Source organism: Sphingobacterium sp. HSC-15S19 (assembly GCF_050433745.1).
GTDB classification, from domain to species: domain Bacteria; phylum Bacteroidota; class Bacteroidia; order Sphingobacteriales; family Sphingobacteriaceae; genus Sphingobacterium; species Sphingobacterium siyangense.
The window spans coordinates 57,672-115,342 of the sequence record NZ_JBNPWQ010000008.1 but is presented as its reverse complement, the minus strand read 5'-3'; the positions used below and the strand labels follow the sequence as shown (position 1 = coordinate 115,342).

Annotated in this window: 53 protein-coding genes and 3 tRNA genes (2 of these 56 cut by a window edge); 30 read left to right on the top strand and 26 right to left on the bottom strand. The window is 41.5% G+C overall.

Features of this window, described 5'->3' with window-relative positions; translation table 11 throughout:
• The 5 genes from L1283_RS08420 to L1283_RS08400 form a co-directional block, all read left to right on the top strand.
• On the top strand, positions 1-467 hold the 3' portion of the coding sequence (locus L1283_RS08420; protein WP_286848073.1) for a hypothetical protein. 136 nt of this gene lie to the left of the window's left edge; the window shows 467 of its 603 coding nt (coding positions 137-603); its start codon lies beyond the left edge, outside the window; its stop codon occupies positions 465-467.
• A gap of 83 nt (positions 468-550) precedes the next feature.
• Positions 551-703 carry a 30S ribosomal protein THX gene (locus L1283_RS08415; protein ID WP_075992880.1) on the top strand — a complete coding sequence of 51 codons (153 nt, stop codon included), beginning with the start codon at positions 551-553 and terminating at the stop codon, positions 701-703.
• Between the two features lie 199 nt (positions 704-902).
• The gene (locus L1283_RS08410; protein ID WP_286848072.1) at positions 903-1,964 is read left to right on the top strand and encodes an efflux RND transporter periplasmic adaptor subunit; all 1,062 of its coding nucleotides are present in this window, start codon (positions 903-905) and stop codon (positions 1,962-1,964) included.
• 6 nt (positions 1,965-1,970) lie between these two features.
• A complete protein-coding gene (locus L1283_RS08405) occupies positions 1,971-5,054 on the top strand; it encodes an efflux RND transporter permease subunit (RefSeq protein ID WP_286848071.1) in 3,084 nt (1,027 codons plus the stop codon).
• A gap of 7 nt (positions 5,055-5,061) precedes the next feature.
• Positions 5,062-6,363 carry a TolC family protein gene (locus L1283_RS08400; RefSeq protein ID WP_286848070.1) on the top strand — a complete coding sequence of 434 codons (1,302 nt, stop codon included), beginning with the start codon at positions 5,062-5,064 and terminating at the stop codon, positions 6,361-6,363.
• A gap of 119 nt (positions 6,364-6,482) precedes the next feature.
• Here L1283_RS08400 and L1283_RS08395 read toward each other — a convergent pair whose 3' ends face one another.
• Entirely contained in the window at positions 6,483-6,749 is a 267-nt protein-coding gene (locus L1283_RS08395) for a hypothetical protein (RefSeq protein ID WP_172462508.1), read from the bottom strand.
• Positions 6,750-7,073: 324 nt separating this feature from the next.
• Between L1283_RS08395 and L1283_RS08390 the strand changes: the two genes are divergently transcribed.
• A complete protein-coding gene (locus L1283_RS08390; RefSeq protein ID WP_286848069.1) occupies positions 7,074-7,799 on the top strand; it encodes an acyl-[acyl-carrier-protein] thioesterase in 726 nt (241 codons plus the stop codon).
• A 47-nt stretch (positions 7,800-7,846) separates the two neighbouring features.
• On the opposite strand, the gene L1283_RS08385 is transcribed toward L1283_RS08390, so the two are convergent.
• The 16 genes from L1283_RS08385 to L1283_RS08310 all read right to left on the bottom strand — a co-directional run bounded on the left by L1283_RS08385 (position 7,847) and on the right by L1283_RS08310 (position 25,468).
• The gene (locus L1283_RS08385; protein WP_075992886.1) at positions 7,847-8,476 is read right to left on the bottom strand and encodes a gluconate 2-dehydrogenase subunit 3 family protein; all 630 of its coding nucleotides are present in this window, start codon (positions 8,474-8,476) and stop codon (positions 7,847-7,849) included.
• Positions 8,477-8,495: 19 nt separating this feature from the next.
• Positions 8,496-9,929 carry a Gfo/Idh/MocA family protein gene (locus L1283_RS08380; protein ID WP_120334075.1) on the bottom strand — a complete coding sequence of 478 codons (1,434 nt, stop codon included), beginning with the start codon at positions 9,927-9,929 and terminating at the stop codon, positions 8,496-8,498.
• Positions 9,930-9,948: 19 nt separating this feature from the next.
• Positions 9,949-11,634 carry a GMC oxidoreductase gene (locus tag L1283_RS08375; protein ID WP_153844724.1) on the bottom strand — a complete coding sequence of 562 codons (1,686 nt, stop codon included), beginning with the start codon at positions 11,632-11,634 and terminating at the stop codon, positions 9,949-9,951.
• A 42-nt stretch (positions 11,635-11,676) separates the two neighbouring features.
• A complete protein-coding gene (locus L1283_RS08370) occupies positions 11,677-12,915 on the bottom strand; it encodes a nucleoside permease (RefSeq protein ID WP_145327011.1) in 1,239 nt (412 codons plus the stop codon).
• Positions 12,916-13,010: 95 nt separating this feature from the next.
• Positions 13,011-13,934 (bottom strand): hydroxypyruvate isomerase family protein, encoded by a 924-nt coding sequence (locus L1283_RS08365; RefSeq protein ID WP_145326896.1) that lies wholly within the window; start codon positions 13,932-13,934, stop codon positions 13,011-13,013.
• A 15-nt stretch (positions 13,935-13,949) separates the two neighbouring features.
• Positions 13,950-14,972 carry an FAD:protein FMN transferase gene (locus tag L1283_RS08360; RefSeq protein WP_145326897.1) on the bottom strand — a complete coding sequence of 341 codons (1,023 nt, stop codon included), beginning with the start codon at positions 14,970-14,972 and terminating at the stop codon, positions 13,950-13,952.
• Between the two features lie 12 nt (positions 14,973-14,984).
• Positions 14,985-16,298 carry a Gfo/Idh/MocA family oxidoreductase gene (locus tag L1283_RS08355; RefSeq protein ID WP_046672915.1) on the bottom strand — a complete coding sequence of 438 codons (1,314 nt, stop codon included), beginning with the start codon at positions 16,296-16,298 and terminating at the stop codon, positions 14,985-14,987.
• Between the two features lie 26 nt (positions 16,299-16,324).
• Positions 16,325-17,293 carry a formylglycine-generating enzyme family protein gene (locus L1283_RS08350; protein WP_075992891.1) on the bottom strand — a complete coding sequence of 323 codons (969 nt, stop codon included), beginning with the start codon at positions 17,291-17,293 and terminating at the stop codon, positions 16,325-16,327.
• A gap of 236 nt (positions 17,294-17,529) precedes the next feature.
• Positions 17,530-18,120 carry a hypothetical protein gene (locus L1283_RS08345; RefSeq protein WP_145326898.1) on the bottom strand — a complete coding sequence of 197 codons (591 nt, stop codon included), beginning with the start codon at positions 18,118-18,120 and terminating at the stop codon, positions 17,530-17,532.
• 5 nt (positions 18,121-18,125) lie between these two features.
• Positions 18,126-18,869, bottom strand: a complete 744-nt coding sequence (locus tag L1283_RS08340; protein ID WP_145326899.1) for a hypothetical protein — start codon at positions 18,867-18,869, stop codon at positions 18,126-18,128.
• 324 nt (positions 18,870-19,193) lie between these two features.
• Positions 19,194-19,457: a 50S ribosomal protein L27 gene (gene rpmA, locus L1283_RS08335; RefSeq protein ID WP_046672918.1), complete on the bottom strand. Its 264-nt coding sequence runs from the start codon at positions 19,455-19,457 to the stop codon at positions 19,194-19,196.
• Positions 19,458-19,501: 44 nt separating this feature from the next.
• Positions 19,502-19,813, bottom strand: coding sequence for a 50S ribosomal protein L21 (rplU, locus tag L1283_RS08330; protein WP_028068281.1), 312 nt, complete (start codon positions 19,811-19,813; stop codon positions 19,502-19,504).
• A 160-nt stretch (positions 19,814-19,973) separates the two neighbouring features.
• Complete coding sequence (locus L1283_RS08325) at positions 19,974-22,016, bottom strand: M13 family metallopeptidase (protein ID WP_145326900.1); 2,043 nt, start codon at positions 22,014-22,016, stop codon at positions 19,974-19,976.
• Between the two features lie 29 nt (positions 22,017-22,045).
• The gene (locus L1283_RS08320) at positions 22,046-23,554 is read right to left on the bottom strand and encodes a carbon-nitrogen hydrolase family protein (protein WP_145326901.1); all 1,509 of its coding nucleotides are present in this window, start codon (positions 23,552-23,554) and stop codon (positions 22,046-22,048) included.
• Between the two features lie 417 nt (positions 23,555-23,971).
• Entirely contained in the window at positions 23,972-24,313 is a 342-nt protein-coding gene (locus L1283_RS08315) for a DUF3467 domain-containing protein (RefSeq protein ID WP_046672455.1), read from the bottom strand.
• 36 nt (positions 24,314-24,349) lie between these two features.
• Positions 24,350-25,468, bottom strand: coding sequence for a M42 family metallopeptidase (locus L1283_RS08310; protein WP_088161775.1), 1,119 nt, complete (start codon positions 25,466-25,468; stop codon positions 24,350-24,352).
• Positions 25,469-25,739: 271 nt separating this feature from the next.
• Here L1283_RS08310 and lgt point away from each other — a divergent pair, with 271 nt between their 5' ends.
• From lgt to L1283_RS08290, 4 genes are all read left to right on the top strand, one after another.
• Positions 25,740-26,555 carry a prolipoprotein diacylglyceryl transferase gene (gene lgt / locus L1283_RS08305; protein WP_075992897.1) on the top strand — a complete coding sequence of 272 codons (816 nt, stop codon included), beginning with the start codon at positions 25,740-25,742 and terminating at the stop codon, positions 26,553-26,555.
• A gap of 156 nt (positions 26,556-26,711) precedes the next feature.
• Positions 26,712-27,902 carry a tryptophan synthase subunit beta gene (gene trpB / locus L1283_RS08300; protein ID WP_244294290.1) on the top strand — a complete coding sequence of 397 codons (1,191 nt, stop codon included), beginning with the start codon at positions 26,712-26,714 and terminating at the stop codon, positions 27,900-27,902.
• Positions 27,903-27,996: 94 nt separating this feature from the next.
• Positions 27,997-28,539 carry a L,D-transpeptidase family protein gene (locus tag L1283_RS08295; RefSeq protein WP_286733225.1) on the top strand — a complete coding sequence of 181 codons (543 nt, stop codon included), beginning with the start codon at positions 27,997-27,999 and terminating at the stop codon, positions 28,537-28,539.
• A gap of 422 nt (positions 28,540-28,961) precedes the next feature.
• A complete protein-coding gene (locus L1283_RS08290) occupies positions 28,962-29,528 on the top strand; it encodes a helix-turn-helix domain-containing protein (RefSeq protein WP_120334066.1) in 567 nt (188 codons plus the stop codon).
• Positions 29,529-29,696: 168 nt separating this feature from the next.
• Here the strand turns inward: L1283_RS08290 and L1283_RS08285 are convergent, their stop codons facing one another.
• The 7 genes from L1283_RS08285 to L1283_RS08255 form a co-directional block, all read right to left on the bottom strand.
• Positions 29,697-31,877 carry a DUF4954 family protein gene (locus L1283_RS08285; RefSeq protein WP_286851313.1) on the bottom strand — a complete coding sequence of 727 codons (2,181 nt, stop codon included), beginning with the start codon at positions 31,875-31,877 and terminating at the stop codon, positions 29,697-29,699.
• An 8-nt stretch (positions 31,878-31,885) separates the two neighbouring features.
• On the bottom strand, positions 31,886-33,727 hold the full coding sequence (glmS, locus tag L1283_RS08280) for a glutamine--fructose-6-phosphate transaminase (isomerizing) (protein ID WP_159332959.1): 1,842 nt from the start codon (positions 33,725-33,727) through the stop codon (positions 31,886-31,888).
• Between the two features lie 150 nt (positions 33,728-33,877).
• A complete protein-coding gene (locus L1283_RS08275) occupies positions 33,878-37,060 on the bottom strand; it encodes an efflux RND transporter permease subunit (protein WP_159332960.1) in 3,183 nt (1,060 codons plus the stop codon).
• Positions 37,061-37,124: 64 nt separating this feature from the next.
• Positions 37,125-38,180, bottom strand: coding sequence for an efflux RND transporter periplasmic adaptor subunit (locus L1283_RS08270; protein ID WP_159332961.1), 1,056 nt, complete (start codon positions 38,178-38,180; stop codon positions 37,125-37,127).
• A 14-nt stretch (positions 38,181-38,194) separates the two neighbouring features.
• Complete coding sequence (locus L1283_RS08265; protein ID WP_159332962.1) at positions 38,195-39,511, bottom strand: TolC family protein; 1,317 nt, start codon at positions 39,509-39,511, stop codon at positions 38,195-38,197.
• Positions 39,512-39,539: 28 nt separating this feature from the next.
• On the bottom strand, positions 39,540-40,139 hold the full coding sequence (locus tag L1283_RS08260) for a TetR/AcrR family transcriptional regulator (protein ID WP_286710225.1): 600 nt from the start codon (positions 40,137-40,139) through the stop codon (positions 39,540-39,542).
• Positions 40,140-40,308: 169 nt separating this feature from the next.
• Complete coding sequence (locus L1283_RS08255) at positions 40,309-40,980, bottom strand: NUDIX hydrolase (protein ID WP_075992906.1); 672 nt, start codon at positions 40,978-40,980, stop codon at positions 40,309-40,311.
• A 185-nt stretch (positions 40,981-41,165) separates the two neighbouring features.
• Between L1283_RS08255 and pfkA the strand changes: the two genes are divergently transcribed.
• The 13 genes from pfkA to L1283_RS08190 all read left to right on the top strand — a co-directional run bounded on the left by pfkA (position 41,166) and on the right by L1283_RS08190 (position 49,833).
• The gene (pfkA, locus tag L1283_RS08250; RefSeq protein WP_075994837.1) at positions 41,166-42,143 is read left to right on the top strand and encodes a 6-phosphofructokinase; all 978 of its coding nucleotides are present in this window, start codon (positions 41,166-41,168) and stop codon (positions 42,141-42,143) included.
• Between the two features lie 17 nt (positions 42,144-42,160).
• The gene (locus L1283_RS08245) at positions 42,161-43,012 is read left to right on the top strand and encodes a hypothetical protein (RefSeq protein WP_075992907.1); all 852 of its coding nucleotides are present in this window, start codon (positions 42,161-42,163) and stop codon (positions 43,010-43,012) included.
• Between the two features lie 4 nt (positions 43,013-43,016).
• The gene (gene gap / locus L1283_RS08240) at positions 43,017-44,015 is read left to right on the top strand and encodes a type I glyceraldehyde-3-phosphate dehydrogenase (protein WP_070561154.1); all 999 of its coding nucleotides are present in this window, start codon (positions 43,017-43,019) and stop codon (positions 44,013-44,015) included.
• Positions 44,016-44,190: 175 nt separating this feature from the next.
• A tRNA-Phe gene (locus tag L1283_RS08235) sits at positions 44,191-44,266 on the top strand.
• 50 nt (positions 44,267-44,316) lie between these two features.
• Positions 44,317-44,389: transfer RNA gene (locus L1283_RS08230), tRNA-Gly, on the top strand.
• 5 nt (positions 44,390-44,394) lie between these two features.
• Positions 44,395-44,479: transfer RNA gene (locus tag L1283_RS08225), tRNA-Leu, on the top strand.
• Positions 44,480-44,668: 189 nt separating this feature from the next.
• Entirely contained in the window at positions 44,669-44,998 is a 330-nt protein-coding gene (locus L1283_RS08220) for an ArsR/SmtB family transcription factor (RefSeq protein WP_075992909.1), read from the top strand.
• Positions 44,999-45,036: 38 nt separating this feature from the next.
• The gene (locus L1283_RS08215; RefSeq protein ID WP_286851317.1) at positions 45,037-45,606 is read left to right on the top strand and encodes a DUF6428 family protein; all 570 of its coding nucleotides are present in this window, start codon (positions 45,037-45,039) and stop codon (positions 45,604-45,606) included.
• 15 nt (positions 45,607-45,621) lie between these two features.
• On the top strand, positions 45,622-46,041 hold the full coding sequence (locus L1283_RS08210; protein WP_075992911.1) for an arsenate reductase ArsC: 420 nt from the start codon (positions 45,622-45,624) through the stop codon (positions 46,039-46,041).
• 22 nt (positions 46,042-46,063) lie between these two features.
• Entirely contained in the window at positions 46,064-47,167 is a 1,104-nt protein-coding gene (gene arsB / locus L1283_RS08205) for an ACR3 family arsenite efflux transporter (RefSeq protein ID WP_286851319.1), read from the top strand.
• A gap of 13 nt (positions 47,168-47,180) precedes the next feature.
• Complete coding sequence (locus L1283_RS08200; protein ID WP_145326912.1) at positions 47,181-48,089, top strand: SMP-30/gluconolactonase/LRE family protein; 909 nt, start codon at positions 47,181-47,183, stop codon at positions 48,087-48,089.
• Positions 48,090-48,253: 164 nt separating this feature from the next.
• Positions 48,254-48,592 (top strand): YciI family protein, encoded by a 339-nt coding sequence (locus L1283_RS08195; protein ID WP_145326913.1) that lies wholly within the window; start codon positions 48,254-48,256, stop codon positions 48,590-48,592.
• Between the two features lie 5 nt (positions 48,593-48,597).
• The gene (locus L1283_RS08190; protein ID WP_235032732.1) at positions 48,598-49,833 is read left to right on the top strand and encodes an RNA polymerase sigma factor; all 1,236 of its coding nucleotides are present in this window, start codon (positions 48,598-48,600) and stop codon (positions 49,831-49,833) included.
• Between the two features lie 88 nt (positions 49,834-49,921).
• On the opposite strand, the gene L1283_RS08185 is transcribed toward L1283_RS08190, so the two are convergent.
• Positions 49,922-50,518 (bottom strand): FMN-dependent NADH-azoreductase, encoded by a 597-nt coding sequence (locus tag L1283_RS08185; RefSeq protein ID WP_145326914.1) that lies wholly within the window; start codon positions 50,516-50,518, stop codon positions 49,922-49,924.
• A gap of 141 nt (positions 50,519-50,659) precedes the next feature.
• Entirely contained in the window at positions 50,660-51,613 is a 954-nt protein-coding gene (locus L1283_RS08180) for a hypothetical protein (protein ID WP_145326915.1), read from the bottom strand.
• A 126-nt stretch (positions 51,614-51,739) separates the two neighbouring features.
• Between L1283_RS08180 and L1283_RS08175 the strand changes: the two genes are divergently transcribed.
• The 7 genes from L1283_RS08175 to L1283_RS08145 all read left to right on the top strand — a co-directional run.
• The gene (locus L1283_RS08175) at positions 51,740-52,861 is read left to right on the top strand and encodes a hydroxymethylglutaryl-CoA reductase (protein ID WP_145326916.1); all 1,122 of its coding nucleotides are present in this window, start codon (positions 51,740-51,742) and stop codon (positions 52,859-52,861) included.
• Position 52,862: 1 nt separating this feature from the next.
• Positions 52,863-53,444 carry a CDP-alcohol phosphatidyltransferase family protein gene (locus tag L1283_RS08170; protein WP_145326917.1) on the top strand — a complete coding sequence of 194 codons (582 nt, stop codon included), beginning with the start codon at positions 52,863-52,865 and terminating at the stop codon, positions 53,442-53,444.
• A gap of 2 nt (positions 53,445-53,446) precedes the next feature.
• A complete protein-coding gene (locus L1283_RS08165; RefSeq protein WP_145326918.1) occupies positions 53,447-54,157 on the top strand; it encodes a phosphatidate cytidylyltransferase in 711 nt (236 codons plus the stop codon).
• A 10-nt stretch (positions 54,158-54,167) separates the two neighbouring features.
• Positions 54,168-54,839, top strand: coding sequence for a phosphatidate cytidylyltransferase (locus L1283_RS08160; protein ID WP_145326919.1), 672 nt, complete (start codon positions 54,168-54,170; stop codon positions 54,837-54,839).
• Between the two features lie 304 nt (positions 54,840-55,143).
• Positions 55,144-56,028, top strand: coding sequence for a serine hydrolase domain-containing protein (locus L1283_RS08155; RefSeq protein WP_145326920.1), 885 nt, complete (start codon positions 55,144-55,146; stop codon positions 56,026-56,028).
• Positions 56,029-56,055: 27 nt separating this feature from the next.
• The gene (locus L1283_RS08150) at positions 56,056-56,421 is read left to right on the top strand and encodes a hypothetical protein (RefSeq protein ID WP_145326921.1); all 366 of its coding nucleotides are present in this window, start codon (positions 56,056-56,058) and stop codon (positions 56,419-56,421) included.
• Positions 56,422-56,441: 20 nt separating this feature from the next.
• A protein-coding gene (locus L1283_RS08145; protein WP_429625999.1) for a GAF domain-containing protein crosses the window boundary here: on the top strand, positions 56,442-57,671 show its 5' portion. Its footprint extends 1,101 nt past the window's final position; only the first 1,230 of its 2,331 coding nucleotides appear in the window; it begins with the start codon at positions 56,442-56,444; the stop codon falls past the right edge of the window.

Below are 57,671 nucleotides of genomic sequence, written 5' to 3'. Positions count from 1 at the left end.
CAGTCATCCAGGCAAATCTAAAGAAGAGCGTTTCCAATGCCGTCATGGGGGTTATCCTCATTTTGATCACCGTTTTGCTGTTCATGAAGATAAAAATTGTCCTGTTCCTGCTTCCGATTGCCTTTTTCTTGTTGGGCTATCTCTTTCTGTTCAACAACCACTTTAGTAAGCTCAAAAGCCAACAAATATGGTACAATGCCAAAACCAATGAGGTTTTTATTGAACAGCTAAAAGGAGAAAATTATGCTTTTAACATTTTTAAGGACATAGAAGCCGTTCAGAAGATCGAATCAATTCAAACGACCAAAGGTTTATTATACGGCTACTATCGTATTAAGTTAAAGAACAAAATATTGGAAATCCCCTATTTAGTCGCTGAAAACAGGCCCGTCAATAATTTATTTTTCGACACGATTAATCAAAACTTCGACGTAGCTATTCAAAAACGTATTTTTCCAATTATTTAAAAATGAACAGGTTGAACATCCGAAAAGAAAGTGTTATATTTAGGTAATCAATATAATTTGTTAAAACCAAAATATTTTACACTATGGGAAAAGGTGATATCAAAACCAGAAGAGGAAAAATATCAAATGGTTCTTTTGGAAAAAGAAGACCACATGTATCGAAAGCTGCCATCAAGCCAAAAGTAAAAAATGGGGCTTCAAAAGAAGTGGAACAAAAAGCAAAATCAAAAAAATAGTAATCAATAAAGCTAGAAATTTATTTCTGGCTTTTTTTATTTCCAATCGTTCCTGCTACCTCCATTTCGATGCCCGTTTCGATGTTCATTTGCAATGTTTTGGTCGTATTGTAAAATCCTTTTGACAACTGATATCATCATAATAATAAACCTATATTTACCCGTTAAATGTAAAAAGTACATAAGAGACTATATCCGTATGAATAAAAAATCGATCATTTACCTCCTTTTGGCTTGTGCTGTGTTTGGCGGTGGATACTTTCTGATAACTGCTAAAAAAGACAAAAAAGAAGCTGATAAGCCCAATGGGAAAAAAGATATGCCAGTCCCCGCACAGGCTATCATTGCCAAATCTTCCGTCGCCGATCGATCCATTAATCTCTCGGGAAGCATTGACGCAGAAGAGCAGGTTGAAATCAGAAGTGAAGTAAGTGGTCGAATCACCAAAATCTATTTCTCCGAAGGGCAGCGCATCAAACAGGGCGAACCCTTGATCAAGATTGATGATATTGAACTTCAGGCACAATTAAGACAAGCACAAACAACAAACCAGCTGAATGCCGAAAATGAACGTCGGGCCAGACTGCTGCTGCAAAAAGGAGCAATCAGTCAGGAGGAGTTTGATATAGCCAGTGCAGCTTTAAAAACCTCCTTAGCACAGATCCAGTTGATTCAGGCACAAATATCCAAAACAACCATCCGCGCCCCTTTTAGTGGCATGATTGGACTTCGGAATATTTCCGTAGGAGCCATTGTCTCATCCAGTACCCTGATTACAAACTTAGTGAAGGACAATCTTGTCAAAATTACCTTTGCAGTTCCCGAAAAATACAGCAATATTGTTAAAATAAACATGCCCATTGAGTTCAGCGTAGCCAACGACCCAACCGTCATAAAAGCAAACATTTACGCCGTTGAACCGCAAGTATCACTTAACACCAGAACACTCACCGTCCGCGCCAGAGCAACGAACGATCAGGGTAAATTGAAAGTCGGATCCTTTGTCAATGTGATTGTGCCGATCGAAGTGGAAAACGATGCGATATCCATTCCAACAGAAGCCATTGTTCCCGTACAGGATGGAAAAAAGGTCTTTGTATTACAGCATGGCCTTGCCAAGGAAGTGAAGGTTGAAACAGGTGCGCGTACCGACAAAGACATCGTCATTCTATCTGGCATCAGTGCCGGTGACACCGTTTTAACCACGGGCGTTCTGTCGTTAAAAGATGGAGCAAAAGTTAAGGTATCATTAGCTAACTAGTTGTACATGAATTTATCTGCAGTTTTTATTAAACGTCCTGTTTTAACTATTGTCGTCAATATTACCATCATATTGTTTGGCTATATTGGTTTTAGTTTTCTAGGCGTACGCGAATACCCCTCTATTGACCCAGCGATTGTTTCCGTCAGAACAAACTATGCCGGTGCCAATCCAGATATCATTGAATCTCAGATTACCGAGCCGCTAGAAAAGGCCATAAACTCGATCGATGGTATCCGCAACATCTCTTCTTCGAGCAATCAGGGATCCAGTAATATCACCATTGAGTTTGACTTAAAAAAGAACCTTGAGGAAGCCGCAAATGATGTCCGGGATAAAGTATCCCAAGCCATGCGAAGCCTACCACAGGATATTGATGCCCCACCAGTGGTATCCAAAGCCGATGCGGACTCCGATCCTATTATTACATTGACATTGCAAAGTGAGACGCGCGATAAACTTTCGCTGAGCGACTACGCCGAAAATGTGATTTCCGAAAGGTTGCAAACCATCCCCGGTGTCAGCAGCACACAGATCTATGGTCAAAAACGTTACGCTATGCGTCTATGGCTCAACCCCGACCGTATGGCTGCCTATGGTATCACAGCTTCGGATATTCGTACGGCATTGAATAGCCAGAATGTTGAATTACCTTCAGGGAAAATTGTCGGAAACACAACCGAGCTCACCGTAAAAACCGTCGGCAACCTGTCTACTCCTGAGCAATTCAATAACATCATTTTAAAGGCCGATAGCAGTCGTATCGTCAAGTTTATCGATATTGGCCGGGCAGAAATAGATGCTGAAAATCTCGAAACAAAAATGGTCAGTAACGGTAAACAGCTGGTCGGTATTGCCATTATTCCGCAGCCTGGAACAAATTACCTCGATATTGCCAACAATTTCTATAAAATGCTCGATCAGATCAAAGAAGATCTGCCCCAAGATATTATACTCAACATCGCTTCTGATAATACGACATTCATCAAAAAATCTGTTGAGGAGGTCGCCGAGACACTCCTGATTTCGATCATCCTGGTCACCCTGATTATCTATTTTTTCTTCCGCGACTGGGGTATCGCACTACGTCCTCTATTGGACATTCCCGTATCCTTGATCGCGACATTCTTTATTATGTATATTTTCGGATTTTCCATCAATGTACTGACGCTGCTTGCTATTGTACTCGCGACGGGGCTTGTTGTCGACGATGGTATCGTTGTTACCGAAAATATCTTCAAGAAAGTTGAAGAAGGAATGTCCCCTATTGAGGCGGCCCTGAAAGGGTCGAAGGAAATATTCTTCGCTGTTATTTCCATTTCAATCACACTTGCAGCCGTATTCTTACCCGTTATATTTCTTCAGGGATTTGTGGGACGGCTTTTCCGGGAGTTTGGTGTCGTCATCGCCTCGGCCGTATTGGTTTCCGCATTTGTTTCCCTCACCCTCACGCCGATGCTCAATGCCTATCTAATCAAAGGTGGTGGACACAAGAAGACGAAATTTTACGATTGGACCGAACCTATGTTCGTCAAAATGAATAAAGGTTATGCCAATGCACTGGAGAAATTCATGAAATTCAAATGGATCAGCTTTCCAATCCTGATCCTATGTTTTGTCATTATTGGCATCCTTTTCTCCTCCATTAAAAAAGAAACGGCGCCTTATGATGACAGAAGTAATATCTCCGTCAATGTGACAGGCCCGGAAGGTGCTACCTATGAATACATGGACCGATACATGCAGGAATTGGACAAATTGGTCTACGATTCCATTCCTGAGAACAAAATCAGTTTAAACATTACCTCTCCGGGTTTCGGCGCAAGCTCAGTCAACTCCGGACGTATACGGATGACTCTCGTTGATCCAAGTGAGCGTAAAAAATCACAGGACGATATTGCCAAAGAGCTCACTAAATGGACAAAAAAATACGACGGTGTCCGCGTCAATGTTTCGCAAACGCCGACGATATCCATGAATCGCAGAGGTGGATTACCTGTTCAGTACATTATCCAGGCACAAAATTTTGAAAAACTTCAGGAAAAGATACCCGAATTTATGAATGAGGTCAACAGCGATCCCGCATTCTCCACAACGGACATCAACCTGAAGTTCAACAAACCCGAACTGCATGTAGAAATTGATCGTCTGAAAGCCCTCAGTCTGGGCGTTTCTGTACTTGACGTTTCGCAGTCCCTCCAATTATTACTAAGCGGCCAACGTTTCGCTTATTTTATGCGTGATGGCAAACAATATCAGGTCATAGGCCAGGTTGAAAACGACCGTAGAGCCACACCTACAGACCTTGCGTCAATTTACGTGCGAAATAACCTCGGACAGCTTATCCAGTTAGACAACGTTGTAAGCGTTAAGGAAGAGAGCAGTCCACCCCAACTCTACCACAATAACCGCTACATGTCGGCTACAGTTTCAGCCGGTTTGGCGCCGGGCATGAGTATGAGTGACGGCATTGCAGCAATGGATCGCATAAAAGAAAAGGTCCTCGATCAGAGTTTCACCACCGACCTCAGTGGCGAATCACGTGACTTCGTTGAAAGTAGTTCCAATACACTATTTGCCTTTGGCCTTGCTTTGTTGCTTATCTACCTGATCTTAGCGGCCCAATTTGAAAGCTTCCTCGACCCATTTATCATTATCCTTACGGTACCCATGGCCGTTGCCGGAGCACTGATAAGTCTATGGTTATTTGATCAAACCTGGAATATATTCAGCCAAATTGGAACGATTATGCTAATTGGTCTCGTGACCAAAAATGGTATCTTGATTGTTGAGTTTGCCAACCAGATGCGCGAAGAGGGAATGGAAAAATTTGAGGCAATTATGCACTCTGCCGAATCACGCCTCAGACCGATCTTAATGACAAGTCTAGCCATTGCCTTGGGCGCATTACCGATTGCCATGTCACTTGGAGCTGCTTCAACGAGTAGAATTGGTATGGGGGTTGTTATCGTTGGTGGTACAATATTCTCCCTTATCCTAACCTTGTTCATTATCCCGGCAATCTATTACATGTGGTCAACACAAAAAAAGCATAGACCTGAATTTGATAACATTAAAAGCTACGAATAATAAAGACATGAAGAGAAATTTCATCCTACTAGTATTACTTTACTCCATCATGTTTCAAGCTCGTGCACAAGAGATACTGACCTTGGAAGATGCGCTAAAAACAACGTTGAGCAATAACTTCAATATTCTTTTGGCTAAAAATGACAATAACATCGATATGGAGAATACCAGTCTGGGAAGCGCCGGTATGCTTCCAGCGGTAACTGGAACGTTCAATAGAAGCAACTCCATCCAGAATTCAAGGCAGGTCAGAGCAGATGGTCAAATACAGCAGATTTCCAATGCAAAAAATGATAACATGTCTTATGGAGTCAACCTAAACTGGACGATATTCGATGGATTGGGCATGTTCGCCCGTCGCGACCGCTTCAAAGAAATACAACGTCAAGGGGAAGCGGAGATTAAATATCAAGTGATTACCCAGCTCAGCGAAGTCATGGCTACCTACTACAATCTGGTGCAGCAAAAGCGCCTGATAAATGCCCTAGATACCACCATCACCTTATCGAGATACCGTGTCATGCTTGCCGAAAATCGCCTGGAGATCGGAAAAGGCTCCAAGCTTGACCTCCTGAACGCAAAAGTCGATTTAAATACCGATCAGACAAACTTACTCAGACAACAGGAAAGCTTCAAAAATACCAAGACTTACCTCAATCAGCTGATGACGCGCGACTTGAGCCTGGATTTTCAAATTGAAGACGACATGAAACTTGATACGGATCTTAAACTTGGTAATCTGATCGAAATTGCCGATCGACAAAATCCGCAAATTCAGCTTGCCATCATCAACAATCGGGTGGCCGAGCTCAACTTAAAAGCAGTTAAGGCCGAACGTTATCCCAAAATTGGCCTAAATAGTGGGTACAATTGGAACGAATCCCACTCCTCCCTCGGTTTCTCGACAGAAAACAAAAATAGAGGTCTTACCTACGGCGTATCGGCTTCCCTTAATATTTTCAATGGATTTCTGCAAAATAGAAACGAACGGATTGCCAAATTTCAGATTAAAGGCTCCGAGCTACAGGTACAGCAACAAAAACAGGATATCCAGGCTCAGGTCAGAACCCTATTCCAAACCTACATCACCAATATGGAGCTGGCTAATGTAGAACGGAAAAATGAGGAGCTGGCAAAAGAAAATTTAAACATCACGATGGATAAATTCCGTATCGGTACCATCACAACCTTAGAAGTAAGAACAGCGCAGTTAAACTACATCAATGTAATGACACGTAGCTATACAGCACAATATGATGCGAAGGTATCCGAGATACGCCTAAAAGAATTAACAGGCGAAACGTATTAGAAATTTCTTTTTGCAAGAGGCCCTCTTAGAAAGGAACACTATCTGATGCGCTTCTTAACAGCATCTATTATTAAAAGCGAAAGGCTCCTTAACTAAATAAGGAGCCTTTCTTTGTCTATTTAATAGTCAATTGCTATAATAGATTTCAGCGGTATTAAAACGCCACTTTTAATCTGAATATATCTATCGGTTAACGACCATACAGTGGTCTCGATACGCTTTGGTCCGGAATCAGTCTCAAAGGCGATTTCAGTTTTGGATTTAAACTCATTTCCCAACCGAAGTGCCCCTTTCAATTTATCCATAAAAGTCGCTGTCTTATCTTCACTCGCCGGGATAAATTTAAATTGAGGAATTTCCTCTTTAGCTATTAGTTCTCCAACCATAATACTAGCATTTAATGTGTAAATTATTGTTTTGCGCTATGCTACTTTTATAACGCTTTAAAGCCAATCTTATTTTATCTCTTTCTGCCATTGGCTTATTTAAATCTACCGATTCCCATGATAAAAATCAATTAAATCCTTGAAAACTATCATTTATTTTACAATAAAAAAACGATTGTACTTTGGACACACTGCTCCGCTTTGAGGGTTACCAGCAAGCCCAACAGGCATTTATAACGAGATATCTAAATATAGTGTCATTTCATTTTGAATTTATAGCCAAAATCATTCATATTGCCTATTTTTGATCAAAACAATATGTAAATGGAAAAATCTGTTTTTGAAAAAGAGTGGGAAATTTATTTCACACAATGCTATTCTAACGGCCGTATTCGTTTCTCCGATTTATCCAATATCCTGCAGCTTACCGCGGGAGAACATGCCAATGCTGTCGGATTCGGTTTTAAAGAAATGGCCAAACATAACCAAACCTGGGTACTTAGCCGCATACGCATAGAGATTGCACGCTTGCCCAAATGGATGGACCATGTCAAGGTAAAAACTTGGGTTCAAGAATTAGAGGGCGCACGCTCAACGCGGAATTTCGAAATTACAGTCAATGGACAGATCTATGTTACTGCAACCAGTTATTGGGCTGTTATCAATACCGTGAAAAGGAGCTCTGAAACACTCGCAATTTCCACTGAAGATTTTACCACCTATCCTGATCGCCCGGCAACACAACAGCCATTTTCAAAATTGAATATTTCCCAGACCGTCAAAAATATTGATGAATATAGCGTTAGGCTTTCTGACCTGGACATTGTCAATCACGCCAACAATGTAAAATACCTGGATTGGTGTATGGACAGATTGCCCATTGAGCTGGTATTGACCAATCAGATCAGATCCTTAGAGATGAATTACCTGCGTGAATTACGCTATAATGATACCGTTGAAATTAACGGCGATGCAACAGATCAAGGTTACTTTATGACGGTTACTAAACAGCAACGAATCCACTTTGCTTTGGCTATAGAAACAAAATAAAAAAGGGAGGCTTTGGGCCTCCCTTTTATTTTACATATAGCATAATGTTATGCAAATGCCTTATCTCCTTTTTTGTAAGGAAGGTTACCATCAAATCTTCCTGGGATCTTCACAAAACGCAAAGCTTTTGTACAACCCAGCTCTGAGTTAAAGAAACCAGTCAATGTCAACTGTTTGAACATCGTGAACCAGTGTGGTGGATCGTTCTCAACATAATTGTACAATTGATTTTGTTTTTCTTTATTTTTCTCCAGAATATCTTTTTGATCTTCAGCTTGCTTTTTATTAAACTCGTTTGCTTCTTTATCCAAAGCAGCGGCAACAGCTGTTCTGTCTTCAGCAGAAAGCTCCAGGAATGGTTTTCCTTTCACCTCTTTTGCTTTATCATCTAAGCTCCCAAAACCAGTTAAAAATGCTTTTTGTTGCTTCTCCGTATAACAATCGCGAACCATGACCGGAATAAAACTTCCTACCCCTGCTTCTTTCGCACCCGGAGTTGCGGTAGCTGGTAAAATTGCTTCAGCCAAGTCACCTAATAAATCAGTTGTCTTCGCTTCAAACAAGGCTTGTACATCTTTTGTTGCTGAGCGTGTACAACCTTCCAAAAATAAATTAGCGCCGATAACGGTACCTCCTAAAATTAAGGCAACTCGTTGTAATGCTTCTCTTCTATTCATACTACTAAATATCTTAATTTTAGAAATTATATTTCATTTCCCAACCTTGTCTGTAATTACGTTTTACATATTGATTGACGTTATCAAAATTGGTGACACGCATGTTATCGTTATCCCACAACAATTTTAAGTTACGTCCAGGGTATTTACCATCAATACGTAAATCAGCACCTCTGATTGCCAGGTTAGCCATTAATAAAGCTTCTGTCAACGGACCCGCTATTTCAAAAGGTGAACTCACTTCTTTCTTGCCGTATCCAGCCTGACAAGCTTCAACCCATTGTGCATAGTGTCCGCCTTCTTGTCCTTGAACACGGGCATATTTCTGTGCCACCTGTTCTTTTCTTGAAGTCGGCAACAAGCGTGCATTCTGGCCGTAGGTATCAGCAAGGATTTTACCTTTTGTACCAACAAGTAAGATACCATTACCACCGTCACCAAAAATTTCGTTTGGACCTAATTCATCCGGACGAGCAGGCTGAATACCACCATCCATCCAATGTAACGTAACAGGACCATTTGTACGTGGCGTTTTAGGGAAAGTTAATGTCGCATGGCTCGATGGAGGGCAACTTTCAGGGAAATATCCCCGTTTGAACTCATCCACATACACCGATCCTACAGTTGCCTGTACATCTTGTACATAAGTCAATCCTAAAGTACTGAAAGGAACTTCCAACAAGTGGCAGCCCATATCGCCCAATGCACCAGTACCGTAATCCCACCAGCCGCGCCAGTTGAAAGGCACCAATTTGTCAACATACTCTTTATGTGGCGCTGTACCTAACCAAAGGTCCCAATCCAATTCTTTTGGAATTTCAGCTTTACCTGTAGGCCATGCAATACCTGAAGGCCATACCGGACGATCTGTCCAACAATATACCGTATGTACATCACCGATCAGACCTGCTTCGTACCATTCACGTACAAAACGTGGTCCATCATTTGATGCACCTTGATTTCCCATTTGGGTAACAACCTTATATTTCTTAGCTGCATGCGTCAATGCTCTCGCTTCCCATACATCGTGAGTCAACGGTTTTTGAACGTACACGTGTTTACCCAATTGCATAGCTGCAAGCGCTTGAATCGCATGTTGATGATCTGGAGTTGATACAGAAACGGCTTCTATACGTTTGTGCTCCTTATCCAACATCTCACGGTAGTCTTTGTAATATTTTGCTTTCGGGTAACGTTTCAACGCACCAGCTGCACGACGGTCGTCCACATCACACAAGAAAGCTAGATCTGCCTTTCCTGAATCATGGAATGCATTGATGTCACTAAAACCTTTACCCCCTACACCAATACCTGCTACTTGCAATTTGTCACTTGGAGCTGTAAAGCCATTTCCGCCCAATACATGGCGAGGGACGATCATAAAAGCCGCAGCAGCTGTTGCCGCGCTCTTTATAAAACCTCTTCTACTCGTCTTATTTGAGTTATTTTCCATTGTTATCAATCTTTAGCTATTAGATGTTACCTTTTTTCAATTCGCTCACTGCGAAATCAACCGCACGAGCAGTAAGTGCCATATACGTTAATGAAGGGTTGACACAACCTGCAGAAGTCATACAAGCACCATCCGTTACGAAAACATTCAATGCATCCCAAACTTGGTTGTTACCATTTAATACCGAAGTTTTCGGATCACGTCCCATACGGGCAGTTCCCATTTCGTGGATACCTTGGCCCAGACCATATACGTTATCGTACGTATACGTATCTTTTACGCCAATGCTTTCCAACATTTCCTTCATTTCATTTTGCATGTCACCACGCATCTTCAATTCATTATCCTTGATCTCAGCGTCAAAAGACAATACAGGTAAACCCCATTTATCTTTTTTGGACTTGTCAAGTGTAATTTTATTTTCGTGATATGGCAAGGTTTCTCCAAAGGCTGTAAAGCCAACCGTCCAGTCGCCTGGCTCACAGATCGCATCTTTCCAAGCGCCACCTACTTCCATCTCTGCTACTGCACCAGACCAGCGTCCACGACCTGCAGCACCTTGGTAGCCAAATCCACGTACATAGTCGCGTTTTTTGGTATCACCTTCGACGTTTACAAAACGTGGTACATACAAACCTGTCGGTCTACGTCCAAATACATAGCTATCTAAATAGCCTTCCAACTTACCACCAGCACCACAACGGAAATGGTGATCCATCAAATTGTGGCCCAATTCACCGCTGCTACTTCCTAAACCACCTTCCCAAACATCTGTAGCTGAGTTCATCAATACCCAAGTCGAGTTCAATGCAGATGCACAAACAAAAATTACTTTAGCGAAAAACTCATAAGTTTGATTTGTCTCAGCATCTACAATCTCAACGCCTTTTGCCTTTTTCGTGTTTTTATCGTAGATAATTTTTGTTACGATAGAAAAAGGACGTAATGTCAAGTTATTTGTCTTTTTTGCTGCAGGAAGAGTCGCCGATTGCGTACTGAAATAAGCACCAAAATTACAACCCAACCAACATTGATTTTGATATTGACAATTTACACGGTCATGATGCGGAACAGTAATGTTTGCTGTTCTACCCATGATGAAATGACGTTGACCACCGTATTGTTTTTTCAAACGCTCAGCCAGGTCTTTTTCAACAATATTCATCGCCATTGCAGGCATGTAATCTCCATCTGGCAAAGACGGTACACCGTCTCTATTTCCAGAGATACCCGCAAATTTTTCAGCATAACTATACCAAGGAGCAATTTCATTATAACGAATCGGCCAATCCACACCGTGGCCATCTTTTAAGTTAGCTTCAAAATCCAAATCGCCCAAACGATAAGATTGTCTTCCCCACATTAAAGAACGTCCACCAACATGATACCCACGGTACCAGTCAAAACGTTTTACCTCTGTATATGGACTCTCTTTTTCATTTACCCAAAAATCCAGGTTCTTCTCATTCAAAGGATAATCTCTACGCAAAACCGGATAATCTTCGATCATTTGTTGCGTACGACCACCAGCATGAGGCCATTCCCATGGATTTTTATTTGGCGCAGTATAATCCTTGATGTGTTCAATGTTACGACCACGCTCCAGCATAATTGTTTTCAGCCCTTTCTCTGTCAATTCTTTCGCAGCCCATCCACCACTTATCCCCGAACCAATTACAATTGCGTCATAAGTATTTGTTGCCATCTCTCTTCTAATTATTTGTTTTTAAATAGTTATTTTTTCTGTTTAGTGTGCAGCATTTGTACTGTCGATCTTTTCGTCCTTGAAAAAAGCTAAAAAGATAAAAAATACAACAGCTGCGATTATTGCAGGTACAACCCAAGTATGATTCCAAAATCCCGCTAGGTCTGTTGTCTTCATTTCTTTGTATTTGTCTCCTACGTAACCAGCTACCCAAAAACCGATCAACTGTCCAACGCCATAGGTTGCCAAAGTGATCAAGCCCTGTGCTGCTGATTTGTATTTAACGCCAGCTTTGCTATCTGTATAAATCTGTCCCGAAACAAAGAAAAAGTCGTAACAGATACCGTGCAATGCAATACCGATCAACAACATGAACGATAGTTCGCCCGCATTGCCATAAGCAAATAACAGATAACGGATTACCCAAGCCAACATACCGACTAAAATTGTTTTCTTAAAGCCAAATCTTGTAAAGAAAATTGGTAAGGCCAATAAGAACAATACCTCAGAGCCCTGACCGATTGTCATTTTACCAGTAGCATTTTCTAGCCCTATCTCGGAAAGAAAAGGGTTTGCATTCGAATAATAAAATGCCAGAGGAATACAGATCAATACCGAAGAAATGAAAAAAATAAAGAAGTTCTTGTCTTTTAACAATTTAATCGCATCCAGACCAATGATTGATGCAAAGGATGGTTTTTCGGTTTCATCCAATTTAACCGGCGGCGTTTTAGGCAGTGCAAAAGAAAATACACCCAATACTAAAGAAGCAACACCCGATAATAGGAAAGTATTTTTTAATGCTCCTTCTGATGCTTTTGCATCCCAAAAATAACTGATAACTAAACCAGCTACTATCCAACCAATAGTTCCCCAAATACGTATACCTGAGAACTGTTTTTCTGGATTCGTCAATTGGCGAAAAGAAACTGAACTAGTCAAAGCTAATGTTGGCATGTAAAGTATCATATAGGCCAAAACATACGGATAAAATGTCGACATGTCTGCAGCACCATACATCTGATACATCAATACCGCACCGACCAAGTGTAAAACACCCAAAATACGCTCCGCATTGAAATAGCGATCTGCAATCATTCCGACAATAAAGGGAGCAATAATAGCACCCAATGATTGTGTAGAAAATACATTAGCCTTTTCAAATTCTGTTGCATTCAAATTCTTGCTCAAAAAAGTACCTAATGTGACAAACCATCCCCCCCAAATAAAAAATTCGAGGAACATCATGAAGGATAGTTTAAATTTTATTGTTGATGAAATCATAAAAAAAATGGTGTTTTACAATACTACTAATTGGTTTTACCTGCTCAATTTAAGAAATTAAATCTAATTGTCAATAGTACACTATTAAAATATTACAAAAAGCTATCGACCTCCCGATAAGCCGCCACCAAGCGATCCTCACCCTCTTTACCAGGTTTGGAAATACCATGTTCCATCCCCATGACACCCTTATATCCTTTACTATGAATGTGTTTGAATACGTTTTTATAATTGATCTCTCCTGTAGTCGGTTCTTTACGGCCTGGATTATCGCCAATCTGAATATAAGCAATTTCATCCCAGCAACGATTCATATTTGCAATTAAATCTCCCTCGGTACGCTGCATATGATAAATATCATATAAAATTTTACAGGATGGACTGTTCACGGCCTTACATAAAGCATACGTCTCATGTGTTTGCTGCAAAAATAAATCTGGTGTATCACTTAAGGTTTCCAACACCATCACCAAACCATGTGGTTCAAAGATCTCCGCACCCTTACGCATCGCAGTAAGTATGTTGCTGAACTGATTACCCCAAGGTAGTTTTCTTTCATAAAAGCCCGGTACCACAGTCAGCCATTTTGCATTGCAACGCTTGGCAGCTTCGACAGACTTCTTGCATGTTTCGACAAACTTATCTAAATACTCTTGTTTACCCGTCGCTAAAGAAGGCATCCAGTTTTGTCCGCCATCCACAACAAATACACCCATTGTCATGCCTAACTTAGCCAATAAATCACCGATCTTCTTCTGCTCATCCAATGTTCTGCCCAAATAGCCATTATCTTCTATTCCACGAAATCCCAAATCATACATATACCGAATTTCATCCAGGAAATTGTCACCTGCATGATTTTTGAACATCCCCTGATGCGGGGCATAATTTAAGTTAAATGTCTTTCCTTTATCCATCGTATTTGCTGTATTTTGAGTGGTTGACGCAAAAGTCTGTCCAGCTAGTCCTGCCCCGGCGGCCAAAAGACTACCTTTAATAAAATCCGATCTCTTCATTTTATTTATAATTGATTAATTTTTAAATAATTTACCAAATCCATCCGAATAAATCGCTTCGATGGACTGATTTTTATTTTTAAAAATGACAAAAACCTCCACACCCTTCAATTTTTTGGCCTTTGTCTTAACTTGTTCGGGTTCCATGCCCATAAAATAATTATCCAGTGCATCTGCTTCCATAGCAGTCTTCGCATAGACGCTGACACTCAATATATCGGTCATGTATGGAAAACCCGAAACAGGGTCGATATGATGACCCAATTTTTTCCCTTTGTACTTAATAAACTTTTCGAAACTGCCTGCCGTTGTCAGCGCCCCTTCTTTGAGCTGCGCAACAGCGGTCATCAATTCCTCCCCGCCCGCATCATCGGGCTGAACAATACCAATAGAAAAGCCCTGCCCACTTGGCGGAGTCCCTAAAGCCCTGATTTCACCACCGACCTCTACCATATAATTGGCAATCCCCTTTCGCCCAAGATAGTCGGCCAAAACATCTACCGTATAGCCCTGGGCAATACCATTTACATCTATTTTAATCCCTTTCTTCTTTTTGATAAGCCGATTGCCGCTAACCTTCAGATAGTGCATTCCCACTAGTTCCTTCGCTTTTAGCACCGTCGCCGAATCTGGGGCGACCGGACTCTTATTAGCACCAAAGCCCCATAGGTTGACTAGCGGGGCAATAGTAATATCGAATTGACCTTTCGATAATTTATGATATTTAAAGGAAGCTTTTATCACCTTGGCCATATGGCTATCCATCACAATAGACATTACCGTATCTGTATTGAACTTGGATATTCTCGAGTCCTTCCGATAAATTGACATCGAAAAATCAATCGCCGTTAAAATACTGTCAACTTCCGACCGTCTAACAAGACTGTCGGAAGCGAAGTAAGTGATATGGAATTGAGTCCCCTGCGCGGGTCCTTCCAGCCGAATTTTATGGAGTTTCGTTGATGGTATTTGCGCCTGTACATCAATGCAACAAATCGTGACAAAAAATAGAAGACACAAATTCCACCTTAATCCCATCGGCCCAAAAACTTAAATATATAGGTTTGTGTTTTGACCAGGCATCGCTACAGGGTAAAAACCTTCTGCATCCGGAAGTAACTTTGGTTTAGCATCCCAAGCAAGTACATCTGGCCCCAGTTTGATAGTAGATTTCAAGGCTTCATCCCATTTGATCACCTTACCTGTATAACAAGCAATACGCCCGATAATACCTGTCAACGTACTATAAGCACCATATTCTGCATTATCAAATTTATATTCGCCTTTCGAAATTGCTGTAAAAAGTTCCTTATGTTCTTGTTGATAAGGATTTGGATTGCCCTTGGCATCATGGCGATAGATTTCTTTTCCTTTCCAGTCGTACAATACAGCCTGTCCACCTGCAGAAAGATAAGCACGTCCTTTTGTTGCCTGGAATTGCTCGTCTACACGGTTATGTATACCCTCAAAGTGTCTACACTGACTATAAACAACACTGTTATCAGCATAGGTTAATTCTAATGCAAAATTATCATAGATTTCACCATACTCTTTGCCTGTACGGTGTGCTCTGCTCCCTGTGCCTTGGATCGATACGGGATAAGCGCCTTTTACCCAATTGGCGATATCAATATTGTGCACGTGCTGCTCAACGATATGATCGCCACACAACCAGTTAAAATAATACCAGTTACGCATTTGGTACTCCATTTCAGTTTGCTCTGGCTTGCGCGGACGCACCCATACGCCACCTGAGTTCCAGTAGACTTGTCCAGAGGTAACATCACCGATAGCACCTTCGTGAATACGTTTGATAGCCTCACGGTAATTCGTTTGATAACGGCGTTGCAAACCAACCACAACATTCAATTTTTTACGTTTAGCTTCTGCAGCCACACGTAAGACCTGTTGTACACCAGGTATATCAACCGCTACCGGTTTCTCCATGAAAACATGTTTACCTTGACGGATCGCTTCCTCAAAATGCATTGGTCTAAATCCTGGAGGAGTTGCCAAAATAACAACATCGGCCAATTGAATTGCATCTTTATACGCATCGAACCCTACAAATTTATGGTTGTCACTTACATCGATCTTATCTTGCCATTTTTCTTTCAGCGTTTTATAAGTACTCTCTAAATTATCTTTAAAAGCATCTGCAAGTGCCACCACTTTAATGTTCATTCCCGAACTTAACGCATCAAATGTAGCTCCAGTTCCGCGGCCCCCACAGCCCACTAAGGCAACTTTGATAACATCTGAACCAGCAGCATATGCACCTGATAAAGGCATTGAGCTCAACACAGCGCCCCCAGCAACTACAGCAGAAGTTTTAATAAAATCTCTTCTTTCTAGATTTTCCATAACAGTTTTATATTGATTATTTTATATTAAAAGTCTTTGATTGGCTGTTTGTCGTAATAAGCCATAATTTCTTCGTGACTGGGTGGATTAAGGGGTCTTACCAGTCTCATACCCACAAATGGGGCTTCCGGAAACCACCAGTTACTTTTTGGAATTTGTGGATCCAACTGTTTCCACACGGGATCTGAAGCACCACGCGCTGCAGAGCGCATGTCCTCGGCCCCACTGTCAAAAGCACCACCTCGTACAACATGTGGATACAGGGTTGTCGGAACAACTACGGGGTTGGTCAATACCTTTCCTTTGCCTTCATTGTAACTATCGGCCTTATATTGGTCATAAGTCCACTCAGCAACATTGCCATAAATATCATAAAGGCCCCAAGGGTTCGGTTTCTTCTGTCCTACAATATGTGTTTTCTGTTCACCGTTATCTTTAAACCAGGCATAATCTGCTAATGGCGTTGCTTGATCACCGAAAAAATAAGTTGTCTTTGAACCAGCTCGAGCTGCATATTCCCACTCAGCCTCTGTTGGTAAACGATAAAACACACCCGTACGGACATACAACCACTTACAGAATTGGATGGCATTGTAATGGGTCATCGCCAAGGCCGGGTGTCCTTCTTTTCCAAAACCAAAAGTCATATCCAAATAGGGTTTGGTAGGTCGCGTAACGGCATCAATCTCTTTGGATACTTTACCGTCCTTACTCTTTGCGATCTCATAATCTTTATACAGAAACGGTTCAAAGAGATCCCAGGTTACTTCATACTGCCCCATCCAAAATGGGTCCAACTTCACCTCATGTGCAGGTTTTTCATCTTCTTTCCCGCCGCTTGTAGTTCCCATTTTAAAACTACCACCAGGGATTGCTAGCATTTTGAACGTCAGATTGGTTCCTTCAATGGGTTGCTCATACGGTTCGAACGTCTTCTGAGCCATAGCGTGCACGCCAGCAAATAACAAAACAGGAATAAAGATTCTTTTTAACATATTTAGGTTTGTAATTAGAGACTAAAATATAAAATAAGGTGTATACTTTACACTTTGACACTATAACTTTTTTATTACAGTTTAATTCTTAACATAATAGTCCATTCGTAATAACGATTTAGCAAGATACTGATTAGGATCCTCGGGGAACTTAATTAGCCTGAAAATCAAGATCAATAAAAAAGGTTTTCCATTTTCATGGAAAACCTCGATATCTTATCACAGCATGCCTGTGTCTAAAGCAGAATCTTACGACTTACCGCCTTATCGATGGTAATATACCCCGGGTAGAACACCGACTGCCCTGCGATATTGATAGAAGGTTTAACTTTTAACGTAAATATTCCCTTTTTATTCTCATCGCTTGACATTAAAAAATCCTGCAGGTCCGAATTCTTCAACAAATCATAGATATTGGTGGCTATACGCACATTGGCCACTGTAGATTCTCCGGGCTCTATTTGTAATGATTGATTCACAATCCCTTCCACAAGCTGCTGTCCGCCGTAAAGAATGATATACTGGAACTTATTGATAGACGCTTTTTTGAGCGTCGGGTTATCAATTTTAAGTCGGATAACTGCATCCAATGGAATATCTTTCCGCAAATAGGCCAATGCCAAGCTCGGCGCGGCACCTAGGTCAATTTGATTATTCCTGATCAGTCGTTGCAATGATGTTCCAGCCAATCGAATACTATCTACCGATTCCACATCGAATTTACATTTCGCCAAATTTTCGATCTGTGCCTTTTGTCGACTCACACCACAGCCGGAAATAAACAACCCCAGCAGAACCAAACATCCAAATAAAATTTTCTTGCTCATAGCCACTATTTTCCTCCAAATTTATATAAAACTCCCAGTGTAAACAATGGGTACCCTGCTTTTAAATAGGTATTACTTTTAAAACCGAATACCATACCGTTCGTATATTGCAACTTCCATCCTTTCCCTAACCCCATTCTTGTATAAAATACAGGTTCAATAAGCATATTATCTTCTTTCTCTGCCGGAAGACCATCAATAGCAAAATTTTTCATACGCATATTGCTCAGCCGGATGATGGTACCGTAATCGATATCATGCCGGTTGCCGAACAATTTCAGGGCATCCTTTTTCTCCGATGAAAAGTTCACCTGCACAAACACCTTGTCAAAATCCATGTCCTTCGTTTCTACAACGGCTTGTCCCATTGTCGACGAACGCTTATCAACCACGCTGGTATTACCCAGTCCATAGCCCCCGTAAACCTCAAATACACGATTATTTTTTCTACCAAAGCGTGTAAAATAACCTATCCCCGCTTCACCCATCTTTTGTGCGTAGTCTTTGATATTGGATCTATTATCGACATATGAACCATTGGCAATGACAGCCACATGATCAGTTACAGCTACCCCCAGGTTGGCCGATACATTGGCCTTTGTATTGATATTGCCGGAAACATAGACCTCGCCAGCTTCTGTAAACATCGGCGCTGAAGGCACATTAGGCATGTAAATCGAACTACAGGAATAAAATGAACAGGCAAATAACCCGGCACACAAACCATATCCAAACTTGTTGTATTTCATATGTAAGTATTTATTCAATCGTGCTTGCATCCAGTGATATTTACGAATGCTACGCCTATTGTCTTAAAAACACCTATCCCTTATAAAAATTGTACCAAAGCGGTTACATTTAACAGAAAATAACAATTTAAACAGCCCAAAAAGCTTAAAAAGCTCAGTACCAAGCCCGATAAATTCAGCATACCAGGTAGCAATTCCGCAGAGCAGCCCGCTATCCTGCTCCAGCATCACCCGATAGCAGACACATCGGAACAGTAGCTAAAAGTATAAACAACAAAAAAAGGCATCAATTTCTTGATGCCTTTCCAATATTGTTGCAAAACCTTATGCTTGTTCTGTAGGAACTACAGATACATAAGATTTATTGTTAGCTTTTTTACGGAAAACTACTTTACCGTCTACTAAAGCGAACAATGTGTGGTCTTTACCAATACCAACGTTTGTGTCAGGATTGTGTTGTGTACCGCGTTGGCGTACGATGATGTTACCAGCGATTGCTTGTTGACCACCGAAGATTTTGATACCTAAACGCTTGCTATGTGACTCACGGCCGTTCTTAGAACTACCCGCACCTTTTTTGTGTGCCATTTCTTTATCTTAATTTAAGACTATTTGTCTGATTAAAAATTCAATTATAACGTAATACCAGTGATCTGGATTTTAGAAAATTGTTGACGGTGACCGTTTTTCTTTTTGTAGCCTTTACGACGTTTTTTCTTGAAAACGATAACTTTATCGCCTTTTAAATGAGACAAAATTTTAGCCGAAACTTTTGCACCAGCAACGCTAGGTGTACCAATGGTAAATTTACCACCGTCTTCTGCTAACAATACATTGTCAAATTCAATACTAGCGCCTTCATCTCCTTGTAAACGGTGTACAAAAAGGAACTGGTCTTTTGCAACCTTAAATTGCTGTCCTGCTATATTTACTATTGCGTACATTGTTAATTAATTAAATGTGTTATTAAATGAAGGGCAAAAGTAATCAGTTTTTATCATAATTCAAAGACAAATTTACTTTTTCGTTTCCAATTAAACGTTATGAGTTGAACAGCATTGTCTTAATCCGTATCGGGACAATGCTGTTCACCCCTGTTTTCGCTTACCAAACCAAAATTCTCTTCTCTGGTGCTACATACATTTTTGCCGTAGGCTGTACATTAAATGCTTTATAGAAGGCCTCCATATTGTATACGGGACCATTTACCCGAAATTGTTCGGGGCTATGTGGATCAACTTTTAAACGTAACCGCATGCGCTCATCGCTGCTCTTTACGCGCCACACTTGCGCAAAACTCAAGAAGAAACGTTGATCTGGTGTAAAACCATCAATTTTATCCTGTCCCTGCCCTTGCTTGGTTAATTTGAAAGCATCATAAGCAATATTCAAACCGCCGATATCTGCCAGATTTTCACCTAAAGTAAGCTCACCGTTTACATGTTGATTGTCCAACAGTGTAAAGCCACCATATAACTTCGCTACCTGATTGGCGCGTTCCGTAAACTGTTTCGCATCCACTGCCGTCCACCAATCGTTCAAGTTACCATCTTTATCATATTGACGCCCCTGGTCATCAAAACCATGTGTCATCTCGTGTCCGATAACGGCACCGATAGCGCCATAATTGATCGCATCGTCCGCATTGGCATCAAAGAATGGGAACTGCAAGATGCCGGCCGGGAATACAATTTCATTATACGGTGGATTGTAATAGGCATTCACCGTAGGTGTCGTCATCAGCCATTCGGCCTTGTCAACCGGTTTGCCGATTTTACCTGCCATTTCTTTATAGGCATGCTTTGCAGCAGACTGTAAATTGGCATAGTAGGTATCTTTGGCAACCTCCACATCACTGTAATCTTTCCACTTCTCCGGGTAACCGATTTTTTTGGTAAATGCTTCCAATTTTTCAATCGCTTTCTTTTTGGTTTCAGGTGTCATCCAGTCCAATTTCTCGATACGGCTCTTATAGACTTTTTGCAAATTATCGACCAATTCGAGCATTCGTTTTTTTGCTTCGGGTTTAAAATACTCATCCACATACAACTTTCCGACAATCTCGCCAAGGTTCTCGTCGGCCGAGCTCACCATCAGCTTCCAACGTTCCTTCTCCTGCTTCTGTCCATTTAGGGTTTTTCCGAATAATTCAAACTTTGCATCCCTGAAACCTTTGCTCAGTGCCGTCGCAGAAGCATTCGCTAAATCTGCTTTTAGTTTTGTTTTCCAACTAGCTAAGGACTGTGATTTCAACAAATTATTCAGAGCAAGATAAAATTTGGGTTGCTGTACCAAAATGGTATCGGTCTTCACATCCAAACGTTGCAAAATATCTTTCCAATTGAGGTTTGGTGTTTGTTTTTGAAATTCCTGTACCGCAAATTTATGGTAGTTTTTGATGGGATCCCGCAATTCCACCGGTGTAGCATGCGATTTGGCTATTTCTGTTTCCAAGCGCAGCACTTCCTCAGCCGACTTTTGCGCATTTGCCCCTTCGCCGATCAGTCCGAATAATTTTACCAGATACGCAACATAGGCCTCCCGGATTTTCTTCGCTTTGTCATCCTGATCCAAGTAATAACTTGCTTCAGGCAGGTTAAGTCCCCCCTGGAAAAATTGCAATGCATTTTTAGTGCTGATCCGGTCATCTGCTGCTACATAAAATGTAAAAAGATCACCATCACCCTCTTTAAATCCATCCGCAGCATAAGCGATCAATTCATCCATACTTTTCAACCCATTGATTTTTTGAATAGCCCCTTCGATCGGTTTCGCGCCCAATTTATCAATCGTCACCGTATCCATACCACTCGCATAGAAATCGCCGGCCTTTTGCTGATCGGAACCTTTTTTGTTGTCAGACTTCGCCGCACCCTCCAAAATAGATTTCAGGTTTGCCAGGTTTTCATCAGCAAGAATATAAAATGAACCCCAGCCAGTTTCAGAAGCCGGGATCTGGGTATTTTTCATCCAGCTTCCATTCGCATATTGGAAGAAATTATCTCCTGGATTCACTGTGGTATCCATGCCTGAGACATCAAAAAAATTTGTGCGGACCTCCTGAGCAGTATCGCTTTTCTTATTTGACTGACATGACATCATCATTAAGACCATGGATAGCGTCCCCCATTTGACTTTTTGTATCATATTTTAAGAGATTAAAAGAGTATTTAAATTTACTTCAAAAGTTTCACTTCATACAAATCCTTCCGTCTATCCTTCTTGACTTTAACGGTACCGTACTCATGCAGGTCTCGTAGGGCATAAAGATCAACGTCGGCAATAAGCACCATCTCAGCATTCGGTGTCGCCTCAGCTTTAATGGCATTATTGGGAAAAGCAAAGTCCGAAGGGGTAAAAACAGCGGACTGCGAATATTGTATATCCATATTATTCACACGCGGCAAATTGCCCACGGAGCCTGCAATGGCCACATAACATTCATTTTCTATCGCCCTAGCCTGCGCACAGGTACGCACCCGGATGTATCCGTTTTGAGTATCCGTCATAAAGGGCACAAATAGGATCTGCATCCCCTGATCGGCCAAAATACGGCTCAGTTCAGGAAACTCTACATCGTAACAGATCAACAGCCCCACTTTACCACAATCGGTGTCAAACACCTTCACCTCACTTCCGCCCACCATACCATAATATTTAAATTCATTTGGTGTGATATGAATTTTTTTAAACTCATCCAGCTTACCGTTGCGATGGCAGAGGTAGGAAACATTATAGAGTTTTTTGTTTTCCACCAAAGGCATCGACCCGGCAATGATATTCACATTGTAGGAAACGGCAAACTGTTGAATGCGATCGATAATCTCCGAGGTATGCTGCGCAAGCCTCTCCATTGCCAGGCGCTCGGGAAGATCATTATACGGACTCATCAACGGCGTATTAAAGAATTCCGGAAACATGATAAAATCGGTTCCATAATCACTCACCGTATCCACAAAGAATTCTATCTGATCGTAAAATGCCTCAAGATTATCAAATAAACGCATCTGCCATTGCACCAGTCCCAAGCGGATTGTCTGCTTAGTCGTCGAAATAGACCTTGTCTCGGGCTCATAATAAATATTATTCCATTCCAACAGGGTAGCGAACTCCATCGATTCAGCATCCTCAGGCAGATAGTGCTTAAGTATTTTTTTGACATGAAAATCATTCGATAGCTGAAAGGTCAGCGTCGGATCATAGATCTCCTTACGTTTGACTTTCTCGATATAAACCCGCGGACTCATTTTATCCGCATAGTTATGGTAATTGGGAATACGCCCCCCGGCAACAATACATTTGAGGTTCATCTGTTCACACAGCTCCTTACGTGCATCATAGAGACGGCGTCCAAGACGTAAGGCCCGATGTGCCGGATGAACAAACACTTCTATTCCGTACAGTGTATCTCCATCATCACTATGTTTGGTAAACTTACCGTCATCGATAATATCATAATAACTATCGTAAATATTATTCTTCTTTGAATTCAGGATAATCGACAAGGCACAAGCGACCACATGTCCATCAATCTCCACACATAGCTGCCCTTCAGGAAATAACTCTATCAAATCCTGAATATTTTCCTTTGACCAGGTCTCACCAACACCATCATATGCCTGTTCCATCGATTTTTTCAAATCAACATAATCCTTCTTTGTCAAGTTCCGCACTTGAATATCCATATAAATCTCCTTTTTGAAATTAGTTATTTAAATTTAGTAAAAGTAAAGGCCAAGTCCAAAACTAGCAATAGGCAACAAGCGAACACCAGATGGCATATAATTTCGTATTTTAGACAGTGCTTACTCAGTGATTGTTCAGTGCTCGTTCAGTGCTTGCTCAGTGTACACTGAATATGCACTGACTTATTACTGTCTAAACATTGATTAAAAAATGTTAATAATTACTACCTAGTATGCAGATGTTTCAATTTTAATATAGATCTTGATGATCCAATATCTTAACAGGCAGTTAGGATCATCGTCTTTTTCATACATAAACCGAATCGGAGCATCGGAAAGACTTACTAAAAATAAAGCCAAAAAAAAGCGCCAATGTTCAATTGGCGCTTCTGATATCTCAATGATAGCTGCTCTCAACTATGCTTGACCTTGTGGCGTTCCAAAAGGGAATGCAACTGTAGGATCGCCACCTTGTTGAGGTTGTTCAGCAACACCTAAGTCCATTTTAATTGGGCCATTTAATGCTTCGAAACGGTTCACGTTATCAACCAATGCACCTAACAAGCGTTTTGCATGCTCTGGAGTCAAAACGATTCTTGATTTCACTTTTGCTTTTGGCACTCCTGGCATCACACGGATAAAGTCAACCACAAATTCAGTATTAGAGTGAGTGATAATCGCAAGATTTGAGTAGGTTCCTTCTGCTACTTCTTCTGTCAACTCAATGCTCAATTCGTTTTGATTTTGGTTATTTTCCATAATAATTCTAATGATAAGTTAATATATTCTTAAATTCTACTTTGTAAATGTTCTAAAGTCTTGTCCGTTCTCGATATTCAATAATGTCTCGTAGATCAATCTGATCACGTTGTCAACATCTTCTTTATGTACCATCTCCACTGTTGTGTGCATATAACGGAGCGGTAAGGAAATCAATGCCGACGGTACACCACCATTGCTATAGGCAAATGCATCCGTATCAGTTCCTGTAAAACGAGAGGAAGCCTGACGCTGGAAAGGAATATTATTCTTTTCAGCAACCTTCACCAACAGTTTATTCAGATTGATCTGAACCGCTGGAGCATAAGACAATACAGGGCCTTTTCCTGAAAACAGATCTCCCTGCGTGATCTTATTGATCATCGGAGTTTGTGTATCATGTGTCACATCGGTTACGATAGCGACATTCGGTTTGATACGATCTGCAATCATTTCGGCGCCACGTAAACCAATCTCTTCCTGCACCGAATTTACGATATATAATCCAAATGGCAATTTCTTTTTATTCTCTTTTAGCAAACGAGCAACCTCAGCGATCATAAAACCACCGGCACGATTGTCCATAGCCCGCCCAACATAATAACGGTCGTTGAGGATAGAGAATGTATCTTCGTAGGTAATAACACACCCCACATGTATACCCAGGGCTTCAACCTCTTCTTTGGTACTACAGCCGCAGTCCAAAAAGATATTTTTCAGCGAAGGATTTTCTTCTTTCTCTCCCGAACGTGTATGAATTGCCGGCCAGCCGAATACAGCTTTGACAATACCCTTTTCCGTATGGATATTCACGCGCTTAGACGGTGCAATCTGGTGATCCGAACCACCGTTACGAATCACATAGATCAGTCCATCTTTGGTAATGTAATTGACAAACCAAGAAATCTCATCCGCATGAGCCTCTATAACGACCTTGTACTCCGCTTTTGGATTGATTACCCCTACAGCTGTACCGTAGTTGTCAACGAATGTATCATCGACATAAGGCTTCAAATAATCCAACCACAGTCGCTGTCCTTCCCACTCAAATCCTGTAGGAGAAGCATTATTGATATATTTTTCAAAAAATGAAAGCGAATCTTTAGTCACAACCGCGTTGTGCTTCGGCTCTTTTTTCTTGTTTTTTTCTGCCATCTTTTCCTTTTCTATTTACTTTCGTCAAAATATGAAAATTTCAATGAAATGCAAAAGTAAAAATGTTTTTTGAAATATTGTTTGCGCAATTTATTTTAGATCATAGCCCTTTATTTTAGTAAAAAGGATCAGCAAAAGACAATATTTCATTCACGATGAATCAATTAAGTTCGCAGCCCAATGATATTATATTTAAAAACAAATTGTAGGAATAAAAAATGAGATTAAAGCTTATCTTTACTCCAAAGTAATTTAAACAGCTATAAAATTTATGAATTCAATATTAAGTGCAATACATTGGAATATTGACCCTGAAATGTTCAACTTTGGCGCCTTTGCCCTTCGCTATTATGCCTTATGCTGGTTATTAGCGTTTTTTGTTTCATACGTGATCATGTTGCGTATATTCAAAAAGGAAGGCCGCACACAAGAACAGCTGGATCAGCTTTCAATTTATATTTTCCTGGGCACTTTGATCGGAGCTCGATTAGGACACTGCCTATTTTACGATTTTGACTATTACAAAGATCATATACTTGAAATCTTCCTTCCATTTAAATGGGATAAAACAGGATTTCATATCACCGGCTTTGCAGGTTTGGCTTCTCACGGTGGCGCCATCGGAATTATCCTCGCATTATATTTATTCTGCAGAAAAACAAAAACCGACTTTCTATGGCTAGCGGACCGATTGGTTGTCGTAGTCCCTATTGCCGGTGCACTTATCCGTATCGGAAATTTCTTCAATTCTGAAATAATTGGTACGCCTACAGATTTACCTTGGGCTATCGTGTTTGAACGTGTCGACAATGTACCGCGCCACCCGGGACAGCTTTATGAAGCAATCGCCTATATTTTGATCTTTATTATCATCGGTTCCCTATTCAAATCGAATCCCAATCGCCAAAAAGGTCAATTATTTGGCATATTCCTAGTCTTATTATTTGGTGCACGTATGGTGTTGGAACATTTTAAAATTGATCAGGAAGCCTTCGAGCAAAGTATGGCTTTAAACATGGGCCAATTACTGAGTATACCTTTTATCCTGGTGGGTTTCTACTTTATCTTCCGGAAAACCAAAGCTTAAAACAGGGCGCAATATATCCTTGTTTGCAAATACAAGATTTAACAGGCATCTTTTCTAGAAAAGATGCCTGGTTTTTTTTCCCAATACCTACAAAGATTACTATATTAGGCTTCAATAAATAATATATCCTTTTACAACAAGAAACTTAAGCCTAAAATGAGTCTAACACAAGCAGCATCTGTCGAAGCAAACGAAAAGATGCTTCAATACAATGGCCAATATGGAGCGTACGGCGGATCTTATATCCCCCCGGTACTGGAAGAGCAATTAAATAAACTGGCTTCTTTTTTCGATAGCCATGTCCAAAAAGAAGAATTTCAGAAAGAGTTTATTGCAATCTTAAAACATTATGTCGGTCGTCCCTCACCCTTATACTACGCCAAGAACTTAAGCGAGTATATTGGCTCCAAAATCTATTTAAAGCGGGAAGATCTCAACCATACGGGTTCCCATAAGATAAACAACTGTATCGGTCAAATTCTTCTGGCCAAACAGATGGGAGCAACAGAGATCATTGCCGAAACTGGCGCCGGTCAACACGGTGTTGCAACAGCAACAGCGGCAGCATTGTTAAACATACCATGTAAAGTATTTATGGGCGAAATCGACGCTGCACGCCAGGCGCTGAACGTCAAACGCATGGAATTGTTAGGCGCCGAAGTTGTAACGACCAACTTAGGTAGCCGTACATTGAAGGATGCCGTCGATGCGGCCTTGATGTATTACGTTGAAAATCCAACATCCTATTATCTACTGGGATCGCATGTCGGCCCGCACCCCTATCCAAAAATGGTCGGCTATTTTCAAAGCGTTATCGGTAAGGAAGCACGCCAGCAGATACTTGATCAGGAAGGGCGCCTTCCAGACAGCATCTTCGCCTGTGTAGGTGGTGGCTCAAATGCTATTGGCTTATTTTCGGGTTTTCTCGATGATCATGACGTCGAGATTCATGGTGGCGAAGGCGGTGGAACCGGAACTTATCCAAAAACAGCTGCGACACTTTCTTTTGGCAAACCAACCGTATTCCAGGGAACCTTTTCGTACTGTTTGGTCGATGATGAGGGCAATCCGATCCCGTCAACCTCGGTGTCTGCGGGCCTTGACTACCCGGGGATATCGCCACAACATGCCCAGCTAAAAGATAGCAATCGTGCAAACTATCACCCCGTGACAGATGCAGAGGCTATCGATGCCTACAAGTTACTTTCCCGACTGGAAGGTATTATTCCGGCCATTGAATCATCACATGCTGTTGCCCTTGCGGTGAAATTGCTAAAAGACAAAAACAAAGTCGCTATTGTGAACCTCTCGGGACGTGGCGACAAAGATGTTGACCGCGAATTCTAGAAGGCAGCATCAAAATACATGAGTAGGCCGAGTGCAGGGCCCTAGGTTAGGCACTCGGTCTAAACGTTTTATCCATTAGCTAACAATCTCCAAGATGAAGCGACCAAGAAATCGTCGAATAGTTTTAAAAACAGTAATCAGCCTCGTCATCTTACTTTGCCTGGGCCTGATAGGCTATAATCTTTATCCAGAACCAACGTTGGATCAGCATGCCAAAGTAGACAAGCTTATCGTCTATAAATCAAAAAGAACACTATTGGCCTATAGTAAGGGAAAGCTCCTAAAATCTTACCGTATTTCATTGGGCGGCCAACCTGTGGGCGCCAAAGAATTTGAAGGCGATTTAAAAACACCCGAAGGGCTTTACACGATCAACGATAAAAATCAATATAGCAGCTATCACAAAAACCTGGGGGTCTCCTACCCAAATGAACAGGATATTGCCCACGCCAAAAGTTTAGGAAAAGAGGCCGGTGGCGACATCAAGATCCACGGACTTCGAAACGGACTAGGCTTTATTGGTAAATTGCAGCGCCACATGGACTGGACTTTCGGTTGTATGGCACTTACAAATGCAGAGATTGACGAACTTTTTGATGCTGTTCCCATAGGTGCAGCTATTGAAATAAAACCCTAACTGGAATAAAGACTTAACTAAAACAACTCTTGGCTGGAACACACCCCTAACGACCTGAAGGCTAAAGCGCCGAATGGCCCGTCCATTACGCTCATCCGCTGGCCGCTTAGCCGTTCCCCCTATTTTACCCTATACCTCGTTTTCAAAATACTACAAGATAAACCCTAAATATTACAACCCCATGTCTAATAAATTATCGATTTTTGAGTTTACATTAGTAACTTGTATTTAAAATAATTCCGATGGAATATCCAATGTGATAAACACAAATACCGATGACCACATCACAGCATGCACGGCATCCAAGAATTAAATACACCTGCACAAAATCAACAGGATATTCCATAGGACCTCTAAAAGACAACATGCGAAGCATTCATAAATACCATTGGATGCAGACTTAAATCAGTAATAATTTAGATATGAAACTTGCAATAAAGAATATGGTATGCAATAGATGCATTATGGTTGTTGAAAATGAATTGGCTAAGCTCAATCTCCATGTTAAGCATATTTCTTTGGGCCAGGTTGAGATTGAAGAAGAGCTGACCAAAGCAGAGAGCAAGCAACTCGCTTCAAATTTTTCGGCACTTGGTTTTGAATTGATTGACGATAAAAGAACTGTCATCATCGAACAGGTAAAACATGTCGTATTGGATCTTATCCGTAATCAACATAACGACACCACCCTTAATCTTTCCGAAATCATCAGCACGAAAGTGCACCATGATTACAACTACATCTCCAATCTTTTTTCGGATGTTGAAGGCATAACCATCGAAAAATACTTCATCGGCCAGAAAATTGAATATGTCAAAGAGTTATTGGTTTACGATGAACTTACCTTGAGTGAAATTGCCTATAAACTCAATTACTCCAGTGTTGCTTATTTAAGCAATCAATTCAAAAAAGTAACCGGATTGACGCCAAGCCACTTTAAGCAGATCAAAGACAATAAACGCAAACCACTTGATAAGATCAACGACTAGGGATCTGCGATGTGCGCTTCACAGCGCAGGAAGAAATCAAAGTTTGACCGCTTCTAGCTATCGCAGAAAAAGAATATACAAAACCACTTTGGGGACATTACCAACTGTCAAGACCGTTAATACGTGGTTCACAAAAAAAGAAAAGGCTTCCGAGCGGAAGCCTTTCTTTTAAAATTGCCCTTTCAAATTAGCAACCCTTATCTTAAATATCTCTAATTCTTTTTGTTGTTGATTGATAAAAGAATTTTCCTCCAGTTTTCCTACCACAATATCACGCTCTTCATCATTGGCATAAACCATGTTTTTGAACTGATTTTTGTAGTCTTTGGCACGGGATTTATAAATCTGTTCACCAATCCAGATCCGGTGTCCAAGCGCCTGATCCAACAAAGATACAATTTTATCTGTTGATAAAACCATACCTTCCAAATTTAAGATTTCTATTAAAGACAAGAGTGCATGTTCACGTTTATCTAAGGGGTATGCTTTACTTTTATCGTGATAGAATTCATGAATACCATCCCATGAATCTATTTTTTTTGATTTGACGTCATCTAGGAAAGTTTGCAGGGCATTGCTTTCGATCAGCTGTCCACCTATATTTTCCCAGCTCGTACGCGATCTACCCGATAAGGCTTCAATAATATCCTGCAGTGACAGGCCTTCCTCGAGCGCATCCATCAGGTGCAGTACACCATAGTATTTAATAAACGAACGATATAAATGATAAGCCTCGCCAACCTTCTGAATAACAGTCGGTCTTCGTGAATTTTCGGCTCCTTGCAGCACAATTGTCTGATCTTTTAGGTCCATGTTGTTGGCAAGCAGTGCCCGGCCCGCAACAATACGTTCGTGCTTATCCTTCCCAACTGCAGTGTGGAGACTATCTGCCACGGCCAAGGCCAGCATATCCATCCCTTCAAACATTTCATTCACCGTATCCGGTGCCAACATATCGTATTCAAAATATTGGTTTTTAAAATGTCGATTGTCCCGCGCCGCATACTTATTGGCATTCCGTACCAAAGCATACATATTGTACATAAACCAATACCCCGGAATCAAGACCAGTTGATCATGTTGTACGTCATTGCTCACTAAGGTAAAAGGCAACTTGATATCCAGTTCATGCAGAAAATCCCCTTTTACAATAAGGCAATACGATGCAAACCTGGAGTTGTGTTTTAGGCTCACACAGAGTCCAGGCCAAAAACCACGTCCCGCAATAATTTCACCGTCCGCAGCTCTGGAGTTGTGATTAGATCCTACGGTTGCTCCAGCAGCCATATTACTTTGGCCCATCACCAATGCCGCACATAAAAACGAGTTGTTATGGTGCTGTTCATGTGCTGGAAAAATCAAGGAATTTAATACTTCACAACAGGAAATTGTCGAGTTGTCTCCCAAATAAGAGTTGATCAGGCGCGCGCCATATTTCAACTGCGAATAGGAAGCCAGGATAAAACGTACAGCTTTAACGCCGTAAAATATACGACAGCCATAGCCAATAATTCCATTAACAAGCTCACAACCCTCACCGATCTGTGTATACGATTCCTGTGAGGAATTGACGGTTACATTTTTCAGCTTACTGACCCCTTTAATATAAGCATCAGTTCCGATTTTGACATTCTTGATCGTTAACGTATTTTTGATGACGCAACGGTCGCCAATCTGGCTGTAATAACCCCGTTGACTTCCAAATTTCTGATCAGTCAGTTCTCCAAATCGCTGCTGTAAAGCATGATCATGTCGATTGCGGGTCCAAAGGTATACATCTGCAGCCTGCATACCGTCAAAAGGGTAAACCGAACGGGCACCATTTTCGTTGCAGAGTTCCAGCTCGATCCGTTTTTCTGACTCTTCACCATCACGGAGAATACCATTACCGAATTTGGCTGTACTACCGGTCTCCATTTCCTTGATCTGGCTCAACAGCACTTCATTACCAACAATAAAGTAGGACAAGTAGCCCACATGATGGACAGCAACATCGTCGCCAAAGTCCGAACTGATGATCGTCGAATGATACAGGCCAATGGGCAACTGCAAATTGCGGTAATCCAGGTAACTCGGACTCAAATTGCCAATACGGACCAGACCATAGAATTTACAGTGCTGAACCTGATTCGGATCAAAGACTGCCGATACTTTGACCTTGGACCAGTCGCCGGACCAGTTTCCATTGTTAATCAAGTGTTTAACCTCTGTTTCCGTCAGATCACGGTAGTCATTACGCGGGTTTTGCTGAAAGCGCAGGGTATATTCGTCTTGTCCTGTTGGAATAAACTCATCTGGGATAAATCCATATCCCAGCTGTTCCAAAGGTTTCTTCTTCAATACACTCATCGGCCTCCTTACTCTACAGTTACCGACTTCGCCAGGTTACGTGGTTTGTCCACATCCAAGCCTAGCTCTACACCAATATAATACGATAGCAGTTGCAATGGTACAACCGAAATCAATGGAGCAATGATCTCATCGGCCTCCGGAATTTCCATAAAATCATCCGATAGATTTTCTGAAACAGCATCGCCTTTGGTAACCACCGATATAATCTTTCCTTTACGCGCTTTGATCTCCTGAATATTTGAAACAATCTTCTCGTGATAAGCATCTTTTGTAGCGATAAAAACAACCGGCAAGTTCTCGTCAACCAATGCGATAGGTCCATGTTTCATTTCTGCTGCAGGATAACCTTCGGCATGGATATAGGAAATTTCCTTGAGTTTAAGCGCACCTTCCAGGGCAACGGGAAAATTATACCCCCTACCCAAGAAAAGAAAATCTCGGGCATCTTTATACTTTTTCGCAATGGCTTTGATTTTATCAACCTGCGTATCCAAAATCCACTCGACCTTTTCAGGCACCTCATTTAATTCCTGTGCAAGTTTTTGATAACGTTCTTCGCTGATCGAGCCTCTCAAAGAAGCAATCTTTAAGGCAATCAGGTTCAATACAGTCAATTGCGCCGTAAATGCTTTTGTACTCGCCACACCGATTTCAGGTCCAGCATGTGTATAGGCACCTGCATCCGAAAGTCGTGCGATAGAAGAGCCAACAACATTGACAACACCCAATATGATAGCGCCTTGTTTTTTCGCATTTTCCAATGCAACCAATGTATCAGCCGTTTCACCACTTTGGGAAATCGCCAAGATAACATCCCCCGGATGAATAACCGGATTACGGTAGCGGAATTCCGATGCATATTCAACTTCAACATTAATACGGCATAATTCCTCAATAACATATTCTGCAATAAGTCCGGCATGCCAGCTCGTACCACAGGCAACAATCACAATGCGATTGGTATTGCTGATCTCATTCGCAAATTTTTCAATGCCACTCAATGTAATCTGATGGGATTGCAGATCCAGACGTCCACGCATAGAGTCAAAGATCGTTTGCGGTTGCTCGAAGATCTCTTTCAACATAAAGTGATCAAAGCCACCTTTTTCAATAGCCGACAACTCCAGATCCAATTTTTGGACATAAGGCGTGATGCGCTCATTACCCAGATTTTTAAGGATCAACTCCTCCGGAGTGATAATGGCCAGTTCGTAGTCATTGATATAAACGACTTCTTTGGTGTATGCTAGCATCGGGGAAGCATCTGAACCCAAAAAATGTTCATTTTTACCGATACCAATCACCAAAGGACTTCCTTTACGCGCTGCAATAATACGATCCGGATGGCCAGCCTCCAATACAAGGATCACATAGGCCCCTACGACCCGTTTCAAAGCAATACGAATCGCTTCTTCTAAAGAGCATTCATTCTGCAATTGGATCTCTTCGATAAAGTTGACCAGAACCTCTGTATCGGTATCACTTTTAAATGTATAACCTTTATTGATTAATTCTGATTTTAAGGAAGCATAGTTTTCAATGATGCCATTATGAATCATCGCAATATGCCCGCTATTGGAATAATGCGGATGTGCATTCCGATCAGAAGGCTCACCATGGGTAGCCCAACGGGTGTGGCCTATCCCTGTGGTCGACTGTAGATCTTTGTCGTATACAAACTCCTCCAAGTTTGCGACTTTACCTGTTTTTTTGTAAACATCGATCTGCTCACCTTTATGCAATGCCACTCCAGCACTGTCATAACCACGGTATTCTAACTTTTGTAATCCGTCAATGACGATACCATACGCCTGACGATAACCTGTGTATCCTACAATTCCACACATGTATGTCTCAATTTTAAGTGTATATTTTGTTAATGCGCCGCAATGTAATAAAAAATATCTACGCAATCGATTGATTAACCTAGAATTAACACAAAAAAGGCGGCTAATGTTTTATTAGTCGCCTTTTTCTATTGTATAATGTATTATTTTTTAATGTTCTGCCACATCTACATGGTCATAATCCTCCTTCATCAAGGCTTCATAATTTGTCTTTTCTTTCTTTCCAAAACGACGTTGAAGACTGTCAAAAATGGAGTACACCACTGGTACAACAACCAGGGTTAAAAATAAAGAAGATAACAAACCACCGATGATAACAATCGCAAGACCTCTATTCATATCGGCACCGTCTCCAGTAGCGATTGCAATAGGAATCATACCAAATACCATGGCAATTGTCGTCATTAAAATCGGACGAAGACGTGCATGATTGGCTGCCACTAATGCATCGTGCGTGTTATCGCCAGCTTCCTTACGATGGTTGGCAAAATCAACCAGCATGATCGCATTCTTGGCCACTAGACCAATCAACATGATGATACCCAAAATCGTAAAGATATTCAAGGTCTGATTTCCCAAAGCCAAGAATAACAGGGCTCCGATAAACGACAATGGAATCGAGAACAAGACCACAAATGGTGTGATAAAACTATCGTATAAAGCAACCATTACCAAGTATACTAGGATAATAGATGCCAATAAGGCAATTCCCAAAGTACCAAAACCTTCGGTTTGGTTCTCCATGTTACCACCCCAGATAAAGACGATTCCCGGTTTACGCGGCAATTTTTCAAACTGTGCCTGCCACTCTTGCGCTACGGTACCCATTGGTCTACCGATGGCCTGTCCCTGAATGGATACTGCCGGCGACTTGTCGCGACGTTCCAACAAAGTAGGTCCCGAGCCATAAGTTACATTGGCAAATTGATCCAAAGAAATGGAAGCACCCTGATTATTGATAAATTTCAGATCACGCACGTTGTCGATATTGGCACGACCATTTTCCGCATAGCGGATATTGATATCATACTCATTATCGCCGGCTCTGTATTTGTTATCCGTGTTTCCTGAAAATGCCGTTTGCATCGTCATACCCACAGTAGAGACATTCAGTCCCAAAGAGGTCATTTTATCACGGTCGATCTTCACATTGATCTCGGGATTACCCGCTTCAGAAGTTAATTTGACACCCGCTGCTCCAGGGATCTTGCGCAATTGATCTGCCGCCTTCTCTGCAAATTCCTGTGCATCTTCGACAGAAGCACCGATAATGGTCAGCTTCAATGGTGCCTGCTCCGCTCCCATGATACCCACATTGACGGTTTTGATTTTTGCACCGATCAGTTTATTTTCCAATTCACGCTTCAGCGTCGCTGAATACACCTGTGAGTTGCCTTCAAAATTTTCTTTGTCGAGGATCACGTGGATCTCCGATTTGTAACGCGAACCCGTTGTCGAAGCCATACCGTCCGAAGACTGCCCCACTGTCGTAATAATTTCTTTGACATCGGGTTTCGATTTAATATAAGCCTCCGCTTTCTGCGTCAATAAGTTGGTCTTCTCCAGGGAAGCGTCTTTATCGAGTTCCAACTGGATGAAAAACTCCTTACGGTCGATACTCGGGAAGAAGTCCGAACCGATATAACCTTTAGCGATCAGGATAAATGATGCAAAAAGTAAACCGATTGCTAAAAATAAAGTTGCCACCTTGGTTTTCCAGGTTCTTAAGGCCCAAACTAACAATCCTGCAACCCAATGTGTGAAGCTGTTCAAACCGCTTTCAAAACCATGAATAATACGGCCAAAGAAAGATGTTTTGCTCAAGTGCTCCAATTTACCGAAACGCGAGTATAACCAAGGTACTACCGTAAATGACACCAATAAGGATAATAAAGTCGAGATGATTACAGTCACACAGAATTGCGCCAGGATATTGGCCACCAAGCCCGTAGACATCGCGATCGGAAGGAACACCACCACGATAACCAAGGTGATCGCCGTTACTGTAAATCCAATTTCCGAAGCACCATCAAATGCCGCACGCACCTTGTTTTTACCCATCTCCATGTGGCGGTGAATATTCTCGATAACAACGATCGCATCATCCACAAGAATACCGACCACCAGGGATAAACCTAGTAAAGACATCAAATTCAGGGTATAGCCCATTAAAAGCAAGCCAATAAAGGTAGCAATCAAAGATAAAGGAATCGCCACCATGGTGATCGCCGCATTACGTAAACTCTGCAAGAAGAACAACATGATAAAGCCCACCAATGCAATGGCAATCATTAAGTCGTGGATCACGTTATCGGCCGCATTCAATGTAAATTCTGAAGAGTCATTGGCCACTAGAATTTTAATATTCTGTGCCGCATAATCCTTCTCTACACCGCTAATTACTTTTCCGTTTTTATCGTGTACAGCAATCGTTTTCTTGACCGCTTCAGATACCGCTACCGCATTTGCATCAGACTGTTTAAAGACCTGCAATAAGATTGTATTCTGACGGTCAAGACGGGCTACTTTTTCAATCTCTTTGATACCATCCCGTACATCGGCGATATCGCGCAGATAGATCTGCACCCCTGCCGGCGTTGTGATCGGGAGGTTACGCAGCTCCTCGATCGAAGTTACTTTACCCGAAAGACGGATGGTTGTCCGGTTATCGCGGGTACTTACGTTACCTGTCGGGAAATCGAGATTGGATGCAGCTACTATTTGCTGTACCTGAGAAATTGTCAGTCCATAACCTTCAATTTTCTTCGGATCTACAGAGATCTGGATTTCACGTTCCTCACCACCGATCAGGTCTACTTTTGCAACACCATTGATCCGCGCAAAGACCGGCTGGATTTTATTATCCAAAAGATCATAGAGTTCTTTCTCCGATAAGTTGGACGTTACGGCCAAACTCATGATGGCCACATCATCCAGGGAAAATTTGGAGAGTGAAGGTGTCTTTACATCATCCGGCAAATCGTTGATCACGGCATTGATTTTCCGTTGAGCATCCGTAAGCAGGAAGTTGACATCCGCACCGTTGTTGAGGGTGATCATGACAATCGATACCCCTTCCAACGAAGTCGACTCCACCTTTTTGATACTTTCCAGGGATGAAATGGCATCCTCTATTTTTTTTGTCACCGAACTCTCAACCTCTGCAGGTGAAGCTCCCGGATAGACCGTCTGTACCGTAATGACGTTAATTTCAAATTTAGGGACCAATTCATAGCCCAATCGCGTATAAGAAAACAACCCGCCTAATGTCAGTATTATAAATAATACGATAATTATACTGGGGCGTTTTATCGATATTTCGGTAATTTTCATTCGAATAATTTATTTTTAATAGCCATGCAACCGGAGTTGCATCTGCTACTGATTACAGTATGCTCTATTTAATAATCTCTACAGGACTTTGGTCAAATAGATTGATCTGACCCGAAACAATCACCTGATCGCCATTTTGCAAACCACCTAAGATCTCGATGTAATCACCAAAGTTTCTACCCGATTTGACATTTGTTTCGATTGCTTTACCGTTTTTCAGCACAAAGATCTTGTTGTCGCTCACGCTACCCACAAAAGCATTACGTGGTACGATCAATGTATTGCTGGCAACACCTTCACCGAAGATGGCCGTACCATACATACCGGCACGCAATTGGTTCGATGCATTATTTACCTCGATTTCCACCGGGAAATTTAAACTACCGTCCGATTTAGGTGCAATAAAAGTTACTTTACCGGTAAAGCGTTGATCTGCATACACACTCGCTGTCACATCAACAGACTGACCGATCTTTAAGGTCGCTACATTCTTTTCGTCTACATTGACACGCAATTTCAACGTAGCAACGTTCACAATATCGAAGGCCGCAGCACCGACATTCAGGTAAGTCCCCGGTTCGATTTTACGTGAATTGATAATACCCGATACCGACGTTTTGATGGTTACATCGCCAGCATTCAATTTAGAAGCTTTTAAGTTATTTTTCGCATTCTCAAATTGCAATTTCACCTGATCTAACTGTTGTTTGGTTACACCTCCCGTAGAAAAAGCACTTTCAAAGCGGTGCAGATCAGCCTGCGCATTGGTATAAGCCGCTTGCGCATTCGCCACGTTCACATTCAGTTTATCACCCTCGATGATCGCCAAAGTCTGTCCCGCACTCACATGAGAACCCTCATCAACCAATACTTTCACTACCCGGCCGGCAGTTTCAGCCGAAACCGTTACTTCCTGTTTCGGAGAAAATGTTCCGTTAGCAGTATAGCGTAAATCCATGGAAGATACTTTTGCTGTATCGATACGCACAGCAATAGCCACATTTTTTTTGGCTACTTCCGCAGTTTCGGCCTCATTTTTCTTTTTATTCTTATTTAACACAAAAAATATTCCTGCTAAACCAGCAGCAATAATAAGTAAGGTAATAATTCCGCGTTTCATATTGTATTAGTCAATTATTCTTTAATTAGTGATTTTAATTCGCCGTTCGCCTTAATAATCTGTACTTCGGCTACTTTATAGTTCAACAAACTCGTATTTAGATTATTTTCTGCATCAGCTAGTGCTTTTTCAGCGTCAAGTAATTCTGTTAAAGTTGCTAAACCATTGTTAAAATTGTTTTTTGTATCATCTAGAACACCTTTAGCCAATTTAACATTTCGGCGATTATTGTCGATCGTCAGCAAACTGATCTTGATCTGTGATTTGGCATTTTCTTTCGCTAGATTTAGACCCAGTTTGGTATCTTCAAGATCAACCTGTGCTTGTCTAATCTGAATATCCGCCTGGTTGATTCTTGCTCTTGTTGTTCCTCCCGTGAAGATTGGCACCGAAAGATTTAAACCTATGCTCGAGGTCTTTGGCCAGCTAAAATCACCAACAATTGGAAACCCTTTACCAAATCCATTAAAACCAAAATCTCCACCTAAGGATAATTTAGGGTATAGATCAGCAACTTTCGATTTCTTATTCAGTTCGTAAAGTTCAATTTGCTTCTTCATCAACTGCACCTCGGTCCTATTTTCTACATTATCCGATTCCACGGCCAATGCTGCATTAATATCAAAAGTCTCTTCAGATAATTCAATATCTTCCTCGATCGGCTTCCCGATTGCGAATTTCAATGCATTTTCTTTGATCTGTACGGCGTTGGTTGTTTGTTGTTTCTGTGCCTCCAGGTTATTCACATTGACCACCAAGCGATCTAAATCTATTTTTTTTGCAAGACCAGCTTTCACAAGTCCTTCCGTCACATCTTTCGTTTTTGTGGTACTTTGCAAGTTATTTTCTATCGTTTGAAGTTTCAGATGTTCTTGGTAGATATCATAGTAAGCATTTGCTACTTTTTCGATCACCTGTTCATCTGTTAACTGCGCATTTATTTGGTAAAACTCTTTTGTTGTCTTGGCAGCTTTCAACCCTGTAAAGATCGATTGATTAAAAAGCTGCTGATTCAGAGAAACCACTGCTGTTGAATTCCAGGGTTGTCCCATTTTAATCTTTTGAGTTTGACCACCGGCTTCCAATACCATTTCTGGAATTAACACATTGTATTTTAAGGAACCATTTGCTGTAATTTGTGGCAACGCGCTACCCCTAACCTCATCAATCTGGTATTGCGAGTTTTCGAGATCTAACTTTGCCTTTTTAGCTTCCTTTTTGTTCTGCAAAGCAAATTTAATCGCATCACTTAAGCTCAATTGTTGCTGTGCATGACTCTGGAAAACCATCGTACCTAATAAAAGGCTGGCTAGTATTCTGATTGTTTTCATTCCTAATTTATTTGTCCTAATTTTATATCTACTTTTTATTTATACCATTAAAAAACAGCTTGGTAGCCAGCTTTTGTTTCTGCAACACTTCATCAAAACGATCCTGATTTGGAATCCCCGAAATGATATCGGAAATATTGCACATCAAGGATAAGCTCTTCATCAATTCCACATAGATTTCGGCCGTTTCGTATAAATGCTCTCCATCGATTTCACCTTTTCCGGCACCGACCTCAAGGATCTCAAACAAGGCTTTCACATCGCGGTCGTGCAGACATTGAAAAAAATCCTGCATGGAAAGTCCCTTGATCCATTCCAGATTTTCGTTCATGTGCAACATATAGTATTTCCGGACAAATGCATCGCGCAGTTCCAGTATTTTCATAATCAGCTCGTAAGTAGTGCCCACGTGCACAGCCACCATCTTCTCCTCCTCTTCCCTATATTCATCCGTCAAACGCACAATCACATCCCGTATAAGTGCATTCTTTTCCGAATAATAGTAGTACAAATTCGCTTTGGTAATTTTTATATCCTCCGCAATTTCATTCATCGTAGTCTTACTAAAACCATAATGCATAAAGCGTCTTATCGCCGCATGAATGATTTGATCTTTTCTATCTTCCATTCTTCAAAAAACTCCTTTCTACTTTCTGACTTTTATCAAAAATTGTTCAAAAATATAAAAAGTAACATGTTGGGCAAAATAAATTTTGAAATTGTAATAATTTTGATATTAACCTGACAACAAAAAAGGCAAACTCGAGAGTTTGCCTTTTATTATACGAACAGATCTGTTAGAATGCGACCGTGTTCTGAAAATGTTTTAAGAATTTTCGTTTATCCAGTTTATAGAGCCGTGCTGCACGATAGGCAACTCCAGTCTGCACTTCGTCGAGCTCTTTTAGAAAGCCGTAATTTTGCATTTTCTTTCTAAAATTGCGTTTATCGAGTGGTTTATTCAAGATTCCCTCATACACCAGCTGTAACTGAGTGAGGGTAAATTTTTCGGGCAGCAGCTCAAAAGCAATGGGCTTATAAGCAAGGCGCCGCTGCAATCGCTCCAGACAGAGGTCCAAAATCTGCTTATGGTCAAATGCCAGTTCTGGTACGTTCCGAACAGGGAACCATTTCGCCTGTTTCATATAATTTGTAACAGGTTTGGTTTTCAATTTGGTATTGTCCAGCTGTACGAGGGCGTAATAGGCCACCGTCAGAATGCGCCCTTTTGGATGTCGTTTTAATCCGGCAAAGGAATGCAGTTGATCCATAAATACATCTTTCAAACCTGTATTCTCATACAAAATTCGTTTTACGGCATCTTCCATCTCTTCGTCATTATCCACGAAAAAACCTGGCAATGCCCACCAATCCTTAAAAGGATATTCATTTCTTTCGGCCAAAAGAACTTTTAATTCTCCTTCGTGAAAGCCTAATATGACACAGTCAACGGTAAAATTACTATACAAAACTTCTAAATTTATTTATGTGCAATATACTGAGCTAAATTTAGCGGTTACTAATCATCGGGTTATCTGTAACAATTATACGCTTCCTAAACGTGATGCGCAAAAAAATATTGAAAAATTTATTCAAAGTGTAGAATATACACTATAAAAATCTTATATTCGTAAAACCTAAAATATAGCGTGTGATAAAAGAAATTAAAAAAATAGGTGTATTGACGTCGGGAGGTGATGCTCCTGGCATGAATGCCTGTATTCGTGCTGTTGTTCGAACAGCATTACATAAGGGATTGCAAGTAACGGGTATTTATCAAGGATACCAAGGTCTGATCGATGCAAATTTCATAGAAATGGATACGCGTTCGGTCAGCAATATTATACAACGTGGTGGTACGATATTAAAAACAGCGCGTTGCATGGAGTTCAAGACGCCGGAAGGCCGTCGAAAAGGCTATGACAATCTGATCGCTGCCGGTGTGGATGCATTGGTGGTTATTGGTGGTGACGGTACCTTTACAGGGGCTAATTTTTTCTCCAAAGAATTTGAGATACCTATTATAGGTATACCCGGTACAATAGATAACGACCTTTACGGTTCTGATTATACCATCGGTTATGATACGGCCAACAATACAGTCATTGAAGCTATTGATAAAATCAGAGATACTGCGGCGTCACATGAACGTCTTTTCTTTGTTGAGGTAATGGGCCGGGATTCAGGTTGTATTGCTTTGAATGCAGGTATTGCTGGCGGAGCCGAAGCAATCTTACTTCCAGAGAAAGAAACGGCTATTGACGACCTCATCCGTCATTTGGAAGACGGTGCCATTAAGAAGAAATCGTCGTCTATTGTTATTGTTGCAGAAGGCGACCAAAATGGTGGTGCTTATTATGTCGCAAAAAAAGTAAAAGAAAAGTTTGATCATTACGACACGAAAGTTAGTATATTAGGGCATTTGCAACGGGGTGGTTCTCCAACGAGTTTCGACCGCGTGCTTGCGAGTAGATTGGGCTTTGCTGCTGTCAATGAATTATTGGCCGGAAACACACGAGTTACTGTTGGGCTTCGTGGTAATGAAATCAAGACAACTCCAATTGAAGAAGCAATCAGCAATAAGGAAATTAAACTTAGCCCTGATTTATTGGAAATGGCTGAGATTTTATAATCGTAATTTGAACAGACATGATAGCAGTAGTATATAGTGGATCTCGATTTTCAGACTGGAGATTGGCCGACAAGGGGCGGATCACTACGGGGTTCCGCATGAACGGGATCAATCCTTATCTTCAAGATGAGCGCTCCATACTACAGCATTTGCATAAAAACACCAACCTGATCAACAACGCCGAAAAAATCAGACGGATCTATTTTTTCGGAGCGGGATCTTCGTCGAAGGAACGTAAAGATAAAATAAAAAACGTCCTCGAACGTTTTTTCGTCAATGCGCGCGTACGGGTTGATCATGATGTCATTGCTTCGGCAATTTCCACTTTCGGCGACGAAAGAGGAATTATTGGCATCATTGGGAGTGGATCAAATGCAGCTTATTATACAGGGAAAAAAATCATTGACAATAACTATGGTCTAGGTTATATTCTGGCCGATGAGGGGGCGACAAACTGGAATAGCCAGCAGCTGCTCAAACATTACATGACGGATACCTTACCTGTTGATCTGCGGGACAAACTGGAAAGAGAATTTAACATCGATAAGAAAACCATTTTGGAAAGGGTGTATATTTCCCCACAACCGACAAATTTTCTGAATTCATTTACAGACTTTGTCCTCGAAAATAAGGATCATCTATTCATTAGTCAATTGGTTAAAAATGGGCTTCGTACGTTTATAAAAACCTACATCAAGCCCTTAATGAAAGAATATCCGGACAGTGACGTAAACTTTACGGGTTCAGTAGCGTTTAATTATGAGCACTTGCTTCGGGAAGTTGCCACAGACGAATTTAATATCAGTATTGGTACTGTTGTAAAAGAACCGATACATAATTTAATTAAATATTATATCAATAAAAATTAAGAATATGAAAATTGGAATTAACGGATTTGGCCGTATTGGTCGTTTAGCATTTAGAGCGGCTATCAATCGTCCAGAAATTGAAATTGTTGGTATCAATGACTTAGTTGAACCAGATTATATGGCTTATATGTTGAAATATGATTCAACACATGGCAAATTTGACGGTTCTGTAGAAGTAAAAGACGGTAATTTGGTTGTTAACGGAAAAACTATCCGTGTTACAGCTGAGAAAGATCCGGCAAACTTGAAATGGAATGAAGTAGGTGCTGAAGTAATCATCGAATCTACAGGTTTCTTCTTGACTCAAGAGTTGGCTCAAAAACACATCGATGCAGGTGCTAAAAAAGTAGTGATGTCTGCTCCAGCGAAAGACGACACCCCTACTTTCGTAATGGGTGTAAACCACAAAGAATTGAAAGCTGATCAACACATCGTTTCAAACGCTTCATGTACAACAAACTGTTTAGCACCTATCGCTAAAGTATTAAACGATAAATTTGGTATCGTTGAAGGTTTGATGACAACAGTACATGCGGTTACCGCAACACAAAAAACTGTAGACGGTCCTTCAGTAAAAGACTGGAGAGGTGGTCGTGGTGCATACCAAAACATCATCCCTTCATCTACAGGTGCTGCTAAAGCAGTAGGTTTGGTTCTTCCAGAATTGAAAGGTAAATTGACAGGTATGTCATTGCGCGTTCCTACAGCAGACGTTTCAGTTGTTGACTTAACAGTACGTTTGAACAAAGGTGCTTCATATGAAGAAATCAAAACTGCAATGAAAGAAGCTTCTGAAGGTGAATTGAAAGGTATCTTAGGTTATACTGAAGACGAAGTTGTTTCTTCAGATTTCTTAGGTGATGCACGTACATCAATCTTCGATGCAAAAGCAGGAATTTCATTGAATGATAACTTCGTTAAAGTTGTATCTTGGTATGACAACGAATGGGGATATTCAAACAAAATCGTTGACTTGGTATTAGAAGTTGGTAAATTGTCTTAATCAACTCGACCAATATCCTATAAAGGGGCTATTCTACACGAATAGCCCCTTATTTTTTTTCCTTAAAAATCAGCAGGTTGGCGCTTAAACGCAAAAAAAAGCGCTTTTAGCTTTCGTAATTCAAATAATCCGTCTATATTTGCATCATCAATAAGGCAGACAGCTGAATTGAAAAGGTGCCATAGCTCAGTTGGTAGAGCAAAGGACTGAAAATCCTTGTGTCGCTGGTTCGAATCCAGCTGGCACCACCAAAAAGGAAGAACGCAAGGTTCTGACAGATTGAAAGAATAATAATTCCAATGCGAAAATAGCTCAGCTGGTAGAGCACAACCTTGCCAAGGTTGGGGTCGCGAGTTCGAATCTCGTTTTTCGCTCACCTGCCTAGGTGGTGGAACTGGTAGACACGCAGGACTTAAAATCCTGTTCCCGTTAAGGGAGTGCGGGTTCGATTCCCGCCCTAGGTACAAAAAGAGACGCCGAATATCGGTTGTCTCTTTTTTTTTATACCAATATAACCCTTTGCTCCAAATTTAATATTAGGCCATTTCGAGTTCGATTTGAGCGCAATACTACGATTAATATCATCGTAGCATAATTTTTATGTTGCCAATTTGGGATTTCAAAAAAATTAATCGTAATATTGCAATAACATTATGGGACTTACTAAGACAGAAATATTCACAGAAGAGCAGAATCAGCTCGCTACAATGCTCAAAGCGTTGGGCCATCCTGCTCGTATTGCGATCCTTCAATCTATCATCCGTGCAAATTCGTGTATCTGTGGTGATCTGGTTGAGGAACTAGGATTGGCACAGCCAACAATTTCCCAGCACCTTAAAGAATTGAAGAATGCGGGTATTATCCAGGGCACCATTGAAGGTGTACGGGTATGCTATTGCATTGAACCTAAAGCCTGGAAATTATTGAAAACAAACCTGGCAGCTTTCTTTGACTCTTATAAAGAGAACACAAACTGTTGCTAAAAAATTTACATCAATTAATCGTTAAATTGCAATATAACATGAACAACTCCGCATTTATCAACTGGGAAACGTTTAAAACGCAGCTCCAGCAAAACCCGAATCAAATTTTACAATTTGAATATGCAGAAGGTAAATGGGTAGATCCCTCCTACCATATTACAGAAATCAAACAGGCTCCTATCGTATCCGTCGATTGTGGTGGCGTAATTAACTCCTGGACTGAAATCATTGTCCAACTATGGGAACCAAGGGAAACAGAAGAAGGCCGTGCAATGCAAGCAAGTAAAGCGATGTCTATCGTGGATATCGTTGAAAAGAAATTGCCGCTTAATCCCAATGCTATTGTAAAAATTGAATTTGGCAACTCGCAGTTCGATACACGCCAAATGTATCCGGGTAATTTTACCGTGTCCGGACAAGATTTAATCGTTAACCTTACTCCAGATTATACCCAGTGCAAAGCCATTAACCGTGGAGGAAGCTGTGGCAACACGTCAGCTGGAGAAGAATGCTGCGCACCCGTTGCTAAAGCCGAACCTGTAAAGCTGGAAATGGTTAATCTGGCTGCTGATGGCCCCGTTTGTAAACCTGGTGGCGGCTGCTGCTAATCAAAACATTAAAAAATGGAAAAAATATTGGTACTCTGCACCGGCAACAGTTGCCGCAGCCAAATTGCAGAAGGATTTTTAAGACATTTCGCAGGTAGCCGAGCCGAGGTTTATAGCGCCGGTATAGAAACGCATGGCGTTAACCCTAAAGCCATTCAGGTTATGGCTGAAGCCGGCATTGATATCTCATCCCACACCTCTAATCATGTCAATGAGTATGCGGCAATAGACTTTGACTATGTAATTACGGTCTGTGATAATGCCAAAGAGAGTTGTCCATATTTTCCTTCAAGGGCTAAAAAACTACATTACAATTTCCCAGACCCGGCAAAAGCTACCGGGACGGAGGAAGAAGTTATGAATGAATTCAGAAGGGTACGTGATCTTATCAAAACATACAGTGCTGAATTTGTAGCGGAAAATCTCGATAAATAAACATACCCACTAACAAAAAAATATGTCAGCCAACAACTGCGCCCCAGCACATGAAAGGAAAAAACTGAGTTTCCTCGACCGATACCTTACCTTATGGATTTTCCTGGCGATGGCAATCGGAGTATCTATTGGATTCCTTTTCCCGTCTTCATCTGATTTTATCAATTCTTTCTCGAGCGGCACCACCAATATTCCACTTGCCATTGGCCTGATCCTGATGATGTATCCACCACTTGCCAAGGTGAAATATGAACATATGGGCAACGTATTTAAGGACACAAAGATACTGGGGACTTCCCTACTCCTGAACTGGATCATAGGGCCTATTTTAATGTTTATCCTGGCGATTGTATTTCTTCGGGGCTATCCCGAATATATGATCGGCCTTATTCTTATCGGGCTAGCCCGCTGCATTGCAATGGTCGTTGTATGGAATGAGCTAGCGGAAGGAAACCGCGAGTATGCTGCAGGACTCATCGCCCTCAATAGCATTTTTCAGGTTTTATTGTACAGTGTCTATGCTTATATCTTTATCACCGTTCTGCCTCAAGTATTTGGGATGAAAGGTCTTGATGTCAATATTTCGATCGGTCAGATTGCGGAAAGTGTCGGAATTTATTTGGGTATTCCCTTTGCAATGGGCATAATCAGCCGTTATGGCCTGATTAAGTTAAATGGAGAAGAATGGTTCCAAAGCAAATTTGTGCCGCTGATCTCTCCCATCACCTTAATCGCATTATTATTTACAATTGTAGTCATGTTCAGCCTGAAAGGTGAACTGATCGTTCAGATTCCTATGGACGTTGTCAGAATTGCGGGTCCTTTGGTGATCTATTTTGCCATTATGTTCCTGGTGAGCTTTTTTATCGGTAAACGAATGGGCGCAGATTATTCCAAAAATGCAGCCATTTCCTTTACAGCTTCTGGTAATAATTTTGAGTTAGCTATTGCAGTTGCTATTGGCGTCTTCGGCATCAACAGTGGCCAGGCATTTGCCGGCGTCATCGGTCCGCTCGTGGAAGTACCCGCATTGATTGCCTTAGTCAATGTAGCTTTCTGGTTAAGAAAGAAATATTACAAAGGCCAGGTGGTAGCCCAAGAAAATTATTTATTCCCGGAAAATTGATAAATTAGTTGATATGTTCCATTCAGCTCATTCTCGCAGGCACTGGCCTACACTCTTGCTGTCCGTACTCTTCTCCTTAAATGGCTTAGATCTCAGCGCACAGTTGTTTCATCAGGACAGCCTAAAATTAATAGCCCGACAGTTTGCCTTTACCGAAGGGCCGGCAGTGGACAAGGCCGGGGACATCTATTTTACCGACCAGCCCAATAACAAAATCTGGAAATATAGCACCAAAGGGCAACTTTCGCTTTTTAAAGATTCTGCAGGCCGCGCAAATGGATTGTACTTTAACCATCAGGGTCAGCTCCTTGCCTGTGCCGACGAAAAGAACGAAATCTGGTCAATCAGCAAAGATGGTCAGGTTACCGTCCTGCTGACAGCTATCGACGGAAGGAAACTGAATGGTCCAAATGACCTTTGGGCAGACAAGAAAGGTGGCATCTACTTTACAGACCCCTTTTATCTGCGCGATTATTGGACCCGGAAAAAGCCAGAAATAGCGGGGCAAAAAGTCTACTACCTTCCGCCAGGAAAAGCGAAAAAACCCATCGTAGTAGCTGATGATGTAAGCAAACCGAACGGCATTGTCGGCTCGCCCGATGGAAGATACCTCTATGTCGCAGATATCGAACGGAATAAAACGTACAGGTACACCATTGAATCTGACGGCAAGCTCAGCGGACAGACAGCGCTTATCGATCAGGGATCTGACGGGATGACATTGGACCATCACGGAAATATTTATCTGACAGGCAAAGGCGTTTTTATTTATAGTCCGAAAGGCCTGCTGATCGGCCATATTGAAGTAAATGAACCATGGACATCCAATGTCTGTTTTGGAGGTAAAGATCGTACGGTTTTATTTATCACCGCTTCAACAGCCATCTATAGGATCCCCATGCATACCCAGGGAGTGGATTAATACCAAAGAAAGAAAAAAACAATCACCTGATATTTCGTAACTTGCCATACACCGCAGCATTTTAAAATGGACTGTTTCCAATGTTATTTTTTTCAATTATCAGCACAGATGTCCCCTTTTGTAATGCTCGATCGTTTGATGGTAAATACTAAAATTTAAAAACGATGAAAGAATTTATGCTAATCTTCAGACTAAAGGCCAGCGCTGATTTCAAGCCTTCTCCAGCACAAATGCAGGAGCGTATGAACTGGCTGGCCAGTATCGCTGCTCAGGAAAAATTGGTGGATAAGGGAAAAACACTTTTACCGACGATCGACAGTGGACGACATATATCCGCTGATCAAGTAGTTACCGACGGCCCCTTTACCGAATTAAAGGAATACGTCAGTGGCTTTATTGTGGTGCGGACCGAAAACATTGATGAAGCTGTAGAAATTGCCAAACAGAATCCAATATTTAAAATTGGAGGAAGTATTGAAGTGCGTGAGCTCCTAAAATCCTAATTCCGTTGGAAAAGCCTACATCAACAGCTGAGTTGATACCAGGTCTGTTTCGCGACCTATATTCCAAAATGACGGCTGTATTATGCCGTCATTTTGGATTGTCCGACATCCAGCTTGCGGAAGATATTGCGAGCGATACATTTTTAAAAGCTTCGGAAGTCTGGCCGATTACCGGCATCCCAGCAAACCCACAGGCCTGGCTCTACACTGTCGCCAAAAACAAGGTAAAAGATTACTTTAAACATAAGGCTGTCTTTGAACTTAAAGTCAAAGACAATATCTTAAAGGAACTGAATAAAAAGACGCTGCCAGACGACATAGACCAACGTACCATTAGCGACAGCCAATTGGCGATGCTATTTGCCATCTGTGACCCGATAATACCCATAGCGGGACAGATTAGTTTAGCATTGCAGATCTTATGCGGATTTAGTATCCTAGAGGTCGCCCAGGCGCTGCTCACAAATAAAGAAACCATTAAGAAGCGCATATTTAGAGCAAAAACAGCCTTAAGGGATAGCAAATTTGAACTAAAAGAATTATCCGATAGCCAAATAAGCGCTCGCCTAGCCGCAGTATTGAAAACGATATATCTTCTTTTCAACGAAGGATATTATGCTCAACATGAAAATCACATCATTCGAAAAGAACTATGCATGGAGGCCATACGATTAGCTCTCCTATTGACAGCACATGAAACAACCAACCTGCCACAGACCAACGCTTTAATAGCGTTGATGTGTTACCAAAGCTCGCGGCTTGATGCCCGAATGGATAAGGATGGGGCAATCGTACTTTTTGAACAACAGGATGTGCAACAATGGGATAGCGATATGATCGATCAAGGTAATTTCTATATGGTACAGGCGACCGATACGCAGGAAACCTCCAAATACCATATCGAAGCAGCCATCGCTTATTGGCACACCGTGGTGGATAACCAATCGAAATGGGAATACATTTTAAAATTTTATAATCAGTTGATTCTGATCGAATACTCGCCTGTGACGGCCCTCAACCGGGCATTTGCCTATGCCAAGGTCTATGGGGCGGAGGCGGGTATCGAGGAAACAAAAAAGCTTAATCTCATTAAAATGTCCCATTATTTTGGATTACTGGGCTACCTCTATCGGGATCTTGACCAAGCCGAAGCAATTGATAACTACACTAAAGCGCTGAATTTAGCTTCTTCATTAACTGAACAGGATGTTTACCAAAAACAAATCCTTGCAATCCGGTGATAATCGATACCAGATCCCAAAGCAAAAGACTTGGGATCTGGGCTAAAAACAACGGTTAAGGTATCAGCTTTATTCCCTTGTTTTGACCTTAGTGTGGAAAGTCAGCCAATATCGCGTTGTAATCGGGTGAAAAATTAGGGAAGGCCGTACCTTCTATCCGATAAGTCTGGATTTTCGTTATCCCAACATATGTTCGGAAGACAGCAGTTAAATAATCCGCGATGTAGTCTTGTACCGGCGATGAACTTTGCGTTCCACCGGAAGCAATAGCCAAATAGACATCTTTATCCGCGATAAGTCCAACACGATTACCCGTGCCATCATACGTATAGGTAACACCAAAACGAACCAGTTGATCGATCCATGCTTTAAGGTGCGCAGAAATGCCGAAATTATGCATTGGCGTACTGATGACGAGCATGTCTGCCGCATTAATTCGCTCAATTAAATCATTCGCATAGGCCAATGACTTAATCGAACAATAATCTGGCGTATCTACTGGAGTATAAAATCCCTGAACCATCTCATGGGTATACAAAGGCGGAGGTGTATCAACCAGATCCCATGTGATCACGGAGATTGAGCCGTATTTTTTTCTGATACGATCGATAATTTCTTTGCCCAAATTTGTGCTATAGGAGCTGTCTGCTCTTGCACTTGATGTAATGTGTAAAATGGTCTTCATTCGTTTTAACTATTTTACGACTTAACGACCAAGAAAAACAAAAGGGGACACTCCATTCTTCGAAATAACACCCAATCCGAACATCACTCTCGTTCCGATTACCCAATTCAACCTTAACGATGTACCAATCGCGCTCTCTTCTTACATTCCATTATCCGCACTTACCTGTGCCTTATAGCGATCAATCTTTTGGTAAACTTTGTTAAAAAACATTTTCTTGTCCCGTGTTCCGGCCGTATTTAACAACCTGGAATTTTTGAGCTGATGCTGATAGAAATTGAAAGCGTGTCGACAGCTGTCTTTATCATTGGTAATGAAATAGCCCAGCATCGTATGCGGAACGAATAATGACTTTCTGTCGTTATTTCCAACAAGGACATTATTGTTTAAAATCAATAGCTCATGGTAGTACAGCTGGTACTGGTCATTGTTTGGCACACAACTTTTCTCCAGTGAAAACAGCAGTTCTTTAAGCTGCTCACAGAGCATCTTTCCGTTTTCGGCGGTCAGTAAGCCGGCCTGGGAAAAATAGATGATCTGCTGGAGTGTACTGTTAATTGTGGTATCATTCCAGATCTCTTTCACCCGGATGGACGAATAATAATCGTAAAGCTTCTGCCCCCTACTATCGATGGGTGTTTTCGACAAAAAAGATTCGAAAGACAACTCCAAACCGTCTGGACTCAATAAATTGAGCCATACATATTTTTTGAATATAGACAAAAGCCCTGTATTGATGGTATAAAAGATCGGAATATCCTTTGCCGAGTAATACAGGTAAGTCTGAAGATTGGGTTCAAACTCCGTTAACGATTTAAACGAATGCTCCAGATAATTTGAAAGATCATTAAAGGACTGGATTTCCGCTGTTTTTTTTACTAAGATGTGATCACTTTGCTGAAATAGCTTATCCAAAGAAATTGAAAAGCGATTTGCAAGCTGCACCGTCTCTCCTATTGAAAATTTGCTCTTCATTGAAATTCTGCGGTGCGCCGCATCATAACTAATATCAAGCGCGTCTGCAATCACCTCAATAAGAGATTTCGAGGGATCAATTTTTCGCTGTATTTCCTGAATCAACTTTTCCTGATACATAAGCCAACTATTTTTTTGCGATAATCACAAAAATAAAAATTTATATTATTGTTTCCCACAATTTTAACTGCGATTATCACAATAACTTTGGAAGACAATACACATTTATTTTATTAAAAGCCAGCTATGAAAACCGTATTAAATAAACAAGAGGAATTCGCAAGCCGATTCCCGATCTTGACAGACACCCGTCTATCGCCATCGCTCTTCCATGGCAACATTGAAAACTTCATCGGCATGAGTCAAATCCCTACAGGGGTCATCAGCCCCCTTAAAGTTCATGGCACTTCAGCCAACGGAAATTACCATATTCCCCTTGCCACAACTGAGGGTGCATTGGTTGCATCCTATCACCGCGGATCTAAAGCCTGTTTGCTCGCTGGCGGGATTACATCGATCTGTCTGCAAGAAGGGGTTCAGAGAAGCCCCGTATTCAAATTTGAGAACATCAAGGATTTAAGTCTTTTTGTTTCCTGGTTCCTCGCAGAGAAAGAAAACTTTCAGGAAATCGTCAAACGCACAAGCAGATTTGCTAAGTTAACCGATACCCGCATACAGATTGAAGGCAACCATTTAACCATATCCTTTGAATATTTCACTGCCGATGCGGCCGGCCAGAATATGGTTACCATCTGCACAGAGGCCATCTGCCGGTTTATGATTGACTCTTGTCCTATTAAGCCAAGTCACTGGTTTATTGAGGGAAACAGCTCGGGAGACAAAAAAGCGACCGCCGCGGCTTTCAATCATGTCAGGGGTAAAAAGGTAACAGCTGAAATAACATTACCGGCCAACATCGTGTCCGAAATCCTTAAAACTTCAGCCGAGCTGATGGATCGCTATTGGCGTACGTCCACCATGGGTGTTATCCAAAGTGGAGCTATAGGTGCACAGGGGCATTATGCCAATGGATTGGCCGCTTTGTTTTTGGCAACAGGTCAGGATGTCGCCTGTGTCGCCGAAGCGGCAACGGGTATCACGCGAATGGAGCAGAATAAAGACGGATCACTCTATGCAGCCGTGACTTTACCCAATCTTATTGTCGGCACTATCGGTGGTGGAACAGCACTTCCGACCCAAAGAGAGTGCCTGGAAATGATGGACTGTTATGGCGAAGGGAAGGCCATAAAATATGCCGAAATAGCTGCAGCCCTTGCACTCGCAGGAGAATTATCTATTGCCGCGGCCCTTTCGGCAGGTCATTTTACACAGGCACATCAAAAATTAGGCAGAAAAAAATCACTATAAAATGGAAACTAAAAAAGAAAACAGATGGAATGTGCCCAATGCACTTTCCGCCTACCGCATACTGGCATTACCCTTTATCAGCTATGCCCTTTTAACGGCAGACAGGGATCTCTTTATCCTATTGCTGTCCATCAACCTGATTAGCGATATCCTCGATGGATTAATCGCCAGGCTATTTAACCTTCAGACGGAATTTGGCGCCAAAATAGATTCGATCGCAGATATCGGAACATACCTCATGGCATTCATCGGGATGATAACATTGGAAAAAGAATTTGTAATGGCCTATAAAATCGAATTTATCCTACTTATTGCCCTGTGGATTGTTCCCCAGATCTATGCTCTTATCCGATTTAAACGCTTTCCCAGCTTCCATTTATGGTCCTATAAATTAACGGGCTATCTCCAGGGCATATTTATCTTTAGCTATTTTGTATTCGGATTTAACAGTTTTTATTTCCACCTGATGCTAACCGTAAGTTATTTGGCCTACCTGGAAGAATTGGTCCTCGTGATTATTCTCCCGAAGCTGCAATCCAATCTGAAAAGTATATTCCTTATCCAATTACAAAAAAAAGCTTGATTATGTATGTATTGATGGCGAATATAGTGTTGTTATTTTTTGGCATCGGGGCATTGGTCACAGGCTATCTCAATAAGAATAGTCAAGTTGCGCAAGCCAGAGAACGCTGGTTAAAACTGGGTTTTTACTTTCTGATTTTAATCCTTGTCTTTTTTTCCATTTATACGGACTATGTCAGACTTTTGGCTATTTGCATTGGAATAGTCGGTTTTTACGAAATTGTCAAGGCCCACCTAAATTCAGAACGACCGCTGCTATTCTTATGTCCTGTAGTGGTCCTTTATCTCGCTCTTATAGCGGCGTTTATAAACTTCGGGCATAGGGCATCGACAGAAAAGGTTTGTTTTATGTATTTTATGGTGGTGATTTTTGATGGATTCAGCCAGCTCTGCGGTCAATTATTCGGCAAAAGAAAACTTATTCCCTCGGTTAGTCCCAATAAAACTGTTGAAGGTCTAATTGGCGCTTTGGTCATTGCCACTGGCACCAGCCTTTTCCTCTTTCCATCCATCGACCTGTCCATCACGCAAACTTTAAAGACCGCCCTTTTTATTTGCTTTTCCGCATTGCTGGGCGATCTATTGGCTTCGTGGTACAAACGAAGCTGTCAAATTAAAGATTACGGCACCCTCATTCCAGGGCATGGCGGAATACTGGATCGATTTGACAGCTTTATATTCAGCGGAGCCATGTACGGACTAATTTATCTTTAAAAACAACATCATGAAAAACGATTTAGAGAACATGCTCCTATTAGGCACCCTTTTCTTGCTGCTATTCGGACTTGCTGAACTATTGTATCAACAGTTTAAGGTCAAAGCTGAGTTTACCCGAAAACTCGTCCATGTAGGTACGGGGATAATCTGCATGTCATTTCCGATTTTGATCAGCAGCCACTGGTCTGTTTTCATCCTATGCGGATTGTTCACTTTGATTTTATTGCTGTCCATCAAGTTCGATTTATTGAAATCTATCCATGCAATCGACCGAAAATCTGTCGGTAGCCTGGCCTATCCTGCGGCAGTCTATCTTTGCTTTCTCGCACAGGTATTGTTGGACAAAGGGTCTATTTTTTATTATTTGCCCTTGCTCACCTTGGCAATATGTGATCCGATGGCAGCATTATCTGGCAAAAAATGGCCTTATGGTTCTTACCGCCTATTCGGTGCGCGAAAAACACTACTAGGGTCCGCAGTGTTCTTTGTATGCGCTTTGATTACCGTGATTGTAATTGGACACTATATGCAAGAGCCAAGCCTGCACATGAGCGAAATCACCATGATATGTACCCTGGCTCTCGTCGTGACCATAGCCGAAGCATGTAGCAAAGACGGTTACGACAATATAAGCATTCCGGTCAGTAGCATGCTCAGTCTGTATATTCTATTTCCCTGATAACGAACAGTCCAGAAATCTTAATTTCGTTTGCAAAGTTATTGAATACGAATTCTTTGGCTATATTTATGCTATCATTGTTAGATCTATATGAAATCAACTCCTTTAAAAGTTATTGTTTTTTTCATTCTCACGATACAATTCTGTTTCGGCCAAACTTCTCAGGACTCGATTTTAAGCAGCAACCCTTTGAAAACTTCGCTGGATAGCTTAGTTCAACGGTCGGCAGAACACTATCTACAATCTCCGATTACCGTTGACCTATCAATCGGAATAATAACAGGCGATTTAGCACAGCAATACCATTTTCGGTTTAGGTTCCATTGCAAAAACGTTCGTCGGCATAATGCTTGCGCAGGCCGTCATCGAAAAGAAAGTAAATCTGAATGATGATATCCGAAAATATTTGCCTGGGGATTATCCAAATTTGCAGTATAAGGGGCATCCTGTTCGACTGGTAGATCTGGCAAACCATACTTCAGCCCTACCTTCGATGTCGAGAAATTATGATGATAAATATCTCGATAGCATCACCAAATTGCCCCACAAAGCATTTCGGGAGTTTTACCGTGTTTATACCGCCGACAGCATGTTCCGGGATATGCACAAATTTGTGCTTGATACGGTTCCTGGCACAAAATTCCACTACAATGGAAATGCGATGATGGTGTTGATTGCCCTATTGGAACGCGTTTATCATAAACCCTACAACGATCTGGTAACATCATATTTAACAGATCAACTGGGTATGAAGGATACAAAACCACAACTCTTAGCAAAGGATGAGCGGAGGCTCATCGCCGGTCATGACGAACGTGACAAAATCTTGCCCTTTATTCCAGACTATGGTTACAGAGCTGCTCCCTCCATGTTTTCAACACTCGGTGATATGCTCAAGTATGCATCCGCTAATCTAAAGAACAACCATGCAGCCATTGCACTAAGTCATAAAACTACGTTTACAAGGCCCGACGGTATGCACATGGGATTGGGTTGGATGATGGATAAGGAGGAAAATGGTATCTCCTACCTTATGCACACGGGGCGCGACGGTTGTGGCTTCACTGTACTATGCTACCTATACCCCGAAAAGAATACCGCTATTATCATCCTTGCAAACGATAGTAGCGGCCAGGACAGATTAGCGGAACTGAAGGATAACATCAGACGAACTTGGCTTACCGAATAGCTAGCGTCGCCGTCCGGCAACAAATTTGTGCAGTTTTGCTTTTACCTCCTTGCCGGAGCCAATAATAACAACCATAAACCCGCCAAGGATGGCCAGGGCAATGCCGCATTATTTGGCAGTCCGATGGGTATAGCCCTGTGGTCAGACCAGTATATTGTCGTCTGTGATAACGACTACAACAACCATTATTATAGTATCCGGGTTGTCAATAGCTATGGTGTAGTGACCACCATTGCTGGTGGCAACAACCCGACCAACAGCAGCAAAGACGGTATCGGAAAAGCAGCACAGTTCAATGGCGCCAATGTCATTGCAGTGTTTTTATCCGTCCGCTTTGGGTTTTCTTTTCGCCGATTATTTTATATTTTTGTACATCTTCCAGCAATAATCTAATTTAGTCGGGAACAACCATTATGCAGTTTAACTTCGCCTTTGATTCCAGTCCGTTTAAAACCCTGATCGCTTTTCATAAGATTATACCATCCTTTGAAGCAGCGGCCCTATCGCCGGTTGGCTTTCAGGCCAGCTATGCCCGATCGCTGCTGGAAGAAATCAGCAAATACCCCGAACTTATCGATGGGGTCGAAAAAGCAGAAGACCTGCTGCGCTATGAGCCTATTATCAAGGTGCTGCTGGCCGACCTGTTCCCGAGCTCACTGACACATAATGAGATCAAGGCCGTCACCATTCCCTTCCATCTCTATACGTTCAACCATACCGCAAGACTGGAAAAAATATTAGCGGATGCCGGCGATCACTATGAATTTAGCCTTCGTGATATCTCGCCCGATACCTATTATATTCTCAATTGCTGCGTTATCATCAGCCAGTATTATGGGTTTAAGGTGGATGCCATGGATGCTCCCCTCTTTTTGGATATTCCAGACAAGGATAATATCATCCATCATTACCGCGTCCTATTCAATGCCGATTTTATCGATGTCCTTCCGACAGAACGGGCACTCGATCTTACGGTTGAAGATATTACCGAACTGGTCGACAACTTTTCGGATATTGCCCTATGGAAGTCCAAATTCCCCGAGCAGAGCTGGATCCTGAAAGGTTTTTCCATTATGACGCTTTTTGATGCGACCATTGAAAATGCGGTATCCAGCTTCAAGAGCAATCTGCTGCGCGAAAAAAGCGCTGTCCAGCTGGCAGAAATAGAAAGCATTTTCCGGTCGATTTATAAAATAAATGATCTGCGCATCGGATTGACCTCCTTTGAAAAGGTCAGGAACGAGTACAACTTACGGATTGTCGAAAAACAGCTGTACAGTCATCTGCTTTACGACTCGACGATCGAGGAATGTGAAAACATGCTCTGCAGCGAGACCTTGGAGAACCTGCTCACCAAGGACGAATATTTTGTTGTACCGGATATTGACAAGCTGTCGCTGGATGATCCAAAGCAGGCCTATTTTATCAACAAGCTCAAGCAGCAACAGGTGAAGAGCTTTATTTTTGTTCCCCTCGTCGAAGGCGACAAAGTGCTGGGTCTACTGGAAATGTCCTCATCCAAGGTGCGGGAACTCAATTCGGTCAATGCCAACAAGCTCAACTTCATCTTGCCCTTTATCAAAGATAAAGTATCGAAAGCCTTTGCCGAAACTGAAAATCAGATCGAAGCGGTGATCCAAAAG

What these genes read in the sequence shown, in the direction of transcription:
- L1283_RS08415 (WP_075992880.1), top strand. Translation starts at nt 551, where the DNA reads ATGGGAAAAGGTGATATCAAAACCAGAAGAGGAAAAATATCAAATGGT.
- L1283_RS08410 (WP_286848072.1), top strand. Translation starts at nt 903, where the DNA reads ATGAATAAAAAATCGATCATTTACCTCCTTTTGGCTTGTGCTGTGTTT.
- L1283_RS08405 (WP_286848071.1), top strand. Translation starts at nt 1,971, where the DNA reads ATGAATTTATCTGCAGTTTTTATTAAACGTCCTGTTTTAACTATTGTC.
- L1283_RS08400 (WP_286848070.1), top strand. Translation starts at nt 5,062, where the DNA reads ATGAAGAGAAATTTCATCCTACTAGTATTACTTTACTCCATCATGTTT.
- L1283_RS08395 (WP_172462508.1), bottom strand. Translation starts at nt 6,749, where the DNA reads ATGGTTGGAGAACTAATAGCTAAAGAGGAAATTCCTCAATTTAAATTT.
- L1283_RS08390 (WP_286848069.1), top strand. Translation starts at nt 7,074, where the DNA reads ATGGAAAAATCTGTTTTTGAAAAAGAGTGGGAAATTTATTTCACACAA.
- L1283_RS08385 (WP_075992886.1), bottom strand. Translation starts at nt 8,476, where the DNA reads ATGAATAGAAGAGAAGCATTACAACGAGTTGCCTTAATTTTAGGAGGT.
- L1283_RS08380 (WP_120334075.1), bottom strand. Translation starts at nt 9,929, where the DNA reads ATGGAAAATAACTCAAATAAGACGAGTAGAAGAGGTTTTATAAAGAGC.
- L1283_RS08375 (WP_153844724.1), bottom strand. Translation starts at nt 11,634, where the DNA reads ATGGCAACAAATACTTATGACGCAATTGTAATTGGTTCGGGGATAAGT.
- L1283_RS08365 (WP_145326896.1), bottom strand. Translation starts at nt 13,934, where the DNA reads ATGAAGAGATCGGATTTTATTAAAGGTAGTCTTTTGGCCGCCGGGGCA.
- L1283_RS08360 (WP_145326897.1), bottom strand. Translation starts at nt 14,972, where the DNA reads ATGGGATTAAGGTGGAATTTGTGTCTTCTATTTTTTGTCACGATTTGT.
- L1283_RS08355 (WP_046672915.1), bottom strand. Translation starts at nt 16,298, where the DNA reads ATGGAAAATCTAGAAAGAAGAGATTTTATTAAAACTTCTGCTGTAGTT.
- L1283_RS08350 (WP_075992891.1), bottom strand. Translation starts at nt 17,293, where the DNA reads ATGTTAAAAAGAATCTTTATTCCTGTTTTGTTATTTGCTGGCGTGCAC.
- L1283_RS08345 (WP_145326898.1), bottom strand. Translation starts at nt 18,120, where the DNA reads ATGAGCAAGAAAATTTTATTTGGATGTTTGGTTCTGCTGGGGTTGTTT.
- L1283_RS08340 (WP_145326899.1), bottom strand. Translation starts at nt 18,869, where the DNA reads ATGAAATACAACAAGTTTGGATATGGTTTGTGTGCCGGGTTATTTGCC.
- rpmA (WP_046672918.1), bottom strand. Translation starts at nt 19,457, where the DNA reads ATGGCACACAAAAAAGGTGCGGGTAGTTCTAAGAACGGCCGTGAGTCA.
- rplU (WP_028068281.1), bottom strand. Translation starts at nt 19,813, where the DNA reads ATGTACGCAATAGTAAATATAGCAGGACAGCAATTTAAGGTTGCAAAA.
- L1283_RS08325 (WP_145326900.1), bottom strand. Translation starts at nt 22,016, where the DNA reads ATGATACAAAAAGTCAAATGGGGGACGCTATCCATGGTCTTAATGATG.
- L1283_RS08320 (WP_145326901.1), bottom strand. Translation starts at nt 23,554, where the DNA reads ATGGATATTCAAGTGCGGAACTTGACAAAGAAGGATTATGTTGATTTG.
- L1283_RS08315 (WP_046672455.1), bottom strand. Translation starts at nt 24,313, where the DNA reads ATGGAAAATAACCAAAATCAAAACGAATTGAGCATTGAGTTGACAGAA.
- L1283_RS08310 (WP_088161775.1), bottom strand. Translation starts at nt 25,468, where the DNA reads ATGGCAGAAAAAAACAAGAAAAAAGAGCCGAAGCACAACGCGGTTGTG.
- lgt (WP_075992897.1), top strand. Translation starts at nt 25,740, where the DNA reads ATGAATTCAATATTAAGTGCAATACATTGGAATATTGACCCTGAAATG.
- trpB (WP_244294290.1), top strand. Translation starts at nt 26,712, where the DNA reads ATGAGTCTAACACAAGCAGCATCTGTCGAAGCAAACGAAAAGATGCTT.
- L1283_RS08295 (WP_286733225.1), top strand. Translation starts at nt 27,997, where the DNA reads ATGAAGCGACCAAGAAATCGTCGAATAGTTTTAAAAACAGTAATCAGC.
- L1283_RS08290 (WP_120334066.1), top strand. Translation starts at nt 28,962, where the DNA reads ATGAAACTTGCAATAAAGAATATGGTATGCAATAGATGCATTATGGTT.
- L1283_RS08285 (WP_286851313.1), bottom strand. Translation starts at nt 31,877, where the DNA reads ATGAGTGTATTGAAGAAGAAACCTTTGGAACAGCTGGGATATGGATTT.
- glmS (WP_159332959.1), bottom strand. Translation starts at nt 33,727, where the DNA reads ATGTGTGGAATTGTAGGATACACAGGTTATCGTCAGGCGTATGGTATC.
- L1283_RS08275 (WP_159332960.1), bottom strand. Translation starts at nt 37,060, where the DNA reads ATGAAAATTACCGAAATATCGATAAAACGCCCCAGTATAATTATCGTA.
- L1283_RS08270 (WP_159332961.1), bottom strand. Translation starts at nt 38,180, where the DNA reads ATGAAACGCGGAATTATTACCTTACTTATTATTGCTGCTGGTTTAGCA.
- L1283_RS08265 (WP_159332962.1), bottom strand. Translation starts at nt 39,511, where the DNA reads ATGAAAACAATCAGAATACTAGCCAGCCTTTTATTAGGTACGATGGTT.
- L1283_RS08260 (WP_286710225.1), bottom strand. Translation starts at nt 40,139, where the DNA reads ATGGAAGATAGAAAAGATCAAATCATTCATGCGGCGATAAGACGCTTT.
- L1283_RS08245 (WP_075992907.1), top strand. Translation starts at nt 42,161, where the DNA reads ATGATAGCAGTAGTATATAGTGGATCTCGATTTTCAGACTGGAGATTG.
- gap (WP_070561154.1), top strand. Translation starts at nt 43,017, where the DNA reads ATGAAAATTGGAATTAACGGATTTGGCCGTATTGGTCGTTTAGCATTT.
- L1283_RS08220 (WP_075992909.1), top strand. Translation starts at nt 44,669, where the DNA reads ATGGGACTTACTAAGACAGAAATATTCACAGAAGAGCAGAATCAGCTC.
- L1283_RS08215 (WP_286851317.1), top strand. Translation starts at nt 45,037, where the DNA reads ATGAACAACTCCGCATTTATCAACTGGGAAACGTTTAAAACGCAGCTC.
- L1283_RS08210 (WP_075992911.1), top strand. Translation starts at nt 45,622, where the DNA reads ATGGAAAAAATATTGGTACTCTGCACCGGCAACAGTTGCCGCAGCCAA.
- arsB (WP_286851319.1), top strand. Translation starts at nt 46,064, where the DNA reads ATGTCAGCCAACAACTGCGCCCCAGCACATGAAAGGAAAAAACTGAGT.
- L1283_RS08200 (WP_145326912.1), top strand. Translation starts at nt 47,181, where the DNA reads ATGTTCCATTCAGCTCATTCTCGCAGGCACTGGCCTACACTCTTGCTG.
- L1283_RS08195 (WP_145326913.1), top strand. Translation starts at nt 48,254, where the DNA reads ATGAAAGAATTTATGCTAATCTTCAGACTAAAGGCCAGCGCTGATTTC.
- L1283_RS08185 (WP_145326914.1), bottom strand. Translation starts at nt 50,518, where the DNA reads ATGAAGACCATTTTACACATTACATCAAGTGCAAGAGCAGACAGCTCC.
- L1283_RS08180 (WP_145326915.1), bottom strand. Translation starts at nt 51,613, where the DNA reads ATGTATCAGGAAAAGTTGATTCAGGAAATACAGCGAAAAATTGATCCC.
- L1283_RS08175 (WP_145326916.1), top strand. Translation starts at nt 51,740, where the DNA reads ATGAAAACCGTATTAAATAAACAAGAGGAATTCGCAAGCCGATTCCCG.
- L1283_RS08170 (WP_145326917.1), top strand. Translation starts at nt 52,863, where the DNA reads ATGGAAACTAAAAAAGAAAACAGATGGAATGTGCCCAATGCACTTTCC.
- L1283_RS08165 (WP_145326918.1), top strand. Translation starts at nt 53,447, where the DNA reads ATGTATGTATTGATGGCGAATATAGTGTTGTTATTTTTTGGCATCGGG.
- L1283_RS08160 (WP_145326919.1), top strand. Translation starts at nt 54,168, where the DNA reads ATGAAAAACGATTTAGAGAACATGCTCCTATTAGGCACCCTTTTCTTG.